Here is a 55,322-nt window from a genome sequence, read left to right on the forward strand (position 1 = left end):
TGATCATCGGCTCCGGCGGCTTTTCCGGTTTTTTCTTCGCATCGCCTTCCCGCGGGTCGATCGGGCGCTCGCGGGCACCGGACGGTGGCAGTACTGGCAGTTCAATGGCGATGGCCGCTGCAATGTCTTCAATACGGTTGGCACGAATGGCCAGGGTGCGCAGGCCATGCTGGCGGCACACACGCATCAATCCAGGCAGGTCAACCGCACCCTGGCCGGCTGGCAGTTTGTCCAGGGCCAGCACCAGTGGGGCGTTGTTGAAGAAATTCGGCGCCAGGGCGACCTTGGCGGCGAGCTGGCGGTCCAGGGCGTCAAGGTCATTACGGGCCAGTTCCAGCACGGTAATGGCGAGCATGCTGCCTTTGAGCTGGAACACGGGATCTTGGTCTAGCGGGTCGGTTTGGCTCATGGTCGGCATTAAAGCGGCTTGTCACGAAAAGTGTCGAGACTTATAACGAGAACATCCGCAAGCCGCAAGCCGGGTCGAACCGTTGTAGAATGCGCGGCCCTTGTCTTTACCGGAATCTGTAATGGATCGCCCGCGTTTTCGAGCTGTATTTTTTCACCCGCGTTTTTGGCTGTTATGGCTGGGACTCGGTCTGCTGTGGCTGATCGTGCAGTTGCCGTATCGGGTTTTATTGGGGATTGGCCGCATCCTGGGTGCGGGGATGTACCGGGTAGCCGGTGAACGGCGGCGTATTGCCGCGCGAAACCTGGAGCTGTGTTTCCCGGAAAAGTCCGCCAAAGAGCGTAAACATTTGCTCAAGGAAAACTTTGCTTCCACCGGCATCGCCTTCTTCGAGATGGCCATGAGCTGGTGGTGGCCCAAGCCGCGCCTGGCGCGCCTGGCCCATGTCGAAGGCCTGGAACACCTCAAGCAGGCCCAGCTTGAAGGCAAGGGCGTTATTCTGATGGCCCTGCATTTCACTACCCTGGAAATCGGCGCCGCCTTGCTGGGGCAGAAGCACACCATTGATGGCATGTACCGCGAACACGGCAACCCGTTGTTCGACTTCGTCCAGCGCCGTGGCCGCGAGCGGCATAACCTCGATTCCCTGGCCGTGGAGCGTGAAGACGTGCGCGGCATGCTCAAGCTGCTGCGGGCCGGCCGAGCGATCTGGTATGCACCGGACCAGGACTATGGCGCGAAGCAAAGCATCTTTGTGCCGTTGTTCGGCGTTCAGGCGGCGACGGTCACTGCCACCAGCAAGTTCGCCCGTCTGGGCAAGGCCTTGGTGGTGCCCTTTACCCAGGAACGCCTGGCTGATGGCAGCGGTTACCGACTGGTGATCCATCCACCGTTGACCGACTTCCCTGGTGAAACCGACGAAATCGACTGCCTGCGCATCAATCAGTGGGTTGAAGCCTCCGTGCGCGAATGCCCCGAGCAATACCTGTGGACCCACCGCCGCTTCAAGAGCCGGCCACCGGGCGAACCGAAACTGTACGAAAAGCGCCGCCGTTGATTCGTAGCCTTTAAGCACCATGGAGTGATGCAATGCGTTCAGCGGAACCGGTCACAGGCTTGATTCTTTCCGGCGGCGGGGCGCGAGCGGCCTATCAAGTGGGGGTGCTGGCGGCGATTGCCGAACTGCTGCCGCCGGGTGCAGCCAATCCATTTCCGGTGATTGTTGGCACGTCGGCGGGGGCGATCAATGCGGTCAGTCTGGCCAGCGGTGCCATGGACTTCACCGCCGCTGTCGAGCGGTTGACCGCGTTCTGGCAGGGCTTTCGCAGCCATCTGGTACTGCGCAGCGACTGGCCTGGGGTGATCCGCCAGGCGAGCCGATTCGTCACGCACAGCCTGTTGGGCCTGGGCGCGCAGGTGCCGGTGGCGCTGCTCGACAGCTCCCCGCTGCGGGATCTGCTGCTCAACAAGCTGCAACTGGAAGGCATCGACCGCGCCATCCGTCACAAGCAGCTGCACGCTGTTGCGGTGACCGCCTTTGGTTACGAATCGGGGCAGGCCGTGACTTTCTATCAGAGCGGCGGCGCCATCGATGCCTGGCTGCGTCATCGACGCATCGGCCTGCCCACCCAATTGACCGTTGAACACCTGTTGGCCAGTTCGGCCATCCCGTTGCTGTTTGCGCCGGTCAAGCTCGATCAGGAATATTTCGGTGATGGCGCGGTGCGCCAGTCGGCGCCGATCAGCCCGGCGCTGCACCTGGGGGCGACTCGGGTGCTGGTCGTGGGCGTCAGCGGCAACCCGCGTAGCCCTGACCCGCAAAATCCCTTGCAGCGCAGTTACACCGGTCAGGAACCGACCCTGGCGCAGATCGGCGGGCACATGCTCAACAGCACGTTCATCGACAGCCTGGAAAGCGATATTGAATTACTGGAACGCTTGAACCATTTCAGCCATCTGCAACCCGCTGACAGCGCCATCCACGGTCTGTCGCCGGTGGAAGTGCTGGTGATCGCGCCGAGCCAGCCCATCGATGAAATCGCTGCCCGTCATCGCCAGGAATTGCCGGCAGCGTTGCGCCTGTTTTTGCGTGGACCGGGGGCAACCAAGACCAGCGGGGCGGGGGTGCTCAGTTACTTGCTGTTCGAGGCGGGGTATTGCAGCGAGTTGATTGAGTTGGGAAGGCGGGATGCGTTGGCCAAACGCGAGGAGTTGCAGCGGTTTCTGGGCCTGTCCTGACCTTCTGTAGGAGCGAGCAAGCTCGCTCCTACAGTGGGGTAAAGCGGGATTATGTTTAGAAGTGATACTTGACCAACAGACTCGCCGTGTCCTGATTGGTCTCGAACGCGCCTGAATCCTGGATTCCGTACTTGTTCTTCCAGTAGTCGTATTCAACACCGACATACAGCTGCTTTTCGCCCCAGCTCATCGCCTTGCCCAGGTCATATTTGATCTGCGGGTTGATGTGCAGGTTGGCGTGGTAAGTGCCGCGGGCGTTTTTGTCGTTGTCCACGACCCAGTCGATAAAGCCGTCGATCAGCACGTTGGAATTGCCCACCGGGATGGTGTAGGCCCATGCCGGGGTGATCTGCCAGATGCCGTCACCCGGGCGATTGCCTTCGGTCTGGCGCTGGTAGAAGTTCAACTGGAAGTAGTCGAAACCAGGGATCGCCAGGTCGAAACCTGGGCCCAACAAGTAGGACTCGTTGTCGCCTTCGCCGAACTCGTAAGTAAACGCCAACAGCACATCCTTGATCGGCCCGAATGACAGGTCGGTGTCGAAAATCTTGCCAAACGACAGGCGTGGGCTGAACTCGCCGTAGTAAGTGCTGGGGCCGACGTTGCCGTCTTCCTTGCCGTTATAAAAAATACGGTCGAGGAAGAAGAAGTTGTCGCCGTACTTCCAGGCATCGGCATGCTCGAAAGTGACGGTTTGCTGGATCTGCGGGTTAACGGTGAAGTTTTTGCCCCACAGATAGGTCAGGCTGTTGTTCTGCCACTGCAGCAGATCGCCAGCAAGTGCCTGGCCCCCGGCCAGCAGGGACCCTGCCAGCATCAGGCTATTGACGGTACGTTTCATTCGGTTGCTCCCGAGTTAAAGTTTTGTGTTTTTTTTCTAGGCAAAACGCTCTGGTTTGGCGTTTTTTTGGGTGCTGCAAAAATCGTCTGTTCGGTCAGCTTTAATGCTTTTAGCAAGAGCTGCGCCAAGGTGTTTAAAAAGCCAATAAAACCCCGTCGGCTGCGATAAACGCAGTCGAATTCAGAGGTTTTTTGCACGCTTTGGCTGCGGACATGGGGCCGGGATAAGTTGGCCTTGTAGTCAGCTTTTACATTTGCTGTTTTTTTTTGAGTTGACTTGAGCAGGCGCGGAGAATACTGGCTACCGTGCCTTGGCTCAAGTGCGCCGTTACAGAGCGCGTGGGGCGAGAATAGGGCACGGCGTGAGGCCGGCCCTGGGTGAATGGCGTGCATGGTCTTGCTCCCTGATCGTTCTTATTGTTGTTGTGACGCCGGGTGAGCTGTTTTCTAAATCAATGCTGGTGGACATGTTCAGAGGCCGCAGCCCGTTCGGCTCCGCCCAGGATGTTGAACAACAGGTTCAGCGACAACGCACTGATGGTGGCCATGGCGATGCCACTGTGGGTAATCGGGCTCATCCACAGCGGCAATTGCGCGAAGAACTCCGGACGCACCACCGGAATCAAGCCCATGCCGATGCTCACGGCTACCAGCAACTGGTTGCGACGGTCGGCGATGTCGGCTTCCTGGAGAATTTTGATCCCGGTGGCCGCCACCATGCCGAACATGGCGATGGATGCACCACCGAGTACGGCAGGTGGAATCGATGCCACCAGGTACGCCGCCTTTGGCAATAGACTGAGGACGATCAAAAAGCCCCCGGCGACGATCGTCACCGAACGGCAGCGCACACCGGTCATCTGCACCAGGCCGATGTTTTGCGCGAAAGAGGAGTGGGTAAAGGTGTTGAAGAACCCGGCAAAAAACGATGCGCCGGCATCACACAGCAGTCCGCGCCGCAGCATCTTTGGCGTGACTTCCTGGTCGGTGATCTTGCCCAGGGCGAGGAACATCCCGGTGGACTCAACGAAGATAATCACCACCACCAGGCACATTGACAGGATTGGCGCCAACTCGAATTTCGGCATGCCGAAATGCAGCGGCGTCACCACTTGCAGCCACGGCGCCTGGGCCATGCCGCTGAGGTCGACCATGCCAATCATCCCGCACAGCCCGTAACCCACGGCCATGCCGATCAGCACCGAGATATTGACCCAAAACCCGTGCATGAAACGGTTGATCAGCAGGATGGTGACCAGCACCAACGCGGCAATCGCCAGGTAAATCGGCGAGCCGAATTGCACCGCAGCAGCACCGCCACCGGCCCAGTTCACAGCGACCGGAAACAGGGATAAGCCGATGGCTGTGATGACTGTGCCCGTCACCAGAGGAGGGAAGAAACGCACCACCTTGGACATGAACGGCGCAATCACCATGCCGAAGAACCCGGCGGCGATCGTCGCGCCGAAGATCCCTTGCAGGCCGATGCCGGGCATGCCGGCCATGGCCACCATGCTGCCGACGGCGGCGAAACTGGCGCCCATCATCACGGGCATGCGGATGCCCACCGGGCCGATGCCGAACGACTGGACCATGGTGGCGATGCCTGCCACCAGCAGGTCGGCGTTGATCAGAAAAGCGATTTCTTCACGACTCAAGCCCGCGGCTTGTCCGATGATCAAGGGCACTGCCACCGCGCCGCCGTACATCAGAAGGACGTGTTGCAGGCCTACTAGGATCAGTTGCAACAGGGGTAGCCGCACCATGGCGGGTGCGGCAGGAATCTGCGGTTCGGCTAACTCGGACATGCAACACCTCGGATCTTTTTTATTTTTGTGTTGTTCGGTATTCAATTGCCATTGGAGCTGTTCGCGACCTCTGTAGGAGCGAGCTTGCTCGCGAAAAACTCAAGGGCACCGCGTTCATTCAGGATGGGCGCGTTATCGTTGACGATCTTCGCGAGCAAGCTCGCTTCTACAGTGGATGGTGCACATAGCTAGTTAGCGTGGGCTCCTTGATTGATCCAGGTGCCAATCAAATCCCGTTCCTGCTGGGTCATCTGGGTAATGTTGCCCAGCGGCATGATCTGGCTCGCCACCGCCTGTGCCTGAATCCGTGCCGCTTGTTGCTGGATCTGCTGCGGCGTATCAAACATCACCCCGCCTGGTGCAGCGCTGAACAGCGGGCTGGTGGGCTTGGCTGAATGGCACACGGCGCAACGTTCTTGAATCACGCTGTGCACCTTGCCGAAGTCCGTCGAAGCCTGGGCCGGTGCTGGATCAGCAGCGGGTGCAGGTGCTGCGGGTGCTGCGGGTTTGGCGCCGCCGCCCACTGCGGTTTCCGGCAATGGTTGGTATTGGATGGTGGTCGCAGCCTTGGCCACGTCCGGAGCAGTCGCCACCGGCTTGGGGCCGGTGACATAGGCCAGGCAAATCATCGCCAGGGCGCCGACCGGCAGGGTCCAGGCGTATTTCTGGCTGTTATGGCGGGTGTTGAAGTAGTGGCGCACCAATACCGCCGCCACCGCGATCCCGGCCAGGATCAGCCAGTTGTATTGGCTGCCATAGGTGCTCGGGAAGTGGTTGCTGATCATGATGAACAGCACCGGCAAGGTGAAGTAGTTGTTGTGCCGTGAACGCAGCAAACCCTTGGCCGGCAGCGACGGATCAGGGGTGCGGTTTTGCGCGATCGCCGCCACCAGCGCCCGTTGGGCCGGCATGATGATGCGGAACACGTTACCGACCATGATGGTGCCAATGATGGCGCCGACATGCAGGTACGCACCGCGACCGCTGAACACTTTGCTGAAGCCGTAGGCCGCGCCGATCAACAGCACGAACAGGATGAAACCGAGCAGGGCAGGGCGCTTGCCCAGGGCCGAGTCGCAAAGAAAGGAGTAGATGAACCAGCCCGCGAACAGTGAGCCAATGCCCAGCAATACGCCTTCGCTACCGCTGAGACTGCTGCCGGGGGCAAGCAGGTACAGCGTCGGGTTGAGGTAGAACACCACGCACAGCAAGGCTACGCCTGACATCCAGGTGAAGTAGGCCTCCCATTTGAACCAGTGCAGGTTGTCCGGCATGGTCGGCGGGGCCAGTTTGTATTTTTCCAGGTGATAGATGCCACCACCATGGATCGCCCACAAGTCGCCGGACAGGCCGTCCTTGGGGTTGACGCGGTTCAGGTTGTTTTCCAGCCAGACGAAGTAGAACGAAGCGCCGATCCAGGCGACGCCAGTGATCATGTGAACCCAGCGCACGCTAAGGTTCAGCCATTCCATCAAATGTGCTTCCACAGTCTTTACCTCTCGCTTGTCACCCTTGTTGTCAGGTGATCAGGCCTTCTCTTATTGGTGGGGGGCAAGGATCAACTGCTCATCCTCTTTGAAAAAATGCTCATCGCAGTTATTGCCTGTGCCACTGCGATCAACCACCAGGAAGTCATCCCGCTTTTCGATCGTCAGCACCGGGTGGTGCCAGACGCCGCGATGGTAATTAATGCCCTGCCTGCCGTTGGTGACGAAGGCGCGGACCAAGCCTGATACAGGTTCATCGCCAAGTGGCGCGACCACGATCAGAAAGGGATTGCCGAGCATCGGTATGAAAGCCTGGCTGCCCAGCGGATGTCGCTCCAGCATGCACACGGTCAGCGGCATGTCCTGCGCATCGGCGCGGAAGATGCTGATGATCGCCTTGTCCTCAGGCGTGGCCGTTTCTACGTCGGCCAGCCGGTGGAAACGCATGGTCGAACCGTTGTTGATCATGAAGTGATCGCTGCCGTCGGTTTCGATGACGTCTCCGAAAGGGGCGAAGGCTTCTTTGGTCAGGGGTTCGATCATCAGTGTGCGCATGTCTGTCTCTTAATCTGTTTGGTTGTTGATGGATCTTTGTAGGAGCAAGCTTGCTCGCGAAGGTCGTCAACGATAACGCGTGTATCCTGAATGAACGCGGTGTCCTTGAGTTTTTCGCGAGCAAGAACTAGGCGTCCCCCTCGCTCCTACAGACTCAGCATTACTTCGCGACCTTGCCAAGAATCCGCAAGCGGCTCACGCCACCATCCGGGAACACATTCAGACGAATGTGAGTGATTGGGCCCAGTGCCTTGATCTGCTCGGCGAAGCTGTGTTCGGCATGCATTTCCAGTTTCTGCGCCGGCAGCAGTTCGCGCCAGAACAGCGATTGGGTTTCGATCTGGCTGTCGGTGCCGCCCTTGACGAACGCGCCCTGGATCGAGCAAGTGTCCGGGTAGTTGCCTTTGAAGTGCAGGGTGTCGACGACGATTTTTTCGATCTCTCCCGGATGGCCCAACGCGACGATCACCCAGTCATTGCCAGGTGTGCGACGACGAGCGGTTTCCCAGCCGTCGCCCATGTTGATGCCACGGCCTGGGTTGAGGATGTTGCTCATGCGGCCGAAGTGTTCATCGGAGCATGCCAGGGCGCGACCGCCATTAAGTGCGGCAGCCAGGTCAACCTGTTCGTTGTCGCCCACAGCGGACCAGTCGCGAAACGGAATACCGTACACACGCAGACGTGCCACGCCGCCATCCGGGTAGATATTGAAGCGCAGGTGGCTGAACGCCTGGTCGTTGCTGATCTCGTGGAAGTGATGGCTGTTGCCCTGCAACTCAACAGCCGACAGCACTTCAACCCACTGGGTGTTTGCATCCGGCTCGCCGGAGGCCAGGAAGCACGCTTCCAGCGAGGCCGACGGCGGGTAGTTGCCGGTGAAGAATGAAGTGTCGATGTCCACACCTTTGATCGAACCCGGCACGCCCAGGCGGATCACCGCGCTGTCGTAGCCTTCGAAGCGCTTGCGGCGTGACTCCCAGCCGTCCATCCACTTGCCGTTGTCATCGAAAACGCCCTCCTTCCACACGGCCGGGGTCGGTTGGAACAGACGGTTGGCGTCAGCGAACCAGTCATCGGTCACCGAGATGATCTTGGTGCCCAAACGGGCGTCGGCCAGGTTGACGAACTTCTCGAAAGGTACGGCGTAAGATTTCATTCTTCTTGTCTGCCTTAAATTAAGTGGCTTGGGATGCTCGCCAGGCCCTGGGCGCTGATCGCTCGGGCCAGGTCTGCTAAAGGGTCAGTAATCGGAACAACGCGATCTTGTTGATCTCGGCCAGCGCGCACTTGAACTCGGTGTCTGTCGAGTTGTGGATGCGGGTTTCGAATGCCGCGAGGATCTGATGCCGGTTGCTGCCTTTTACCGCCATGATGAAGGGAAACTTGAACTTGGCCTTGTAGGCGTCGTTCAGCTCGGTGAAGCGAGAAAACTCGTTGCTCGAGCATTGGTGAATACCCGCGCCTGCCTGTTCTCCAGTGCTGGCCGCGGTAAGCTGGCCCTGGACGGCAGCTTTGCCGGCCAGGTCCGGGTGAGCGTTGATCAGGGCCAGTTGGCTTTCGTGATCAGCGCTCAACAGGATGTCGCTCATGCGCTGGTGCAGGGTTTCGATCTCATCGATCGATGCGTCCTGGCCCAGGTCGAAGACCTTTTCGGCCACCCATGGCGAATGTTCGTAGATGTCGGCGAAGGCGGCGACAAACTCATCGCGGCTCAGGGTCGAGGGTTTCAAGGTCTGGAAGGTGCTCATTTGGCCGCCCCCTGAAAAGGATGGGTTTGGTGCCAGTGGCGGGCAATGTCCACACGGCGGGTGAACCACACCTGCTCATGGCCTTTGGCGTATTCGATAAAACGCTTGAGGGCGGCCAGGCGTGCCGGGCGGCCGATCAGGCGGCAATGCAGGCCGATGGAGAGCATTTTTGGTGCTTCGCTACCTTCGGCGTACAGCACATCGAAGGCGTCCTTGAGGTATTCGAAAAAGTCATCGCCCTTGTTGAAACCCTGGACCTGGGTGAAGCGCATGTCATTGGTGTCCAGGGTGTAGGGGATCACCAGGTGCGGCTTGCCGGTCGGGTTGTTGGGTTCCCAGTAGGGCAGGTCGTCGTCATAGGTGTCGCAGTCGTAGAGGAAACCGCCTTCCTCCATCACTAGCCGCCGGGTGTTGGGGCCGGTGCGCCCGGTGTACCAGCCCAGTGGGCGCTCGCCGGTCAGTTCGGTGAGGATGCGGATAGCTTCGAGCATGTGCTCGCGCTCCTGGGCCTCGTCCATGTGCTGGTAGTCGATCCAGCGATAGCCGTGGCTGCAGATCTCGTGGCCTGCGGCGACCATGGCGCGGATCACATCCGGATGGCGTTGGGCGGCCATGGCCACGGCGAAGATGGTCAGCGGGATATCGAATTCTTTAAAGAGTTTGAGGATGCGCCACACGCCGGCCCGGCTGCCGTATTCGTAGAGCGACTCCATGCTCATGTTGCGCTCGCCTTGCAGCGGTTGCGCCGAGACCATTTCCGAGAGGAAAGCTTCCGACTCTTTGTCGCCATGCAAGATATTGCGCTCGCCGCCTTCTTCGTAGTTGAGTACGAACGACAGGGCGATACGGGCCTTGCCCGGCCAGTGAGGGTGAGGAGGGTTACTGCCGTAACCGATCAGGTCGCGTGGATAGTCAGCGCTCACTGCAGTCTTCCTTCTTGTTCGTGGTAGCAATGGTGTGGCGGCCGGGCAGCGAAAAGACTGAGTGGCGTCACAGCGATGAGTGATTGTATACAACTTATCGCCAACTTTGTAAGCCTGAATTTCTGCATTTTTTCCGAACGGCCTACCTTGCACGGTATTGCAATAAATCTGCCTGACTGGTCAGCTAAATCAAAATAAACACTCGTCCACTGTAGGAGCGAGCTTGCTCGCGAAAAGTCTGAGAGCGCCACGGTAAACCGAATGCGCTACGTCATCGTTGACGATTTTCGCGAGCAAGAACTAGGCGTCCCCCTCGCTCCTACAGAAACGATGTCCACATCATAAAATTGGTCTGTTGAATTTATTGTGTACAATTTTTTTAGAAAGTGTCTTAATTAGGCATCGCCGGCTTATTTCATGCCCTGAAAAGGTGCGGCTTTTTTCTCACCAACTTCGGAAGGCTCGCGACCCATGGGACGACTGACCACACATGTATTGGACGCCGCACATGGCTGCCCCGGCAGCGCCATCAAGGTTGAACTGTACCGCGTCGAAGGCACGCAACTGGAGTTGGTGGCCAGCACGCAGACCAACAACGACGGCCGTTGCGATGCACCGCTGCTGCAAGGTGACGACTACCGCAGTGGCATCTATCAGTTGCAGTTCAGCGCCGGTGATTACTACCGCGCCCGTGGTGTGCACTTACCTGAACCGGCCTTTCTTGACGTGGTGGTACTGCGTTTCGGTGTCAGCGCCGAACAGGACCATTACCACGTGCCCTTGCTGATTTCGCCTTACAGCTACTCGACCTATCGCGGTAGCTGAGTCGTCACCTCGCTTCATACCCCACGCTCTTCGTTGGTTTCGCCCGCTCACACTGCGGGCTTTTTTTTGGCTAGCGGCTCAATAATGAGGCCGCCCCTGCGCCACTGAATAACCCCGCGCTGATCCGGTTGAACCAGCTCTGGCCCTTGCCACTGCGCAAATACCGCGCCGCGCCATGGGCACCCAGGCCGTAGGCCAATTTGCACAGCAGATCCAGGACAGTCCAGGTGGCAATCATGATTAGCAACTGCGGTAGAAACGATTGCTGGCTACTGAGGAACTGCGGCAAAAAGGCGGCAAAAAACAAGATGTCCTTGGGGTTGCTCGCACCTAGCACAAAGGCTCGGCTGAACAGGGCGCGAAAGCGTGGAGTCGGCGCGGTTTCAGGCACTTCGGCGCCATGGGCCGGTTGGCGTGATTGCTGCCAGCTCTGCCAGGCGAGGTAGAACAGGTACAGCGCGCCGACAATTTTCAGGGCGCTGAACAGTTGCTCCGAGGCCAGCAACAAGGCGCCCAGGCCCAGGGCCGAAGCGCTCAGCAGGCAGATCGAGGCAAACACTCCGCCGAGAAACGCTGGGTACGAACGGCGCAGGCCGTAGTTCAAGCTGTTGCTGATCATCAACAACGACAGTGGGCCTGGGATTAGAATCACCACCAGCGCAGCGCCGCTGAACAGCAGCCAGGTTTCCAGACTCATTGCATTCCTCCATTCGTACAAAAGCCCCACCCGACGGGGTGAGGCGGGATCACGCGTGCAGGCCTACAGGAACGCAAATTTGGCGATGAAAATCGCGCAAAGAACCCACAGGCTGACGGAAATTTCCTTGTGTTTACCGGTACCGGCCTTAAGCACCACGTAGGTGATAAAGCCCAGGGCGATGCCGTCGGCAACGGAAAAGGTCAGGGGCATCATGATCGCCGTGACAATTGCCGGAATGCTGTCAGTAGCGTCGTCCCAGTTGATGTGAGCCATGCCGCTCATCATCAGCATCGCCACATAGATCAAGGCACCAGCGGTGGCGTAAGCGGGAATCATGCCAGCCAACGGAGCAAAAAACATCGCCGCGATAAACAGCACGCCCACGGTCACCGCCGTCAGCCCGGTGCGCCCACCGGCTGCCACGCCCGCCGCGCTTTCCACGTAGCTGGTCACCGGCGGTACGCCGACCATGGCGCCGAACACGCTGGAGGCACTGTCGGCTTTCAGGGCGCGTGATAGGTTTTCGATCTTGCCGTCCGCATTCACCAGGCCTGCCCGCTGTGCGACGCCCATCAGCGTACCGGCGGTGTCGAACATGTGTACAAACAGAAAGGCGAATACCACGCTGATCATGCTGACATTGAAGACACCCATCACATCCATCGCCATCCAGGTCGGCGCCAGGCTCGGTGGGGCGGCGACAATACCTTTATATTGCACCAGGTCCAGGCCCCAGCCGGCGAGCGTCACGGCGATGATGCTGATCAGGATCGCGCCGAACACACGGTGATAGCTGAGCACCGCGATCAACAGAAAGCAGATGGCCGCCAGCAGTGGGGCAGGTTCATGCAGGGAGCCAAGCTTGATCAGGGTGGCCGGGCTCTCGACGATGATGCCAGCGGTTTTCAGGCCGATGACGCCGAGAAACAGGCCCACCCCTGCGCCCATGGCGTGACGCAGGCTCACCGGGATGCTGTTGAGCAGCCATTCACGGATGCGCGACAGGGTCAGGATCATGAACAACACGCCGGAGATGAACACTGCTCCCAGCGCGGTTTCCCAGGTGTAGCCCATGGTGCCGACCACGGTGTAGGTGAAAAATGCATTCAGGCCCATGCCTGGCGCCAGGCCCACCGGCCAGTTGGCGTATAGGCCCATCAACAGGCAACCCAGGGCAGCGGCGATACAGGTGGCGACGAACGCCGCACCGTGATCGATGCCTGCGTCGGCCATAATGTTGGGGTTGACGAAAATGATGTAGGCCATGGTGATGAAGGTCGTGAGGCCGGCGATCAGCTCGGTCTTCACTGTGGTGCCATGCAAGCTGAGTTTGAACAGGCGTTCCAGCCAGCCGTGCTTCGTGGAAGAGAGGTGCGGCGAGGCGAGGTTCAGCGGGGCTTCGGATTTGCGGCTTTCCACAGCGAGTACTCCTCAAGAGTTTTATTGTTATTTCCAGCGCCGGACACATGAGTGGGCAGCGGCGCTTTGAGGTACGTCAGGCTTGCGGGTTTTGTTGACCATTAGGTCAGGAACTCGCACGAAGCGAATTATGCTTTTGTATACAAATAAAGCAAATAATGTTTTATATTTTTTGTGCGAAAGAGATGAAAGGCAATTCAGGATTGGCCGCCCAGCGCCTTGTTCACCGCCAACCAGCCATTCACCGCCGTCTCCCCGGCGTCGGCAAACGCCCGCTGCAACAGCTTCACCTGTTCGCGGCGCAAGGATTGTTCGAAACGCAATCCTTCCTCGGTCAATTCCAATAGGCGCTTACGCTTGTCGGTCTCGCAGGCGACGCTGTTCACCAGGTGCATTTCCTGCAATTGGCGTAGCGGTATGTTTAACGCTTGCTTGCTCACGCCGAGCAATTGCAGCAGTTCTTTCACGCTCAAGGCTGGGTAACGGGCGATAAAAAACACCACGCGCTGGTGCACGCGGCTCAAGCCCCGGCGTTCGAGCATTTCATCGGCCTTGGCGGTAAAGGCCTGGTAGCCGAAGAAAAATGCTTCCATGGCCGCTTGCTGGGTGGTCTGGTTTTTAAGGTCAAGCATATTGACGTATCTACCCGAGTCATCGTAATTTCGGTCAACCAGTTTGACGTATTTTTCCCTGGCTTTGCTACCGGTGACCTCTATGGCTTTCTCCGAACGTGTCTCGCGCCTTAAAAGTTCCTTGATCCGTGAAATCCTCGCGGCGGCCCAGCGGCCGGAGGTGATGTCCTTTGCTGGTGGCCTGCCGGCCGAAGCTATGCTGCCCAAGCTTGATTGGGAAGACATGCCGCTGAGTATCGGCCAGTACGGCATGAGTGAAGGCGAGCCGCAGTTGCGTGAACTGCTGGCTGCCGAGGCGCGGGCGTTGGGTGTGCAGTGCGAAGCCAGCCAGGTGTTGGTGGTCAGTGGCTCCCAGCAAACCCTGGACCTGGCGGCCAAGCTGTATATCGACCGAGGCACGAAAGTCCTCCTGGAAGGGCCGACCTACCTGGCGGCGTTGCAGATTTTCCAACTGTTCGGCGCCGATTGTCTGACGGTGCAGCTTGAGGCCGATGGCCCGGATCTGGCGGCCCTGCGCAACAGTCTTGAACTGCACCGCCCTGCATTCATCTACCTGATCCCGACCTTCCAGAATCCGTCGGCGGTGCGCTACAGCGAAGCCAAGCGCGACGCGGTGGCGGCGTTGCTCGATGAATTCGGCGTGACACTGATCGAAGACGAACCCTATCGTGAACTGACCTTCGACGGCGGCAGCGCCCGGCCGATTGTCAGCCGTTTGAAGAAAGCCAGTTGGGTCTACACTGGGACCGTGTCCAAGACCTTGCTGCCAGGTCTGCGCGTCGGTTACCTGATCGCCAGCCCCGACCTTTTCCCCCATCTGCTCAAGCTCAAGCAGTCGGCGGACCTGCACACCAATCGTGTCGGCCAATGGCAGGCGATGCAGTGGATTGGCACTGAAAAGTACCGGCAACATCTGGTTGAACTGCGCAGTTTCTATCGGGTTCGCCGCGACGCATTCCAGGTGGCGCTGGAGCGGCATTTCGCTGAATTGGCCGACTGGCAGGTGCCCCAAGGCGGATTATTCTTCTGGCTGACCTTGAAACAGCCGCTCGACACCCGCACTTTATTGGATCAAGCGCTCAATCAGGACGTCGCGTTCATGCCCGGTGAACCGTTCTTTTCAGAGCCGGACCAGCATCACGGTCATTTGCGGCTCAATTTCAGCCACATTGACCCGCAGCGCCTGGACGAAGGTCTCAAGCGTCTCGCTGCGGTGGTCCGCCAAGCACAGCTCGCGCAAGCGGCATAAGGGGAGCCCCATGTACAAGGTTTATGGCGATTACCGTTCGGGCAACTGCTACAAGGTCAAATTGATGCTCAACCTGCTGGGTATTCCGTACCAGTGGGTGGACGTGGATATCTTGAAAGGCGACACCCAGACCGCCGAGTTCCTGGCAAAGAACCCCAACGGCAAGATCCCGGTGCTGGAACTGGAAGACGGCACTTGCCTGTGGGAATCCAACGCGATCCTCAACTTCCTGGCCGACGGCAGCGAATTCCTGCCAACCGAACCGCGCTTGCGTACGCAAGTGCTGCAGTGGCAGTTTTTCGAGCAGTACAGTCATGAACCGTACATTGCAGTAGCGCGGTTTATCCAGTCTTACCTGGGGCTGCCGGAAGATCGCCTGGAGGAATACAAGACCACCCATAAAGGCGGCTACAAGGCCTTGAAGGTCATGGAAAGGCAGCTGCAAGCCACGCCGTACCTGGTGGGCGATCAGTATTCCATTGCCGATATTGCCCTGTATGCCTACACCCATGTCGCTCATGAAGGTGGTTTTGACTTGAGCCCTTATCCGAGCGTGCAGGCCTGGCTGAAACGAGTGGCCAGCCATCCGAAACATGTGGCGATGCTGGACTGATCGCGAGCCACTGTAGGAACAGCAGGGTTTCAGGCCGCCGTAAACCGCTTGTCCAGGTAATCGATGATCACCTTGGAGTCATACATCCAGGTGGTCTGGCCGTTCTCTTCAATGCGCAGGCACGGCACTTTGATCTTGCCACCCTGTTCCAGCAGCGTCTGGCGATCCTGTTCATTGTTCTTCGCGTCTTTCAATGCTACTGGCACGTTCAGGCGGTGCAAGGTACGGCGGGTCTTCACGCAGAACGGGCAGGCGTGGAACTGATACAGGGTCAGGGCCTTGGCCGACTGGTCGACCACCGCCTGGGCATTGGCCGGGCGCTGTTGTTTGCGCGGGCGGGTGATGAAGTCGACAAAGATGATGACTTGGCCGAGGCCTATTCGAAGCGCTTTGACTAACACGGTTAAAAACCTCTTGCCCATGAACGAAGGGGCGGCAGCTTACCTGATTTTCGATAGGCGAAAAAAAACCGGCGATGAATGCCGGTTTTCTTTTGTGCAGCCTGTTATTTGATCAGGCTGAGAAACTCGCTACGGGTCGCCGCGTTTTCGCGGAACTCACCCAGCATCACCGACGTGATCATCGACGAATTCTGTTTCTCCACACCGCGCATCATCATGCACATGTGCTTGGCCTCGATCACCACGGCCACACCCAGGGCACCGGTCACCTGCTGAACGGCATCGGCGATCTGGCGGCTGAGGTTTTCCTGGATCTGCAGGCGGCGGGCGTACATGTCGACGATACGCGCGACCTTCGACAGCCCCAGTACTTTGCCGCTGGGGATATAGGCGACGTGGGCCTTGCCGATGAACGGCAGCAAGTGGTGTTCGCACAACGAGTACAACTCGATGTCTTTGACCAGCACCATTTCACTGTTGTCGGAGCTGAACAAGGCACCGTTGGTGACTTCTTCCAGAGTCTGTTCATAACCGCGGCAAAGGTACTGCATCGCCTTGGCGGCACGTTTTGGCGTGTCGAGCAGGCCCTCGCGGGAGACGTCCTCGCCGAGTTGGCCGAGGATCGCGGTGTAATTCTGTTCCAGGGACATGAAACTACCTGTGGGATTTTCGCAAAGTGCAAGGGTACGGTGGCCGACACATCGCTGCAAGCCTGACGATGGTACTTGTTACTCGTCGCGCCCTTCCATCATCGTGCGCTTGAGCATCACATACACCGCGCCAGCACCGCCGTGGCGCGGCTGGCAGGAGGTAAAGCCGAGCACCTGGGAATGCTGGCGCAACCAGGTGTTGACGTGGCTCTTGATCATCGGGCGCTTCCCATCCAGGCGCACAGCCTTGCCGTGGGTGACGCGCACGCAGCGGATTTCGAATTTAGTGGCTTCGGCAAGGAAGGCCCAGAGGGTTTCACGCGCCTTTTCCACGGTCATGCCGTGCAGGTCGAGGCTACCCTCGAACGGAATCTGGCCAACCTTGAGCTTGCGCATCTGGCTTTCCTGGACGCCGTCGCGGACCCACATCAGCTCATCTTCGGGGCCGACGTCGATGACGAACTGATCAGACAGGCCGTCCACCGTGGTGGCGTCAGTACGCACCGTGGCCGCTTGGCGCAGCTTGGCGATCTGCGCACGGTCGGCCTTGGGTTTGCCGGTTTCAGCGCGCTCGTGCTTGATGGGCTTGATGCCTTGAGTCGCGCTTTTGAACAGGGAAAAATCGTCGTCTTGCATGTCAGCCTCCGCGAAGGGCGGGCAGTTTACCCAAATCGAGGCGCCAGAGGCGGGACAAAACGCTATCAGTGTTTTTTTTAGTCGTGTTTTTTCATCAAGTGCGAGGCGATGCTCAGCTCCAGCGGCTGACGCATGCGCCGCCGGCAACGGCGCCACAACCACACGCCAAACCACAGGATCAACAGGCCAATCACCAGCACTACGGCAGAACCGCCCGGGCTGGCATTCAGCTCGCCAAGAGCCGGTGAGTGTCCCAACAGACTTGCGGCCCCGGCCATCGCCAGCAACACGCCCAACATCGCCAAAAGCGCGGCAAAGCCAGCGCCCAGACGCAGACGCCAGTTGCTCGGGCCCTTGGGGCGCAAGCGACGAGCATCAAAACCATCGGATATCTTCATTCCGACCTTTCCTCAAGGGTATCGGCCCTTCGACCGGAAGATGGACAGGTTGTTCCGGGTACAGAGGCAATTGCAGAAAATGAGAGGTTTTTGCGGATGAGCGGGGCCGCAATGGCTGCACCGCTCATCGATAGGTCGATCAGATCAGATCTTTGGTCAAGGCGAGTGTGGCGAAGTTGTCGGCCATGATGGCCATCTCGGTTTGCTGCACATGCTCGGCGCTGAGGATGCCGCCCTTGTAAGGCAGGTCGCGGGTGGCGCAGGCATCTTCCACCAGGGTGCAGCGAAAGCCCAGGTTCTTCGCTGCGCGCACGGTGGTGCTGACACTGGAGTGGCTCATGAAGCCGCAGACGATCAGGTCCAGGGAGCCGAGGTCCTGCAGGCGCTTTTCCAGGGCTGTGCCATGGAAGGCGCTGGGTAGCAGCTTGCCGATGATGGTTTCGTCACCTTCAGGCTCAAGCCCCGGGATGAATTCACCGCGTTCGCCCTGTGGGTCGAACAGACCGCCCACAGTGCCCAAGTGGCGCACATGGACAATCGGACGCCCGGCGTTGCGTGCCGCAGCCGTCAGTTGTTTGATGTTTTCGACAGCTGCCTCCATGCCCGACAGGGCAAGGGGGCCGCTCAAATATTCTTTCTGGGCATCGATGATCACAAGGGTCGCGTGGCTCAAGTTGGCCGGTGCGTAACCACGACCGCTGAGTTGAAACATCGTCTTTGGAACGGACATTCTGGGGCTCCTGTGAGTGGGGCTTTTGCGACATTGTCCTCTGGCTGAGCGCTTCTGTGAATCGCTACCATCGTAAGGTACGCCGCTGTTGGCCTACAGCCATGTCAAGAGGGGGCGTTGTGTAACAGAAAAAAGCACAAGCGGATGAAATCCGACGTGCGGTGAAGTTTTTTCGTACATCGTCCGTACAGCTTAAGACTGTTAGAATCGCCAGTCGTTTTTTCCAGGAGCCTGCCCCCGTGATCACTTCCCGCCTGCGCACTTTGCGCGACCACATCCGTTGGGCTGTCAGCCGTTTCCATGGGGAAGACCTGTTTTTTGGCCATGGCACCGACAATGCCTGGGACGAAGCCCGGCAACTGGTGCTCGGCGCCTTGCACCTGCCGTGGGAAATTGCCGACAGTTATCTGGACTGCAACCTGGAAGAGGATGAACTGGTCAATCTGCAGCGCTTGCTCAAGCGCCGGATTGAAGAGCGCATTCCTACCGCCTACCTGTTGGGCGAAGCCTGGTTTTGCAGCATGTCGTTTATCGTCGATGAGCGAGTGCTGATCCCGCGTTCGCCGATTGGCGAGCTGATCGAAAACCGCTTCGAACCTTGGTTCGCCGTACCGCCGGCGCGCATCCTCGACCTGTGCACCGGTTCTGGCTGCATCGGCATTGCCTGTGCCTACGAGTTCCAGGACGCCGAAGTGGTACTGGCGGACTTGTCGTTCGAAGCGCTGGAAGTGGCCAACCAGAACATCGAGCGTCATGGTGTCGATGAGCGGGTCTACACCGTTCAGGGCGACGGCTTCGACGGCCTGCCGGGCCAGCGTTTTGACCTGATCGTTTCCAACCCGCCGTATGTCGATGCCGAAGACTTCGCCGACATGCCCGACGAATACCAGCACGAACCCGAACTGGGCCTGGCCTGCGGTGAAGATGGCTTGAACCTGGTACGGCGCATGCTGGCCGAGGCGGCGGATCATTTGACCGAGAAAGGCTTGTTGATCGTCGAGGTGGGCAACAGCCAGGTTCATGTCGAGGCGCTATACCCCGAGGTAGATTTTGCCTGGCTGGACTTCAAGCGGGGCGGGCATGGGGTGTTTATGCTCACCGCCGAACAGTGCCGGCAGCATCAGGCGGTGTTTGCCTCAAGGGTTTAACCTTGCTCACTGTAGGAATCGGGACACAAAATGTGTGGCTTGCCTGCGATAGCGATGGGTCAGTCAATGTTGAGGCAGTATCTGGCAATTGAGTACATATCCGTTATTTTGGTCAGGGCGGCTTAGGGTTACGCCCTTACGGCGTGTCACTTTTGGAAAAGAGCCCCAAAAGTAACCAAAAGGGCTCTTGCCCCACCACTTGGTGCCTCGCTTAGGCTCGGCATGCCTTCACTCCGGCATTGCTCCGTGGGCCGCCGCGATGGGCCATCCTTGGCCCAGCGCGGCTAAACCGGCGTCCTGCCGGTTTACCCACGGATCAATGCCTGCGTTCAGCCATCGTGGTTAACGGGGCGCCTTAGATCAAGATCAAAAGCAAAAGCACGGCGGCCTGGTAGCCGACCTGAGTGGTGAAAAGCAAAGGCGGATCTACTGTAATTGGATGGACTCGCCCAAGCCGAGGCGTCAATGCGCCATGGCGTCATTGTTAACGACCATCGTCGGAACGCCGCCCGGAGCAAGCTCGCTCCTACAGGTGGGGGCTGTGTTCGCTTCAGATAGATCAACAGCAGATCAAGAGCTAGCGCCGATCCGCTTTTCTGTAGGAACTGGCTTGCCTGCGATGGACTGATAGGCACTGTGTTCATCCAGGAAGCCTGCGTTATCGTTAACGACCATCGCGAGCAAGCTTGCTCCTTCAGGTGGGGGCTGTGTTCGCTTCAGATAGATCAACAGCAGATCAAGAGCCAGCGTCAATCCGCTTTTCTGTAGGAGCGAGCTTGCTCGCGAAGAACCTGAGGGCGCCGCGTTTATCCAGGAAGCCCGCGTTATCGTTAACGACCATCGCGAGCAAGCTCGCTCCTACATTTTCACCACTCAGGTCGGCTACCAGGCCGCCGTGCTTTTGATCTTGATCTAAGGCGCCCCGTTAACCACGATGGCAATGCCGGAGTGAGGGCATGCCGAGCCACAGCGAGGCACCAAGTGGTGGGGCAAGAGCGCTTTGGTTACTTTCGTCTGGGCCGGCATTCCGGCTTTTCGAAAGTGACACGCCGTAAGGGCATAACCCCAAGCCGCCCTGACCAAAATAACGGATATGTACCCAGCCCAGCCTCTGCCCGCAGCCCCATATTCAACTCAATTTCTTCAGTGCGAATCAGTTGTCAGCGATGCGTCGCAATCCAGATCAACAACCCCGCCTGAAACACCGTAAACGCCACCAGGCAAGTAATGGTGAAGCGCAAACCGCTGTCTTCGCGCTTGAACTTGATGACCTTTTCCTCTTCCTTGCGCAGCCTCACTTCCTGCTCCGCCAGGTTCTGCTCGGCTTGCTGCAGCATCTGCGCCGCTTCGAGGATTTCCACGAACTGCAGCTTTTCGGTGTTCCAGCTGTCCAGCAGGTCGCTGACCTTGCCCGGTTGCACGTTGCCCTTCAAATGCTGGACATCGGCGTAGGCCACATCAAAGCCCTGGATGCGCAGGAAGTGATCACGCCGCAGGCGCGTGGCTTCGTTCAGCGCATCCTTGTTCGCCAGGTCGACACCGTCGACGCGATAGTGCGACCACTTCTTTTTTGCCCAGGCGACACCCTGTGCCACCAGGAAGCGACCGATGCCACGGTTGGCCGGTTCGATCTCCAGGCTGTTGCCTGGGCCGAAATGCACCCGCTGGGTGGCGTGTTCAACCCAGATATCCAGGTGATTCTGTTCGCGCCGCACTCGCTGCCCAGGCAGTTGGATGACCATGCGTAGCAGGCTCTGGTCCTTGTTATTGCGTTCGGCGTAGCCAAATTGAACAAAGCGCAACGGCCGCACGCCGGTGGCGCGATCAGTTGCCAAGGGCGCCAGGCGCAGCATTTTGAAGTGTTCGGCCTGAACCTGCGCCCACGGCAGCGCAGCCGCTGCGGCCGCTTCGGTTTCAGCGGGGGCGGCGGCGGGAGATTCCGGTATTGCGTCGGTGTTCGTCATTCGGTGCGATCCTGTCCAAGCCCCTGCGAGTCGACAGTCTTTTTGCTGTTGACCCTGTGCTTATCGGCCGCTTTATTCAGGACTGGAGGGCAAATGCTCGCTTAACTGGGGCGAAGTCCGTCGATAAAGCGAATCAGGCGGGTACCCAGTTCAGCGGCGAGAGGCAATTGCGGGTTGTTGTAGGAGGCCAATTGCTGCTTCACATCGTTGGGGACGATACGCATCACATGGTTCATGCCTTCGATCACGGTCAGCTCGGCATCCGGTTTGGAGGCCTTGAGTTTCTGCGCGTCAGCCACGCCCACTTGCAGGTCGTTGGTGCCCTGGATGATCAGGGCCGGCATCGTCAGCTTGGCAAACGCGGCCGAAGGATCGGCGCGGAACAGGCTGATCAGATAAGGCTGCACGCTGGGCCGGAAAATGCCCTCAAGTGGGCCGGGTACATCGGCGTCCACCTGACCGGACTTGAGGTGGTCGAGAATCTGGTTACTGCGCAGCAACAGGGCCGGGGGCAGATGGTCAGCCAGTTGCTGGCGGATCACCTGGTCCACCGGGCGGGCGCTGCCGGACAGGGAAATCACCCCGGCGGGATTGAGTTGCGGGGCGGCGAGGGCGGCCACCAATGCGCCTTCGCTGTGGCCCAGTACAATCAGCGGCCCCAGGCGCGGGTCGGTTTTCAGCAGTTTGCCCCAGGCGACGGCGTCGGCCACGTAGGCGTCCAGGGTCAGGTTGCGCTCATCGGGTGTTGCCGCGAGGCTGGCGGCCACACCGCGCTTGTCATAGCGCACGCTGGCGATGTTGTGTTTGGCCAGCACCCACGCCAGGCGTTTGAGGCTGTCGTTACGTGCGCCATCGGCGCTGTTGCCGTTGCGGTCGGTGGGTCCTGAGCCTGCAATGATCAGTACCACGGGCACCGGGCTGTCGGATTTGGGCAGCAACAGCGAGCCAAACAGCTCGCCGCTGCCGGTGTCCAGGCTGATGGGCCGTTGCAGCACGACAGGGGAGGCGGCGAAGCCAAGGCTGGAAAACAGGGTGAGGGTCAAGAGCAAGACTCGAAGCATCATCGCGCCATCATGAGGAAGGTGCCGGTTGGACCAACGTCTACCGGTAAGGTTTCGAGGATGAACTACTGAGAGAGCCTGCGTATACTGGCGCGCTTAGTTATCACGGTTGAGTTATTTCAGCTGATTTCACGGAGCGCCCTGCATGTCCGGCAATACCTACGGCAAGCTGTTCACTGTCACCACCGCTGGCGAAAGCCATGGCCCGGCGTTGGTCGCCATTGTCGACGGCTGCCCGCCGGGCCTTGAGCTGTCCCTGGAAGACCTGCAGCGCGATCTGGATCGCCGCAAGCCCGGCACCAGCCGCCACACCACCCAGCGCCAGGAGCCCGACGAAGTCGAAATCCTCTCCGGTGTGTTCGAGGGCCGCACCACCGGTTGTGCCATCGGCCTGTTGATCCGCAACACCGACCAGAAGTCCAAGGACTACTCGGCTATCAAGGACCTGTTCCGCCCGTCCCATGCCGACTACACCTACCATCACAAATACGGTGAGCGCGATTACCGTGGTGGCGGTCGCAGTTCGGCGCGGGAAACCGCCATGCGCGTCGCAGCCGGCGCCATTGCCAAGAAATACCTGGCCACCCAGGGCATCGTCATTCGCGGCTACATGAGCCAGCTCGGCCCGATCGAAATCCCGTTCAAGACCTGGGACAGCGTTGAAGAAAACGCCTTCTTCAGCCCCGACCCAGACAAAGTGCCGGAGCTGGAAGCCTACATGGACCAGTTGCGCCGGGATCAGGATTCCGTCGGCGCCAAGATCACCGTAGTCGCCGAAGGCGTGATGCCGGGCCTGGGCGAGCCAATCTTCGACCGCCTGGACGCCGAACTTGCCCATGCGCTGATGAGCATCAACGCGGTCAAGGGCGTGGAAATCGGCGCCGGTTTCGCCAGTGTTGCCCAGCGTGGCACCGAGCACCGCGACGAACTGACGCCTGAAGGGTTTGTCAGCAACAACGCTGGCGGTATTCTCGGCGGCATTTCCTCCGGCCAGCCCATCGTTGCGCACCTGGCACTCAAGCCAACGTCGAGCATCACCACGCCAGGGCGTTCCATTGATGTTCACGGCAACCCGGTGGACGTGATCACCAAGGGTCGCCATGACCCGTGTGTCGGCATCCGTGCCACGCCGATTGCCGAAGCAATGATGGCTATCGTGCTGATGGATCATCTGCTGCGCCATCGCGGGCAAAATGCCGATGTGCGTGTGAGCACCCCGGTGTTGGGTCAGTTGTGACGGTCTGACGGCCGTGGCAGCGCTTGCGTACTGGCGGCTCTCCAGCTTTTACCTGTTCTATTTCGCCCTGCTCGGATCGACAGCGCCATTCCTGGCACTGTATTTCGATCACCTCGGGTTTTCCAGCGCGCGCATCGGCGAGTTGGTAGCTATCCCCATGCTGATGCGCTGCGTGGCGCCCAATATCTGGGGCTGGCTGGGGGACTACACGGGCCGGCGCCTGGCCATCGTGCGGTTTGGCGCAGTCTGCACCCTGTTGAGCTTTTCGCTGATCTTCATCAGCAAGTCTTACGCCTGGCTGGCGCTGGTCATGGCCTTGCACGCTTTCTTCTGGCATGCGGTGCTGCCGCAGTTTGAAGTGATTACCCTGGCGCATTTGCAAGGCCAGACCTCGCGCTACAGCCAGATCCGCCTGTGGGGCTCCATCGGTTTTATCCTGGCCGTGGTGGCCCTGGGTCGCCTATTCGAGGCCTTGAGCCTGGACATTTACCCGGTGGCGATCGCGGTGATCATGGCGGGCATCATCGGTGCCAGCCTATGGGTGCCCAATGCCCAACCGTCGACCCAGGGCAATCGCCTGGCCGCCGATGGCTTCTTGCGCCAACTAAGCAGCCCCGGCGTAATGGCGTTTTATGCCTGCGTCGCGCTAATGCAAATGAGCCACGGCCCGTATTACACCTTCCTGACCCTGCACCTTGAACATCTTGGCTACAGCCGTGGCGTGATCGGCCTGCTCTGGGCCCTGGGGGTGGTGGCGGAAGTGTTGATGTTCATGGCCATGAGCCGGATTCTGACGCGCTTCTCGGTGCGCCGGGTGCTGATCGCCAGTTTTTTGCTGGCGGCGATGCGCTGGCTGTTGCTGGGTTCGTTTGCCGAGTTTTTCTGGGTGCTGCTGTTTGCCCAGGTCTTGCACGCCGCTACTTTCGGCAGTTTTCATGCTGCTGCCATTCAGTTCGTCCAGCGTAGCTTCGGCGCTCGCCAGCAAGGCCAGGGACAGGCGCTGTATGCCGCTCTTGCCGGCACCGGAGGCGCGGTGGGCGCCTTGTATTCGGGGTATAGCTGGAACCTGCTGGGGCCGACCCTGACTTTCAGTATTGCCAGCCTCGCGGCCCTCGCGGCCGCTGTGATCATGGCTGTTCGATTGCCAGAGGAGCAGTCATGAGCCGTGGTGATCAAGAAGCAGCCTTGCGCCTAATGATTTATACCGCCCGACCGGACCTTGAAATGCCGAACGGTGGTGCCGACCGAGGAACCCTTTCATGAGCAGTCTTTTCGTTTACCACATCAGTACCCCGGATACGCCGAACAAGGTGCTGACCCATTTCGACGATATCGCATCCACGCTGGCCGAGCAGGGCGTGGGTTTTGAGCGTTGGCAAGCCGCTACCAGGATCGAGGCGGGCGCCAGCGAGGTCGACGTGATTTCGGCGTACAAGGCACAGATCGACACGCTGATGACCAAGGGCGGCTACGCCTCGGTGGGTGTGCTCAGCGTCAACAGCGATGATCCGCAAAAAGCCGAAATTCGCGCGCGGTTCCTCGACGAACACCGCCATGGTGTCGACGAAGTCCGTCTTTTCGCTGCAGGCCGTGGGCTGTTCAGTTTGCACATTGGTGACTACGTCTATGCCGTGCTGTGTGAGAAAAACGACCTGATTTGTGTACCCGCCGGGACGGCTCGCTGGTTCGATATGGGCGAGGAACCGCGATTCGTGGCGATCCGCCTGTTCAGGGGCGCCGAAGGTGGGGGTGAGCACTTGACTGGCGACGATATCGCCAATGGTTTCCCGCGTCTGGACGATTGACGCTGCTGACCACTGCCTCACCGGCAACGGTTACGTTTCATCTGCGAAACATCTATTGCCAATAATGCGGTAAAAAAAAACGGGCCGTGATGCACGGCGGCATCACGACCCGATAAATGAAACGTGCGCTTATGCCGAGTGGTAGGTCGGCAGGGCAAAGCGATGCTGGCTTTGCAACATCGAAATCTGCGGCAGTTCGCTGGCTTGTTCGGCCAGGTCACGACGGATGGCGCTGATGACCCACGTCAGTTGATCGGCCGTGTGCAACTGCTGATAAGAAATCGAGCGCTTGATTTGCTTGCCTTCGCTGTTGCGCAGGGTCAGCAGGATGCCACCGTCAGGACGGGCCTGGGTGGTGACGTCGAAATTGGAGAACACAGAAGAAAACTTATCTTGGATCAGGCTCATGTCTATCAGCTCCGTTAGCTCATGATTGGCAAGCGTGGAGTGATAGGTGCAGTGATTGTGCCAGTATTCTGTTTTTATAAAAATCGTTATAAATCAACGTGTTGTAAATTTTCCCTATTTTTGGATTCGTGCAATCTGCATGAATGGCCATCGTGCATCCTGCATTTTGCTTTGTTCAGGCGGGAATTTTGCCGTTGCCGGACAAGGCAGGACATCCATACCGACCACTCAATGGCTGTATAAATTCCCTTTATCGTCTCCCGCTGATCCGGGATACAAAACTTTTCAAATCCTGCGTGTACAGCCAAAGAATGGTTGGCGTATTTTCCTGCAAGCCATTCATCGTTAGTCCTACAGGGGATGGATGGCCAAGGATCATACGAATAATAAGAAAAAGGACGTTCCCGCTTATGAGCCATCAGCAAAGTGACATGATTACCTGGGGCATGATGTTGCGTAAGGTGCCCACTATCGTCCGGGCCTTGCCAAGGCTGGTACGCGGCATCCGCGTCGCCAACATCACCGACCCCAACCAGCCTTGCGGGCTGGGCTTCACCTTCGAACAGGCCACCCTGCGCAACCCCAATGGCGCCGCGTTGCTGTATGGCGACCGGGTGCTCAGCTACACCGAGGCCAACCAGCAAGCCAACCGCATTGCCCATTATCTGCTGGAACAGGGCATCGGCAAGGGCGACGTGGTGGCGCTGTTTATCGAAAACCGTCCGGAACTGTTGTTGACCGTGCTGGCCGTGGCCAAGGTCGGCGGCATTTGCGCCATGCTCAACACCGCACAAACCCACGCGGTGCTGGTACACAGCCTGAACCTGGTCAAACCGGTGGCCATTGTCGTGGGGGCGGAACTGGTCGCGGCCTACACGGCCGTGCGCGATCAGGTGGCGATTGATCCGGCGCGAACCTGGTTTGTCGCCGAGCAGCTCCAGACCCCTGCGCCGGATGGCTACGTCGACTTGATGGCATCCAGCGCTGGAGCCTCGGTGGGCAATCCGGCCAGCAGCCAGCAGATCTACTTCAACGACCCTTGCTTCTACATCTACACCTCCGGCACCACGGGCCTGCCCAAGGCCGGCATCTTCAAGCATGGGCGCTGGATGAAATCCTCAGCCAGCTTCGGCACCATCGCCCTGGACATGGGGCCCGATGACGTCATGTATTGCACCTTGCCGCTGTATCACGCCACGGGCTTGTGCGTGTGCTGGGGCTCGGCGATAGCCGGGGCGTCGGGATTTGCCATCCGCCGCAAGTTCAGCGCCAGCCAGTTCTGGGACGATGTACGTAAATTCAACGCCACGACCCTGGGATATGTCGGTGAACTGTGCCGTTACCTGATCGACCAACCGCCCAGCGTGCACGACCGGGACAACCGCGTGGTGAAAATGATCGGCAACGGCCTGCGCCCTGGGGTCTGGGCACAATTCAAGGAGCGTTTCGGTGTCGATCACATCTGCGAACTGTATGCCGCCAGCGACGGCAATATCGGCTTCACCAATGTGTTGAATTTCGATAACACCATCGGTTTTTCCCTGATGCACTGGGCGCTCGTGGACTACGCCCATGACACCTGCGAGCCGATTCGCGGCAGCAACGGCTTCATGCGCGAAGTGCAGAAGGGCGGCCAGGGCCTGCTGCTGGCCAGGATCGACGACAAGGCACCCTTCGATGGCTACACCGACCCCGAGAAGAACCGCAAGGTGGTGCTCAGCGATGTGTTTGAAAAGGGCGATCGCTATTTCAACACCGGTGATCTGTTGCGCAGCATCGGTTTCGGCCATGCGCAATTTGTCGACCGCCTCGGGGACACCTACCGCTGGAAAGGCGAAAACGTCTCCACCACCGAAGTGGAAAATATCTTCATGCAACACCCGCAGATCGCCGAAGCGGTCGCTTATGGCGTCGAGATCCACAACACCAACGGCCGGGCCGGGATGGCGGCGATTACCCCGTCTGAATCCCTGGCGGCTCTGGATATGCGGGCGTTATTGCAGTTTGCCCATGGCCAACTGCCGTCCTATGCCGTGCCATTGTTCCTGCGGATCAAGGTGACAATGGAAACCACCGGTACCTTTAAATACCAGAAGGTGCGGCTCAAGGAAGAAGCGTTCGACCCGGCCAAGGTCGGTGACGATCCGCTGTACGCCTGGCTGCCGGGCTCCGATACCTATGTGCCCGTGACCGGCGACATGCTTGTGGATATCCAGGCAGGTAAGTTTCGCTATTGATTGTGCCTATGGCCGCGGTGAGGAAAAAAGGGGTGACAGGTTTGGCGGCGCTCGGGAAACTGAGCGCCTTACGAAATGCCGAACAAGGAGCCACAGATGACAGACCAAGCCAAACAAATGACCGAAGAAGAAGCTGCCGAGTTTGCCGAGCAGGTCTTCGACGTGGCGCGCAAGGGCGATGCAGCCTTGCTCGCGGCACTGCTGGCCAAGGGCTTGCCGGCCAATCTGCGTAACCACAATGGCGACACCTTGTTGATGCTGTCCGCCTACCACGGCCACGCCGATGCGGTGAAAGTGCTGCTGGAATTCAAGGCCGATCCGCAGATTGCCAACGACAAGAACCAGTTGCCGATTGCTGGTGCGGCGTTCAAGGGCAACCTGGACGTGGTCAAGGCGCTGATCGAAGGCGGTGCCCAGGTTGAAGGCGCATCCGTCGATGGTCGTACTGCGTTGATGATGGCAGCGATGTTCAATCGCACCGAGATGGTGGATTACTTGATCTCCAAGGGCGCCAACCCCAAGGCAACGGACGCCCAGGGCGTTACCGCGCTGGCTGCGGCCCAGACCATGGGCGCAGTGGATACGGCGGCGCAGTTGCAAAAACTGGTGTAGGCGCGGCGGGACGTAATGTCTTGCACGGTCAACATGTGGGTAGGTTGGGTTGGGTTGGGTACATATCCGTTATTTTGGTCAGGGCGGCTTAGGGTTACGCCCTTACGGCGTGTCACTTTTGGAAAAGAGCCCCAAAAGTAACCAAAAGGGCTCTTGCCCCACCACTTGGTGCCTCGCTTAGGCTCGGCATGCCTTCACTCCGGCATTGCTCCGTGGGCCGCCGCGATGGGCCATCCTTGGCCCAGCGCGGCTAAACCGGCGTCCTGCCGGTTTACCCACGGATCAATGCCTGCGTTCAGCCATCGTGGTTAACGGGGCGCCTTAGATCAAGATCAAAAGCACGGCGGCCTGGTAGCCGACCTGAGTGGTGGAAAGCAAGAGCGGATCGACTGCCACTGTAGGAGCGAGCTTGCTCGCGATGGTCGTTAACGATGACGCGGGCTTTCTGAGTGAGCGCGGTGCCTGTAAGTCCATTGCCGGCAAGCCCCTGCCATCGGCAACCTCAACAGATGTGTAGATACCGGCCAAAACTGGAATTGTTGCCCTCCATAGACCAGTGTTATCTTCGCGCCCTCAAAACCAGCCTCAGCCACAGGATTCGCCCCATGAAAACCGCACTCGTCGAACTCATCAACAAAATCAGCTCCGGCTGCATGAGCGAAACCGAGGTCGTAAAAGTGGCCGACGAAGCGGCCCAGGCGTTTGCTGATCCCGAGGCGTTTCTGGCGGCCAACCCGGACATCAACTACGACGACACTTTTCCGATTCCCTTGGGTGAATGGATTGTCGTCGGCAGCCTGCCGGACACCGTGCTTTTTCAGGCCGATACCTATCAGGACCTGTTCGCCCAGATCGTCGCCTCCTTCGGCCCCGGCGTGGCGTTCAACCTCAAACCCAAGCAGCTTGCTAAAACTGAGGCGCTCACCGCGCTGAACCGCATCCAGATCCAGATGAGCGCTCTGAACCCGGAAAACGGCGGCTATGTGCTGATGAATTTCAGCCAGTTGCTCGATGACGAGATTCAGATGGTGCTGGTCTATGGCAACGATGTGCCACGGGTGCTGGAATTGTGTGCCCAGGTTGGCATCAAGGGCGAGCCGTCCCTGGAAGCCCTGCGGGTTGCGGTCCACGTCTGAAATAATACGGAACCCTAGTCACGGCGAACTATCCTAAAGAGGCAAGCCCTCACTATAGGAGCGACACCATGGGTTCCACTTTTAATAGTCTGATCGGGTTGATCATCCTGGCGCTGGATATCTGGGCGATTATCAACGTGTTCAAAAGCGGCGCCGGTACCGGGGCAAAAGTGCTGTGGATCCTGTTGATCCTGCTGCTGCCAGTGTTGGGCTTGATCATCTGGGCGATTGCCGGGCCACGGGGCAATGTGCGGATCTGACTGATCACCCTGCTACGGGGAATATCTACACAAAATCACCGTAGCAGTTGTCGAGCCCCAGCGAGGCTACGTCAGCCACACCGCTGCCATCAGATCAGCCCCCAGCACCAGTCGCCCCCAACCAGTCTCGCTAAAGCTTGACCGTGAACGGAGTATCTACGGTCGCGTCATGGCAATGGCTTTGATACGGTTGAGTTGTTCAAATTAACCAACTGCCTTCCAGCTCCAGCAGTTTCAACTTGTTTTCAATCCCGCCACCGTACCCCACCAGCGTTCCATCACTGCCCACCACCCTGTGGCAGGGAATGATGATGGAAATCGGATTGGCGCCATTGGCAGTGCCTACGGCGCGAATGGCCTTGGGATTGTCCAGGTGCCGGGCCTGCTCGCCATAAGTCCAGGTACGCCCGTAAGGAATCAGCAACAGTGTTTGCCAGACCTGCTGCTGGAACGGCGTGCCCACTGGCGCCAGGGGTAGCTCAAAGACTTCCCTTTTTCGGGCGAAATACTCATCAAGCTGGCGGCACACCTCGTCCAGCTCATTCGTTGCCGGGGACCATTGCGCCTGGACATGCTCCTGGTGGATGTCCATGTACAACACGCGCAGCCCCTGTTCGTCCGCCGCCAAAAGCAGCGGGCCGAGAGGGCTTGGGTGGTAGCGATAAAACATGCGGGTCAATCCACAGAGGCAGGTCGGACTCAACGATAAAGCCTGAGCAGTTTTTTGTGTATCGAGATATTCGCTGTACAAAATTTTCACATTCTATCCAAGACAATTCGCCGGCTTTATTTCCTCTGCCAAGGCTCTAAGCTGGCATCTGCAACGGTGGGAAAGTAGAACGCGGTCAGTAATCAATGGCGTAGACGCTGTTGATCGGGCACCATTTGCCCCCCCGCGTCAGTGCTCAACCTCGATTGGTATGGGCGAGGGCTGTACGCCGCTGCATTATTTCGCAACTTAAACTTCCAATGGGTCCTGAAACGACATGGCAAACCCGGACGCCCTGAGTCAGCAGCGAGCTTCTAATCGCTTGCTGCAACCGACCGTCAAATCCCATCTGGCTTACACGCTGCTTTGCGCTCTGGTCATGATGGTGATGTTCTCCCTGCTGCGCCTGGCGCTGCTGGTGTACAACCGCGAGATGATCCTCGACACGCCAGCCTCGACCTTCCTCGAAGCATTCGCCAACGGCCTGCGCCTGGACCTGCGCCTGGTGGTATACCTGAGTATCCCGCTGATTCTGGCGCTGTTCAGTGTGCGGGCCATGGCCGCTCGCGGCTTCTTCCGGTTCTGGCTGACCGTCGCTTCCAGCATCGCCCTGTTCCTGGGCCTGATGGAGATGGACTTCTACCGCGAGTTTCACCAGCGCCTCAACGGCCTGGTGTTCCAGTACGTGAAAGAAGACCCGAAAACCGTGATGAGCATGCTCTGGTACGGTTTCCCGGTGGTGCGTTACCTGCTGGCCTTGGCCTTGGGTACGCTGATCCTGAACATCGCCTTCAAGGGCGCCGATCGCGCCACCCGGCCTCGTGGCCCGTTCAGCGGTGGCACGGTCGGCACCCGCCAAGTGGCACCGTGGTACACCCGCATTGGCGTGTTCGTGGTCTGCCTGCTGATTGCCGTGGTTGCCGCCCGTGGCACGCTGCGCCAGGGCCCGCCGCTACGTTGGGGGGATGTCTACACCACCGATTCGAACTTCGCCAACCAGTTGGGCCTCAACGGCACCTTGTCGCTGATTGCCGCGGCCAAGGCGCGATTCTCCGAGCATCGCACCAACGTTTGGAAGGCCACTCTGGAACAACCCCAGGCCACGCAGACTGTGCGGGACATGCTGGTGATGCCAGACGAGAAACTGGTAGACGCCGACACCGCCGCAGTGCGCCGTGACTTCACGCCACCGGCCGAGAAAACCCTGCCAATCAAGAACGTCGTCGTGATCCTGATGGAAAGCTTCGCCGGTCACTCGGTGGGCGCCCTCGGTCGTCCGGGCAATGTCACGCCGTACTTCGACAAGCTGTCCAAGGAAGGCCTGCTGTTCGACCGCTTCTTCTCCAACGGCACCCATACCCACCAGGGCATGTTCGCCACCATGGCCTGTTTCCCGAACCTGCCAGGCTTTGAATACCTGATGCAGACTCCGGAAGGCAGCCATAAGCTGTCCGGCCTGCCGCAATTGCTCAGCGTCCGCGATTTCGAAGACGTGTATGTCTACAACGGCGACTTCGCCTGGGACAACCAGTCGGGCTTCTTCAGCAACCAGGGCATGACCAACTTTATCGGCCGCAATGACTATGTCGATCCGGTATTTTCCGATCCGACCTGGGGCGTGTCTGACCAGGACATGTTCAACCGTGGCCTGGAAGAGTTGAAGGCCCGCGAAGGCGGCAAGCCGTTCTATGCGTTGCTGCAAACGCTGTCCAACCACACGCCGTACGCCTTGCCGACGCCATTGCCGGTCGACAAGGTCACCGACCGTGGCAGCCTCAACGACCATTTGACGGCCATGCGCTACTCCGACTGGGCCCTGGGCCAGTTCTTTGAAAAGGCCCGCAAGGAGCCGTACTTCAAGGAAACCTTGTTCGTCATCGTCGGCGACCATGGCTTCGGCAATGAGCAGCAGATCACCGAAATGGACTTGGGTCGCTTCAACGTGCCGATGCTGATGATCGCGCCGGGCATGCAGGAAAAGTTCGGCGAGCTTGACCACACCGTGGGTACGCAGATCGACATCGTGCCAACTATCATGGGCCGCCTGGGCGGTGAAACCCGTCACCAGTGCTGGGGCCGTGACTTGCTCAACTTGCCGGAAGGCGACAAGGGCTTTGGCGTGATCAAGCCTTCGGGCAGCGACCAGACCGTGGCCTTGCTCACCGCTGACCGCGTGCTGGTCCTGCCCAAGGAAATGCCGCCCAAACTGTGGCAGTACGAACTGGGCGCCAACCCCACCGGCAAAGTGATTCCTGAGTCGCCTGATGAGGCACAACTCAAGCAGAAACTTGAGGCGTTCCTGCAGACCGCTACCAAGAGTCTGCTGGATAACACGGCAGGTGTAGTAGACGGTATGCCGGACTAAACAACGGCGAATAAAAAAGGGGCCTTTTTCAAGGCCTCTTTTTTTACATTTTTTTCAGTGTGTAGCCGCTTTATATCTTGCCGAGCAACAACAGAATCAGCAGCACTACCAATACGGTGCCGAGAATACCCGACGGCCCATAACCCCAGTTGCGGGAGTGTGGAAACACTGGCAGACCGCCGACCAGCAGGAGGATCAGAATAATGATAAGAATGAGGCTCATATTTTGTTTTCCTTATTAGTCTTCTGAAAAGACCTGGTTGTTAAGTCATAGGCCCGACACTTTAATTCGGCCGCCTTAATAATTCCGACCGCTGCGCTCAGCAGAAAATTCCCTATTTTTTTAAAGCTTTTTGGTGCGTGGCTTATTTCTTTTAATGTTGTAGTGGTGGCGTTTGCCAAGTTTAAAAAGATTGAACTTTTATGATTTTCAGGCCTTCGACCCACCCCGCGGTTTGCCCGTGGCATTCAGCAGTCTGATGGTGCGTGGGTGCACTAAAGACCTTCGCTACACTGCGGCTCACTTCTTCTGTGAACCACAAGGCTACTTCCTATGCAAAATCGCATGATGATCACTGGCGCCGGGTCTGGCCTGGGACGCGAAATCGCGCTGCGTTGGGCCCGCGAGGGTTGGCAACTGGCCTTGTCGGATGTCAGCGAGCCGGGCCTGCAAGAAACCCTGAAGCAGGTACGTGAGGCCGGTGGTGATGGTTTTATCCAGCGCTGCGATGTGCGCGACTACAGCCAACTGACGGCTTTCGCACAGGCTTGTGAAGAGAAGCTGGGCGGCATCGATGTGATCGTCAACAACGCCGGTGTGGCCTCTGGCGGTTTCTTCAGCGAACTGTCCCTGGAAGACTGGGACTGGCAGATCGCAATCAACCTGATGGGCGTGGTCAAGGGCTGCAAGGCGTTCCTGCCGCTGCTGGAAAAGAGCAAGGGCCGCATCATCAACATCGCTTCCATGGCAGCGCTGATGCAAGGCCCAGCCATGAGCAACTACAACGTGGCCAAGGCTGGTGTGGTGGCGTTGTCGGAGAGCCTGCTGGTGGAACTCAAGCAACAGGAAGTTGGCGTACACGTGGTATGCCCGTCGTTCTTCCAGACCAACCTGCTGGACTCCTTCCGTGGGCCGACCCCGGCGATGAAAGCCCAGGTGGGCAAACTGCTGGAAAGCTCGCCTATCAGCGCCGCCGAGATTGCTGACTACATCTATCAGCGGGTGGCCGAGGGTGAATTCATGATCCTGCCTCATGAGCAGGGGCGGATGGCCTGGGCATTGAAGCAGAAGAACCCGCAGTTGCTCTATAACGAGATGACGGTGATGGCGGACAAGATGCGAGCGAAGGCCCAGTCGGCTAAGGGATGATAGTGCAGGTCAAGCCATTATCCTGTGGCGAGCGGGCTTGCCCGCTCGCCACAAAAGCTCGCTCGTGTGCGATGTCAAAAAAATCGTCATTTGTCTGTTACCGGAGTCCAATCCCTAGTCAAACAAATGCTTGGGCACATCGTACTTGAGCATCAACTGGCATTGCTCACTCTCGGGGTCGAAGATGATCAGTGCCTGGCCTTTGGTCAGCGCTTGGCGTACCCGCAATACACGGGTTTCCAGGGGCGTGTCATCGCCATTGTCGGTGCCGTCGCGGGTGACGAAGTCTTCGATGAGGCGTGTCAGGGTGTCGACTTCAAGTTGGTCGTAGGGGATCAGCATACAAGCCTCGGTTCAGGAATCCCGGCGATGCTACTGCGCCGGGATCATTGTTGCCAGTATCAGGACTTTTGACCGACCAAACTATCCACCGACGGCACTCGGGTGTCGCTCTCCATCTGTGTCTCGTGTTCCAGTTGATGGCTGAAGCGGTCCAGGGACCCTTGGGCCGGTTGCGCGTCGCTGGCAAATACCGGCGGGCTGAGGATGTAGGCGCCCAGCAGGCGACTCAACGCCGCCAGGCTGTCGATATGGGTGCGCTCATAACCATGAGTGGCGTCGCAGCCGAATGCCAACAGGGCGGTGCGGATATCGTGGCCGGCAGTCACCGCCGAATGGGCATCGCTGAAGTAGTAGCGGAACAGGTCGCGACGCACCGGCAGTTCGTTGTCCGACGCCAGGCGCAGCAAATGCCGGGACAGGTGATAGTCATACGGCCCGCCGGAATCCTGCATGGCCACGCTCACCGCATGTTCGCTGGAGTGTTGCCCTGGCGCGACCGGGGCGATGTCGATACCGACGAATTCGCTGACATCCCAAGGTAATGCCGCCGCCGCACCACTGCCGGTTTCCTCGGTGATGGTGAACAATGGATGGCAGTCGATCAGCAACGGTTCGCCGCTGTCGACAATGGCCTTGAGGGCGGCCAGCAGTGCTGCGACACCAGCCTTGTCGTCCAGGTGGCGGGCGCTGATGTGACCGCTCTCGGTAAATTCCGGCAATGGATCGAAGGCGACGAAATCGCCGATGCTGACCCCCAGCGAGTCGCAATCGGCCCGGGTGGCGCAGTAGGCGTCCAGGCGCAATTCGATGTGGTCCCAACTGATGGGCATTTCATCCACGGCGGTGTTGAACGCATGCCCGGAAGCCATTAGCGGCAACACGCTGCCGCGTATCACACCGTTGTCGGTAAACAGGCTGACGCGGCTGCCTTCGGCAAAGCGGCTGGACCAGCAGCCTACTGGTGCCAGCGTCAGGCGGCCATTGTCCTTGATCGCCCGCACGGCGGCGCCGATGGTGTCCAGGTGCGCGGACACGGCGCGGTCGGGGCTGTTTTTCTGGCCCTTGAGGGTGGCGCGAATGGTCCCGCGGCGGGTCATTTCAAAGGGAATGCCCAGCTCCTCAAGACGCTCGGCGACGTAGCGCACGATGGTGTCGGTAAACCCAGTAGGGCTGGGAATGGCGAGCATTTCCAACAGCACTTTTTGCAGGTAGTTGAGATCCGGTTCGGGGATGGTTCGGGTCATAAAGACTCCTTGGGTTCGGATCAGCTCAGCTTGAAGGCTGACTATGGGGGAACAACAAATCCACAAACTTCTCAGCCGTCGGCTGCGGCTCATGATTTGCCAGGCCCGCGCGTTCGTTAGCTTCGATAAATACGTATTCCGGCTGGTCAGCCGCCAGCACCATCAGATCGAGCCCGACCACGGGAATGTCCAGGGCTCGTGCAGCGCGCACGGCGGCATCCACCAGGGTGGGGTGCAAAATGGCGGTCACATCTTCCAGGCAACCGCCGGTGTGCAGGTTGGCGGTACGGCGCACCGCCAGGTGTTGGCCGGGCGGGAGGATGCTGCTGTAGTCGTAGCCTGCGGCTTGAAGGGTGCGTTGGGTTTCGTCATCCACCGGGATTTTGCTTTCGCCGTCGGTGGCGGCCTGGCGTCGCCGGCTCTGGGCTTCGATCAAGGCGCCGATGGTGTGTTGGCCGTCGCCGATCACTTCTGCCGGGCGGCGAATCGCGGCAGCCACCACGTCAAAACCGATCACTACAATGCGCAGGTCCAGGCCTTCGTGGAAGCTTTCCAGCAACACCCGACCATCGAACTGGCGCGCCGCTTCAATGGCTTTCTGCACCTCTTCGATAGTCTGCAAATCCACCGCCACGCCTTGGCCCTGTTCGCCATCCAGCGGCTTGACCACGATGCGCCGGTGTTCGTCGAGAAACTCCAGATTCTCGTCGACACTCCCCGCCAACTGTTGCGCCGGCAGGTTAAGCCCCGCGGCCTTGAGCACCTTATGGGCCAGGCTCTTGTCCTGGCACAGGGTCATGCTGACGGCGCTGGTCAGGTCGCTCAAAGACTCCCGGCAGCGCACCCGGCGCCCGCCATGGCTCAGGGTGAACAGGCCCGCATCGGCATCGTCTACTTGCACATCAATTCCGCGCCGATGGGCCTCCTCGACGATGATCCGCGCATAGGGATTGAACCCCGCTTGTGGCCCCGGCCCGAGGAACAGCGGCTGATTGATGCCGTTCTTGCGTTTGATGGCGAAGGTGGTCAGCACCCGAAAGCCGAGCTTGGCGTAGAGGCTTTTCGCTTGACGGTTATCGTGTAATACCGACAGGTCAAGGTAACTCAGCCCACGGCTCATAAAGTGTTCGATGAGATGGCGCACCAGCACTTCGCCGACCCCGGGCCGGGTACATTGCGGGTCCACCGCCAGGCACCAGAGGCTGCAGCCGTTTTCCGGATCGTGAAAGGCTTTCTGGTGATTGAGACCCATGACGCTGCCGATCACTGCGCCGCTGTCCTCATCCTCGGCCAGCCAGTACACCGGCCCGCCTTGATGGCGTGGGGTTAGCAACGCCGGGGCCACCGGCAACATGCCTCGGCCCTGGTACAGCTGATTGACCGCCTGCCAATCCGTCTCGCTCTGCACGCGGCGAATGCGAAAACCGCGAAATACCCTGGTCGCCGGGCGGTAGTCGCTAAACCAAAGGCGCAGGGTGTCGGAGGGATCAAGAAACAACTGCTGGGGATCAATCCCCAGAATTTGCTGGGGCGCCGCCACATACAGGGCGATATCCCGTTCCCCAGGCTGCTCGTTGAGCAACTCCAGGGCCAGGCTCGCCGGGTCGGGAAAGGTGTGGCCGATCAACAGCCGGCCCCAGCCGCAGTGCACGGCGACAGGCTCGGGGCCCAGTTCGCTGCCATCTTCGGCGAAGCGGGCTTGCAGGCGCTCATAAGAGGGCGCCTGGCCCCGCAGCAAGCGTTGGCTGTAAGCCGTGGCATGAGGTTTCATGAATCAGATTCCTTGTTCGCTGAGCCACAGGTTCAGTGCCGCCAGTTGCCACAGCTTGGAGCCGCGCAACGGGGTCAATTGGCCTTGGGGGTCGGTGAGCAAGCGGTCAAGCATTGCGGGGTTGAACAGGCCGCGATCCTGGCTCGGGTCCAGCAGCAGATCGCGCACCCAGTTCAAGGTATCGCCCTGCAAGTGCTTGAGGCCGGGCACCGGAAAGTAGCCTTTCTTGCGGTCGATGACTTCACTGGGAATCACCCGTCGCGCGGCTTCCTTGAGCACTTGCTTGCCGCCGTCCGGCAGTTTGAATTTACCCGGCACGCGGGCCGACAATTCCACCAGGCGATAGTCGAGAAACGGCGTGCGCGCCTCCAGACCCCAGGCCATGGTCATGTTGTCCACGCGCTTGACCGGGTCGTCCACCAGCATCACCGTGCTGTCCAGGCGTAGGGCTTTATCCACAGCCGCGTCGGCGCCGGGCTGGGCGAAATGTTCGCGCACGAAGTCGCCAGCGGCGTCATTGGCCGTCAGCCATTTCGGCGTGACGGTGGCAGCGTAGTCATCGTAGCTACGGTCGAAAAACGCATCGCGATAGGCGCCATACGGGTCGCTGGCGCCATCCACCTGCGGGTACCAGTGGTAACCGGCGAATAGTTCATCGGCGCCTTGGCCGCTCTGTACCACCTTGCAATGCTTGGCCACTTCTCGAGACAGGAGGTAGAAGGCGATGCAGTCATGGCTGACCATCGGCTCGCTCATGGCGCGGAAGGCTGCCGGCAATTGCTCGATGATCTCGCTTTCGGCGATGCGCAATTGGTGGTGACGGGTGCCGTAATGCTTGGCGATCAAGTCCGAATACTGGAACTCGTCGCCACGCTCGCCACCGGCGTCTTCGAAGCCGATGGAGAAGGTCGACAAGTCCTGCACACCGACTTCTCGCAACAGGCCTACCAGCATGCTGGAATCGACACCGCCCGAGAGCAGCACACCGACATCCACTGCCGCCCGTTGACGAATGGCCACGGCTTCGCGGGTGCTGTCGAGGACACGGTCTGTCCAGTCTTCCAGAGTGAGGTTGGCTTCGTCGGCGTGGGGGCCGTAGGGCAGGGTCCACCAGGTTTTCTGTTCGGTCTTGCCATCTGCGTCGATGCGCATCCAACTGGCCGGCGGCAACTTTTCAATGCCCGCCAACAGGGTGCGCGGTGCAGGCACCACTGCGTGGAAGTTCAGGTAGTGGTTGAGCGCAACCGGATCAAGGATCGGGTTGATATCGCCACCCTTGAGCAACGCGGGCAAGGCCGAGGCGAAACGCAGGCGCTGGCCGGTGCGCGACAGGTACAGCGGCTTCACCCCGAGGCGATCACGGGCGATGAACAGGCGCTGGGCATCACGTTCCCAGATGGCGAAGGCGAACATGCCATTGAGCTTGGGCAGCAGCGCTTCACCCCAGGCGTGATAGCCCTTGAGCAACACTTCCGTGTCGCCCGCGGAATAGAACGCATAGCCCAGTGCTTCGAGTTCGGCGCGCAGCTCCGGGAAGTTATAGATTGCACCGTTGAACGCCAGGGACAGGCCCAATTGGGCGTCGACCATCGGTTGGGCGGAGCCGTCCGACAGGTCCATGATTTTCAGGCGTCTATGGCCCAGGGCAATGGGCCCTTGGGCATGGAAGCCCCACGCGTCAGGTCCGCGAGGGGCCAAGTGATGGGTGATCCGTTCCACCGCTGCCAGGTCGGCAGGTCGGTGATCGAAACGTAATTCTCCAGCTAATCCGCACATTGTGCTAAAGCCCTTGTGATTACTGGGCCTTGGCGCTACTGCTGCAATTCCAGTACCTTTTTCGTACCATTTTGCAGCATATCCAGCTTCTCAAGCTCAGCCCAATCGCTTGGCGAACTGATCCACTTGGCATAGGTAGATAACAAGACTTGGACGCTATGCCCAAGCTGCGCAGCAATGAAAGCCGGGTTCATTCCTGACATCAGGCACATCGTTGCATAGGTGTACCGTGTGTCGTACATCCTGCGATGCCTCATTCCAAGCTTTCGCAGTGCTATCAACCAGTAGCGCTTCGGGCCTGTCTCGGAGCGGACGTACAGCTCTGACCTTTCGCCCGTTCCTTCCGGCGCGAAAACATAATCAGAGCGCGCCGCCGTAAGCAGTCTGGCTTTTTCGAGTGCCTGCAAGGCCCGTTCGTTCAATAAAACTTCGCGCGAGGTCTTGGTCCTTTCCTTTATCTCCCCGTACAGCCTGATACGGCAAACCCTTGCGCTTCGCTTGCGCGTGTCAACCGCGCTCCAGCGCAAGGCCAAGGACAGGCAGGAGCGACTACTCATCAAGGGCCTGGCAGAAAAACTGCCCACGAGCTCGGATACATTAGCGCAAACATACTTTACCGCTCATCGTTCCGTGGTTGCAGGAGGTGGGCTGACCATACATTGGCTAGGCGATATTGGTGCGTTGCTTAAGGTAGTCTACAAAGGAATTGATATCTGAGTTACAGAGCAAGTGCGCTACTGCTCGAACCTCTGATTCCGGCCAATCCCACCAGGCGGATTGTTCAAGGATCAGGCGAGTAGACTCATCAAAACGCCAGCGGATATGCTTAGCCGGATTGCCGCCAACGATGTCATAAGGCGCAACGTCTTTGGTAACCACTGAACCGGCGGCTATGACCGCACCATTTCCAATTGTGACGCCTGACAGAATTATCGAGTGAGAGCTTATCCAGCAATCATTGCCAATGCTCACATCACCTTTACTGCCACCAAAATCAGTAATGTGGGCGACATTCTCAATTTTGGCCGGGAACGGATAGCAACTGAGCCAATCTGTACGATGGTGTCCGCCCAAATATACTTCAACATTTCCAGCGATGGAGGTGTAAGCGCCTACGCGCAAGGTCGTACCCTCATGCCAGTCGTGAACCTTCAAGTCTCCGTAGGTGCCTATCCCAAAACTGTAATTAGGGTAGCGGTTCCGCAATTTTTGCGTAGCACGCTCAAGGGGAGATAGCGCACGTAATGCTTTGCGTTCTTGATGTTCGCGCCATTTACGCAATAGCTTCATGTATTGAGCCTTTTGCATACCTTGAAATTAGGGCGCCATCCTGAGGAGTGAAGGCATTCTGTGCAAGACTAAAATGCCATAAGCGATTTACTGGCAGCGGGGTGGGGCGGCCTGCCCGGACCGAATCCCGTTATCTGGAATTCGTGAGCGGTACGCGACAGATTACTTTTGCGCTTTTGCGACATTGCTGCGAATCAGCGCCCGTATGGCGAATCGATTCGGATGACAGGCCTCGGCCACGTTTCTGGGCAAGGGCAGCGGTTCATTGTCCAGCCACGCCGCCAGCAGTTCGCCGGACAACGGCGCGGTGATCAGGCCCCGTGAGCCATGGCCGCTGTTGACGTACAGGCCGTCCAGCCATGGGCAGGCAACGTCTGGTGTGTGGCGGGCATCCTTGCGCAGGGCGTCATAGGCTTGGGCAAACGCCGGCTGGTCGGCCAGTGGCCCGACGATGGGCAAATAGTCCGGGCTGGTGCAGCGAAAGGCGGCGCGCCCTTCGAGGGTTTCGGGGGCGAGGGTGTCGGCCTGCAGGCGCTGCGCCAGATCCGGGGAAATCTCCCGCAGCAGCGCCAGGTTGCCGGCGTGCTCGGCGGCGCTGGGCGTCAGGTCATCGCTCTTGAAGTCGAAACTGGCCCCCAGGGTGTGCTCACCCAGGCGCGGCGGTGCGACATAACCTTCGGCACACACCACGGTCGCCAGTTGTTGACTCGCTACCGTCTGTGGCAGCCGGGTGATTTGCCCGCGAATGCGCTTGAGGGGCAACTCGGCGCTGGCGGCAAAGCGCTTGACCTCGGCGGCACCCGCTAACACCACCACCGGCGCGCTGGCCAGTAACTGCTCACCGTCCCAGGCCTGCCACTGGCCGTCGACCTTGCGTAGCTCAAGCACCTCGTGATGGATCAGAACATCGATGCCCTGTTGCCCTGCCTGCCATTGGCAGAGCGCTGGAGGGTGAACCCAACCGCCTTCGGGGAAAAACATCCCACCGTGTTCCAGGGCAATACCGGCACGAGCCTGGGCCTGGTCTCTGTCCAGCAGATGCAGCAAGTCGGCCGTAAAGGCCTCGGCCAGTTGCGCCTGACGCTCGGCCTCCTTGGCATTGAAGGCCAGTTGCAGCACGCCACAGCCGTCCCAGTCCACGCCGCGTTGCAGGTGTTCCAGCAGGCGCCGGGTATGACCGAATCCACTGACAATCATTTGCGACAGCGCTGTGCCATGGGCGGACAGTTTGAGATAGAGCACCCCTTGCGGGTTGCCTGAGGCTTCCTGGGCCAGGCCGTCATGGCGCTCCAGCAGACTGACCTGCCAACCCCGTGCCGCGAGACTGGCAGCACTGGCGCAACCGGCCATGCCGCCGCCGATCACCAGGGCGCGTCGCTCGCCGTTGATCGCTGGCGGGCGGGCGAACCAGGGCTTGATCGCGGCAGGCGCAGGCGTCTCGACTGGCCAGCCGAGAAATTCACCCCGCAGGATTTCCCACTTATGGCCGATGCCCGGTGTGCGCTTCATCTTGAACCCGGCACCATTGAGCAGGCGCCGCACCCATCCGGTACTGGTGAAGGTGCTGATGGTCGAGCCCGGCGCCGCCAGCCGCGCCAGTTCGGCAAACAGCTCGGCGGTCCACATGTCCGGGTTTTTTGCCGGGGCAAAGCCGTCGAGAAACCAAGCGTCGATCTGTGCGTCCAGTTGCGGCAATTGCTCCAGGGCATCGCCGATCAGCAACGTCAGGGTCACGCGACCGTTATCCAGCACCAGGCGCTGGAAGCCTGGGTGAATGGCGATGTACTGCGCCAGCAACTGGTCGGCAAAAGGCTTGAGCTGCGGCCAAAGGGCCAGGGCACGCTGCAGGTCGGCGTGGCTGAGCGGGTACTTTTCCACGCTGACAAAATGCAGGCGGGCGCCTTGCACCGCGTGTTGTTCAAACAGCTGCCAGGCGCAGAGAAAGTTCAGCCCTGTGCCGAAACCGGTTTCGCCAATCACCAGCCTGCCGCTTACGGGCAAGGCGGCGAAGCGCTCTTGCAGGCGGTTCTGCTCGATGAATACATAGCGCGTTTCTTCCAGGCCCGATTGGTCGGAAAAGTACACATCATCGAAAACCCGCGAGCGCGGGCGTCCCTGGTCATCCCAGTCGAGCTGGGCATTGGGCAGTACTGGGTTCATGGGCAACTCGGCAAAGGCAAGGCGGCCATTCTAGCCGATCCCGCGCCAGGCAATTGATCCACGGCAAGTGCCATGGAATTGCCCACCCGCCGTGGTGCCCAATCCGCTAGTCTTGACCCATCTTGGAAGGGAGTCGCCCATGTTTGAATCTGCCGAAATTGGTCACGCCATCGACAAAGAGACTTACGACGCCGAAGTGCCGGCCCTGCGCGAAGCCTTGCTGGAAGCTCAGTACGAACTGCAACAGCAAGGTCGGTTCCCGGTGATCGTGCTGATCAACGGCATTGAAGGCGCTGGCAAGGGCGAAACGGTCAAGCTGCTCAATGAGTGGATGGACCCGCGACTGATTGAAGTGCGCACCTTCGACCAGCAGACCGACGAAGAGCTGGCCCGCCCACCGGCCTGGCGCTACTGGCGACAGTTGCCGGCCAAGGGGCGTATGGGGATTTTTTTCGGCAACTGGTACAGCCAGATGCTCCAGGGCCGGGTTCATGGGCAGATCAAGGACGCGCGGCTGGACCAGGCCATTGCCGGCGCCGAGCGCCTGGAGCAAATGCTCTGTGATGAAGGCGCACTGATCTTCAAGTTCTGGTTTCACCTGTCCAAGAAGCAAATGAAGGCCCGGCTCAAGGCCCTGCAGGATGACCCGTTGCACAGTTGGCGCATCAGCCCGCTGGACTGGCAGCAGTCCGAGACCTACGGCAAATTCGTGCATTTCGGTGAGCGGGTATTGCGTCGCACCAGCCGCGACTACGCACCTTGGCATGTGATCGAAGGTGTCGATGCGCATTATCGGGGGCTGACTGTCGGCAAGATTCTGCTGGAAGGTTTGCAAAACGCCCTGAAGGCACGCAAGACCAAGGCCAGCGGCATCCATCCTGCGCCGCTGCCGTCCTCTGTCGACCAGTTAAGCCTGGTGGGCAGCCTGGACATGACCCTGAGCCTGGAAAAGGACGACTACGAAGAGCAACTGATTACCGAGCAGGCGCGGCTTTCCGGATTGATGCGCGACAAACGCATGCGCAAGCACGCGTTGGTGACGGTATTCGAGGGTAACGATGCGGCGGGCAAGGGCGGGGCGATTCGTCGTGTCGCCGCCGCCCTTGATCCACGCCAGTACCACATCGTGCCGATTGCCGCGCCCACCGAGGACGAGCGCGCACAGCCTTACCTTTGGCGCTTCTGGCGGCAAATCCCGGCGCGGGGCATGTTCACCGTGTTCGACCGCTCCTGGTATGGCCGAGTGCTGGTGGAGCGGATCGAAGGGTTCTGCACACCGGCTGACTGGATGCGCGCTTATGCCGAGATCAACGACTTTGAAGAACAGTTGAGCGACGCGGGCGTCATCGTCGTCAAGTTCTGGCTGGCCATCGACAAACAGACCCAGCTGGAACGCTTTCAAGCTCGGGAAGAAATTCCCTTCAAACGCTTCAAAATTACTGAAGACGACTGGCGCAACCGCGACAAATGGGATGACTACCGGGCGGCAGTGGGCGATATGGTTGATCGCACCAGCACCGAGATTTCACCCTGGACGCTGGTGGAGGCCAATGACAAACGCTGGGCGCGGGTCAAGGTGCTGCGCACCATCAACCTGGCGCTGGAGGCGGCGTTCGAGCGGTCTGACAAGCACGACAAGAAGAAAGGCAAAAAGAAGTCGTCGGGCCGACGCTCGCCACAGGGTATGGGTTCACCATCAAAATAGTTGTCCGTACTCGTGACATACGCGGGGTGAATGATTGTCGCGGTTCGTGAGGGCTGGATCTATGCTCGGTCCATCTCTCAATAACCACAATAATGAGGTAGCCCATGCGTGAAGTAGTGATCGTCGACAGCGTGCGAACCGGCCTGGCCAAGTCCTTTCGCGGCAAGTTCAACCAGACTCGCCCCGATGACATGGCCGCCCATTGCGTCAATGCCCTGCTGACTCGCAACGGTATTGACCCGGCCAGCGTCGAGGATTGCATCGTCGGCGCCGGCTCCAACGAAGGTGCCCAGGGCTACAACATTGGCCGCAATGTGGCGGTGTTGTCTCGTCTGGGCACTGGCACCGCTGGCATGACCCTCAACCGTTTCTGTTCGTCGGGCTTGCAGGCCATTGCCATCGCCGCCAACCAGATTGCTTCTGGCTGCAGTGAGATCATCGTCGCCGGCGGTGTCGAGTCCATCAGCCTGACCATGAAAAGCGTGAACACCGACAACCTGATCAACCCGTTGCTCAAGGAACAGGTACCGGGCATCTACTTCCCCATGGGCCAGACCGCCGAGATCGTCGCCCGTCGCTATAACGTCAGCCGCGAAGAGCAGGACCTGTACGCCCTGCAAAGCCAGCAGCGTACGGCGCAGGCCCAGGCCGATGGTTTGTTCGACGATGAAATCGTGCCGATGACGGTCAAGTACAAGGTGGAAGAGAAGAATACCGGTGAGGTGCAAATCCTTGATGGCGTGGTGGACCGCGACGACTGTAATCGCCCGGATACCACCCTGGCCAGCCTGACCGGTTTGAAGCCAGTATTTGCCGAAGATGGATCGGTGACGGCGGGCAACTCGTCGCAGCTGTCTGACGGGGCCTCGATGACGTTGGTGATGAGCCTGGAAAAGGCACTGGAGCTGGGGCTTAAACCGAAGGCGTTTTTCCGTGGTTTTACCGTCGCCGGTTGCGAGCCGGATGAGATGGGCATTGGTCCGGTGTTCTCGGTGCCCAAGTTGCTCAAGGCGCGGGGCCTTTCGGTGGCAGATATCGACCTGTGGGAACTTAACGAGGCCTTTGCTTCGCAGTGCCTGTATGCGCGCAACCGGCTGGAGATTGATAACGCCAGGTACAACGTCAATGGCGGCTCGATTTCGATTGGTCACCCTTTTGGCATGACCGGGTCGCGGCAGATCGGGCACCTGGTGCGTGAGTTGCAACGGCGCAATCTTCGGTATGGGATCGTCACCATGTGCGTGGGCGGCGGGATGGGTGCGACGGGGTTGTTCGAAGCGGTGCGTTAATCGAACTTGAGGGCTGCGTAGCAGCGGTCGAGTAGAACGAGGCCGCGTTCGGCTGCGCAGCAGTCGTAAAAGCTGATGTCGCGGTGTGTCATAAATACCTAGCCCCGATCCGCACATCCCCTAGAATGCAGCCTTTATTTCTCTGGCATCCGGGGCACTTATGCACATCTCTTCCGGCCGCTGGGTCTACGGTTTATCCCTGGCCCTGTTGACCGCGCTGCTCTGGGGCATTCTGCCGATCAAGCTCAAACAAGTGTTGCAGGTGATGGACCCGATCACCGTGACCTGGTTTCGTCTGACGGTTTCCGGTGTTTGTCTGTTCGTTTATCTCGCCGCTGTCCGGCGTCTGCCCAGTTGGCGGTCCCTCGGCCCGCGCGGTGGCTGGCTGGTGGCAATGGCCGTGTGCGGGCTGGTCGGCAACTACGTGCTGTATCTGGTAGGGCTAAAAATGCTGAGCCCCGGCACCGCACAACTGGTGGTGCAGGTGGGGCCGATTTTTCTGATGATCGCCAGTGTCTTTATCTTCAAGGAGCGCTTTAGCCTGGGGCAGGGCATGGGCCTGCTGGTGCTGATCATCGGTTTTGCGTTGTTCTTCAATCAACGCCTGACGGAGCTGTTGACGTCCCTGGGAACCTACACCGCCGGGGTACTGACGATTCTCCTGGCAACCACGATCTGGACCTTCTATGCCTTGGGCCAGAAGCAATTGCTGACGGTATGGAATTCATTGCAGGTGATGATGGTGATCTACCTGTGTTGCGCCTTGCTAATCACACCGTGGGCGCAGCCCATGCAAGCGCTGCAACTGAGCCCGTTGCAAGGCTGGCTGCTGCTCGCGTGCTGTTTCAATACGCTGATTGCCTACGGTGCATTTGCCGAGGCCTTGGCCCATTGGGAAGCATCGCGGGTCAGCGCGACCCTGGCGATGACGCCTTTGGTGACCTTTGTCGCGGTGGCTTTGGCGGCGTGGTTATGGCCTGACTATGTGCATGCCGAGCAGATCAACGCCTTGGGTTATGGCGGAGCGTTGCTGGTGGTGCTGGGGTCGGCGACGGTAGCGTTGGCGCCTTCGTTGTTCGCCGGGCTCAAGGCCCGGCGAGCACGCTTGATGTAGGAGCGAGCTTGCTCGCGATGGTCGTTAACGATTACGCGGGAAACCTGACACCCAACAGCGCTCTCAGGCTTTCGCGAGCAAGAACTAGGTGTCCCCCTCTCTACAACATGTTTTCCGGGCGTACCCACCGATCAAACTCTTCATCGGTGAGATACCCCAGCGCCAGCGCCGCTTCGCGCAGCGTCAAGCCTTCGGTATAGGCCTTCTTGGCAATCTGCGCTGATTTGTCGTAGCCGATATGTGGGTTCAGCGCGGTGACCAGCATCAAGCCCCGTTCCAGGTGTTCGGCCATTTGCTCGGCATCGGGCTCAAGACCGGCGATGCAATGCTCCTGGAAGTTGCTGCAACCGTCGGCCAGCAAGCGGATCGACTCCAGCAGGTTGTGGATGATCACCGGTTTGTACACGTTCAACTGCAAATGACCTTGGCTTGCGGCAAAACCGATGGTCACGTCATTGCCCATCACCTGGCAGGCCAGCATCGACAAGGCTTCACACTGAGTCGGGTTGACCTTGCCGGGCATGATCGAACTGCCCGGCTCATTGGCCGGTAACTTGACTTCCGCCAACCCCGCACGTGGGCCGGAACCCAACAGGCGCAGGTCGTTGGCGATTTTCATCAGCGCCACCGCCAGGGTTTTCAGGGCGCCGGACAAGGTGGTCAGCGGCTCATGACCTGCCAGCGCGGCGAACTTGTTCGGCGCAGTGACAAACGGCAGGCCCGACAGCGCCGCCAACTCAGAGGCAATCGCTTCACCAAAACCGTGGGGCGAATTGAGCCCGGTGCCGACGGCCGTACCGCCCTGGGCCAGTTCGCAGACAGCAGGCAGGGCGCTGCGAATGGCCCGTTCGGCGTAATCGAGTTGCGCGACGAAGGCCGAGACTTCCTGGCCAAAAGTAATCGGTGTTGCGTCCATCATGTGGGTGCGACCGGTCTTCACCAGCTTCATATGGCGCTCCGACAATTCGGCCAACCCGCCGGACAACTCGCGGATCGCCGGCAACAGCCGCTGATGCACCGCCTGCACCGTGGCAATGCTCATGGCGGTGGGGAAGCAGTCGTTGGAACTCTGGGAACGGTTGACGTGATCGTTGGGGTGCACCGGGCTCTTGCCGCCACGGGGCTTGCCCGACAGCTCGTTGGCGCGGCCGGCGATCACCTCGTTGGCGTTCATGTTGCTCTGGGTGCCGCTGCCGGTCTGCCAGACCACTAGGGGGAACTGGTCGTCATGCTGGCCGTCGAGCACTTCGTCGGCGGCTTGTTCGATCAGCCGGGCGATGTTGGCGGGCAGGTCGCCATTGCGGTCGTTGACCCGTGCCGCGGCTTTCTTGATCAGGGCCAGGGCGTGCAATACGGCCAGTGGCATGCGCTGCTCACCAATGGCGAAATTGACCAGCGAGCGTTGGGTCTGCGCGCCCCAGTAAGCGTCATCCGGGACTTGCACTTCTCCCAGGCTGTCGGTTTCGATACGGCTCATCGGGCACACTCCTTCGGGTCGGTTTGCGCAGTTTAGGCCGTGATGGGGCTGAGGGGTTCCCTAAAAGACTTTTCATCGGATTCAAACCCGCAAAACCAGGCCCTGTAAGGCGTGGGGTTGAGCCGCGGCGTTTTTTAGGTGCAGAATGGTCGCCCCTGGGGTCTTACCTCGCCTGCTAGAAAAGGAAACTCGATGACTCGTCTTCGTGCCATCTGTACCGCGGTTGCCCTGGTATGTGCCAGCGGCCAGGTTTTTGCCGATACCGCCAGCCACAACGCCAGTGCCGAAGCTTTCCTTACTCTGGCCCATGCCGACAAGCTGGGTACCCCGGTGTACATGCAAGTGCAGCAAATGTTCGCCCAGCGTTTCGAACAGACCAAGGCTCCGGCCGCCAAGCAAACCGTCCTGGACACCTACCAGGCCAAGGCCAACACCGCCCTGGACCAGGCCATCGGCTGGAACAAGCTCAAGCCGGACATGATCAAGCTCTACACCAGCAACTTCAGCGAATCCGAACTCAAGGACCTGGTTGCCTTCTACAAGTCGCCACTGGGCAAGAAAGTCCTGGAAAAAATGCCACAGCTGACCCAGCAATCGGCCCAGTTGACCCAGGCCAAACTGGAAAGCGCGGTACCGGTGGTGAACAAGTTGTTGGAAGACATGACCAACGAACTGACGCCAAAAGCAGCAGCACCAGCCAAGAAGAAGTAAGCGGAGCCAGGAATGACCATGCAACAGCGTATCGAATCGGCACTCGTCGCCCTGAGCCCGCAACACCTGAGCGTGCTGGATGAAAGCCACATGCACAGCCGTGGGTTGCAGACTCACTTCAAGGCTGTGCTGGTCAGCCAGCAGTTCGACGGGCTCAACCGCGTCAAGCGCCACCAGAAGGTCTACGCCACCCTGGGAGACCTGATGAGCGAGTTTCATGCGTTGGCGCTGCATACCTATACGCCTGAAGAATGGGCGAAAATCGACGTAGCCCCGGCCTCGCCGACCTGCGCCGGCGGGCACTAACCGATGAGCCGGTGTTTCTGACACCGGGCATTTGCTAGAATCCGCAACGCGCCGCTTAGACGGCGCGTTTTTTTTTGCATCCGGTTCACCCTTTACGAGGGTAGCCACCTGGAGAGAACACCCATGACTCACCCAATCGTCGTGGCGGCACTGTATAAGTTCGTCACCCTCGAAGATTATGTCGCCCTGCGCGAGCCGCTGTTGCAGGCGATGGTCGACAACGGCGTCAAAGGCACTTTGCTGATCGCCGAAGAAGGCATCAACGGCACTGTTTCCGGCAGCCGTGAAGGCATCGACGGGCTGATGGCCTGGCTCAAGAACGACCCGCGCATGGACGACATCGACCACAAAGAGTCGTACTGCGACGATCAGCCGTTCTACCGCACCAAGGTCAAGCTCAAGAAAGAGATCGTGACCCTGGGCGTCGAAGGCGTCGACCCCAACAAAAAAGTCGGCACCTACGTCAACCCGCAAGACTGGAATGCCTTGATCAGCGACCCAGAAGTGTTGCTGATCGACACCCGTAACGACTACGAAGTGTCCATCGGCACCTTTGAAGGTGCGATCGATCCGAAGACCACCAGCTTTCGCGAGTTTCCCGACTACATCAAAGCCAACTTCGACCCGGCCAAACACAAGAAAGTCGCCATGTTCTGCACCGGCGGCATTCGTTGTGAAAAAGCGTCGAGCTATATGCTCAGCGAGGGCTTTGACGAGGTCTATCATCTCAAGGGCGGCATCCTCAAATACCTCGAAGAGGTGCCTCAGGAAGAAACCAAATGGCAGGGTGACTGCTTTGTTTTCGATAATCGGGTGACCGTGCGCCATGATTTGAGCGAAGGTGATTACGATCAATGTCACGCCTGCCGCACACCGGTTAGTGTAGAGGATCGCCTATCCGAGCATTACGTGGCCGGCATCAGTTGCCCCCATTGCTGGGATAAGCTCTCCGAGAAGACCCGTCGCAGTGCTATCGACCGACAAAAGCAGATTGAACTGGCCAAGGCCCGCAATATGCCGCACCCGATTGGCTACAACTACAAGCAATCATCCACCGAGACTTAAGTCATGTCCACGCGCCTGCTCTATGTAATGGATCCGATGTGCTCCTGGTGCTGGGGCTTTGCCCCGGTGGCCAAGGCGCTGGTTGAGCAGGCCCACGCCGCCGGCGTGGAGTTGCACCTGGTGGTGGGCGGTTTGCGGACCGGCAGTGGCGCGTCGCTGGAGCCAACCACTCGGCGCTACATCCTGGAGCATTGGCAGGCAGTAGCTAAAGCCACCGGCCAGCCGTTCATGCTGGACGGCGCCTTGCCCGACGGTTTTGTCTACGATACCGAGCCGGCCTGTCGCGCCGTGGTCACGGCCCGCAGCCTGGCGCCGGATTGCGCCTGGACCTTGCTCGGGCTGATCCAGCAGGCATTTTATGTCGAAGGCCGTGACGTCACCCGCGCCAAGGTGCTGGTGGAGCTGGCCGAGACCGCTGGTGTGCCGCGTATCGAATTTGCCGAAGCCTTTGATCGTGCCGAACAGCATGCTGCCACGGCTGCCGATTTTACCTGGGTCCTGGACCTGGGCATCTCCGGTTTTCCCACCTTGCTGGCCGAACGAAACGGCCAGTTGGCCTTGCTCACCAATGGCTACCAGCCGCTGTCCGATCTGTCGCCATTGCTCGGTCGCTGGCTGGAGCGCGCCGCCTGTGCATGATCAGCCCGACGGCACTGAGCAATCCAAACGAGTGGATCGGCTGACCTGGGCGCAAGTCCGTCGCTTGGCCCTGCATCACAAGAAATCCTTGTGGACCGCCAACGGCGTTGCCGTCTTGGCAACCCTGTGCAGCGTGCCGATTCCCTTGTTGTTGCCGCTGTTGGTGGACGAAGTCTTGCTGGGCCATGGCGACGCAGCGTTGAAGGTGATGAACCACGCGCTGCCATCGGGCTGGCAGCAAGCCGCCGGTTATATCGGCCTGATGCTGCTGGTGACACTGTTGCTGCGCTGCGGCGCCCTGGTGTTCAACGTAGTGCAGGCGCGTTTGTTTGCGCGGTTGGCCAAGGACATCGTTTATCGAATTCGCGTACGGCTGATCGAACGGCTCAAGCGCATTTCCCTCAGCGAGTACGAAAGCCTGGGCAGCGGCACCGTCACTACCCACCTGGTCACCGACCTTGATACGCTGGACAAGTTTGTCGGCGAGACCCTGAGCCGGTTCCTGGTGGCCATGCTGACCCTGGTGGGCACTTCCGGGATACTGATGTGGATGCATTGGAAGCTGGCGTTGTTGATCCTGTTGTTCAACCCGTTGGTGATCTACGCCACGGTGCAGTTGGGCAAGCGAGTCAAGTACCTGAAAAAGCTGGAAAACGACAGCACCTCGCGGTTTACCCAGGCCCTTACCGAAACCCTCGATGCCATTCAGGAAGTGCGCGCCGGTAACCGCCAGGGGTTTTTCCTCGGGCGCCTGGGCCAGCGTGCCCAGGAAGTGCGGGATTTTGCGGTCAACTCCCAGTGGAAAAGCGATGCGTCCAGCCGCGCCAGTGGGTTGCTGTTTCAGTTCGGCATCGACATCTTCCGTGCGGCAGCGATGCTCACCGTGCTGTTTTCCGACCTGTCCATCGGCCAGATGCTCGCGGTGTTCAGCTATCTGTGGTTCATGATTGGCCCGGTGGAACAACTGCTGAACCTGCAATACGCCTACTACGCGGCGGGCGGGGCACTGACGCGCATCAACGAACTGCTGGCCCGCGCCGACGAGCCGCAATATACCGGCGGCGATGACCCGTTTGTGGGGCGTGAAACCGTGGGCATCGAGGTGCGCGGCCTAAACTTCGGCTATGGCGAGGATTTGGTGCTGGATCAGCTGAATCTGGTGATCGCGCCGGGCGAGAAAGTGGCCATTGTCGGTGCCAGTGGCGGCGGTAAAAGTACCCTGGTGCAACTGTTACTGGGGCTCTATACGCCGCAGTCGGGCAGTATTCGTTTTGGTGGCTCGACCCAGCAGGAGATAGGCCTTGCGACCATTCGGGAGAATGTTGCCGTAGTGCTGCAGCACCCGGCGCTGTTTAATGACACCGTGCGTGCCAACCTGACCATGGGCCGTGAGCGCAGCGATCAAGCGTGCTGGCAGGCCCTTGAAATTGCCCAGTTGGATGCGACGGTCAAGGCATTGCCCCTGGGCCTGGACAGTGTGGTGGGGCGTTCCGGGGTGCGATTCTCTGGTGGCCAGCGTCAGCGGCTGGCCATTGCGCGGATGGTCCTGGCGGAACCGAAAGTGGTAATCCTTGACGAAGCCACGTCTGCCCTGGACGCGGCGACCGAGTACAACCTGCATCAGGCGCTGGCGCGGTTTCTCAGTGGCCGTACTACACTGATCATTGCTCACCGTTTGTCGGCGGTGAAACAGGCTGATAGGGTGCTGGTATTCGACGGCGGGCATATCGCCGAAGACGGCGACCACCAGCAACTGATTGCCGACGGTGGTCTTTACGCCAAACTTTATGGACACTTGCAGCAAGTGCGCTAACTAAATCGCTTCAGGGTATTCATTCGAATTCATCGAATTTAGCCTAGGCTGTGCTGTTAGGAGCGGTTTTCACTCGCCTGTGCTAGTGCAAGGGACCTCATGAAGCAAAAGCGGACTCTCGGAGCAACTCTCGGAACGCCACGGTTGCTGGGCATCGTCTGGCCCTTTATCGCGGTTGTGCTGTTCCAGGCATTGTTAGGTTGTGTCAGCCTCTACATGCTTTCGGCAGTGCGGGGCTATGTGGCTGGCGAAAGCCTGTGGTCCAAGGGCCAGAAAGACGCCATCTATTACTTGACCCTGTACGCCGACAACCGCGATCAAGCCACCTTCCTCAAATACCATAACGCCATTGCCGTGCCTCAGGGAGGCCATGAGCTGCGGGTCGCCCTTGACCACTCCAGCCCGGACCTGACCGGGGCGCGCCTGGGCATTCTCAAGGGTGGAAACCATCCCGACGACGTGTCGAGCCTGATTTGGCTGTACCTCAACTTCCGCCATTTCAGTTACCTGGAAAAAGCCATCGAACTGTGGACCATAGGCGATGGTTACCTGGTGCAACTGGATGACCTGGCGCAGGAGATGCACCAGGCAATCATTGCCAATCAGGCGAGCAGTGATGATGTCCGGGGCTGGAAAGAACGCATCATTGCCATCAACGAAGGGGTGACGCCGGCCGCCAAGGCTTTCAGCGATGCCTTGGGTGAAGGCTCGCGGGTAATTCTGCGCTTGCTGTTGATCACCAACCTGGCCACGACATTGGGGCTCATCGCCCTGGCGCTGTTGCGCACCCGTAAGCTGCTGGCCCAGCGCCATGCGTTTGCCGACGCTTTGGAGGTCGAGAAGGAGCGGGCCCAGATCACCCTTGAATCCATCGGTGACGCTGTTATCACCACCGATGTCGACGGTGCCATCGCCTACATGAACCCGGCAGCGGAGTCGCTGACGCACTGGAGGGCGGCCCAGGCTCAGGGTTTGCCCTTGGGGGCGTTGTTCAACCTGCTGGATGAAAATGCCCAGTCTGATGGTTTTACCCTGATCGAACACATTCTTGGTGGCCAACTCAGTGGCAGCAGCGAGCATTCAAAGCTGATCCAGCGCCTGGACGGCAGCACGGTTTCCGTGACCCTGGTGGGTGCGCCTATCCGCAGCGCCGGCAAGGTCAGCGGCGCGGTGCTGGTGCTGCACGACATGACTCAGGAGCGCCAATACATTGCCAATCTGTCCTGGCAGGCGACTCATGACGCCTTGACCGGGCTGGCCAACCGCCGTGAGTTTGAATACCGCCTGGAGCAGGTGCTGCACAGTGCGGGACGCCAGCAAACGGGGCGGCATGCCTTGATGTTTCTCGATCTGGATCAGTTCAAGCTGGTCAACGACACCTGTGGTCACGCCGCAGGGGATGAGTTGTTGCGGCATATCTGTGCGTTGTTGCAATCCGACCTGCGCGAGGGCGACACGCTGGCTCGCCTGGGTGGCGATGAGTTTGGCATTTTGCTGGAGAACTGCCCGGCAGCAGTGGCCGAGAAGATCGCCGAAAGCCTGCGCCATACCGTGCAAAACCTGCACTTTGTCTGGAAGGGGCGACCTTTTGTCACCACCGTCAGCATCGGCCTGGTGCACATCTCGCAAACCCCTACCACCCTTGAGACGTCACTGCGGGCTGCGGATATGGCCTGCTACATGGCCAAGGAGAAGGGCCGTAACCGGGTGCAGGTCTATCACGCCGATGACTCGGAGTTGTCCCTGCGTTTTGGCGAGATGGCGTGGGTGCAGCGCTTGCACATGGCGCTTGAGGAAGACCGTTTTTGCCTGTATGCCCAGGAGATCGCGCCGCTCGGTCGTACCGACCCTGGCGATGGCCATATTGAGATCCTGCTGCGCCTGCATGATGAGGCCGGTCGGATCATCTTGCCCGACAGCTTTATTCCTGCCGCCGAACGCTATGGCCTGATGACTTCGCTGGACCGTTGGGTGGTGGAGAATGTGTTCAGGGTCATTGCCAGGTGCATGATCGAGCGTCCAGGCCGGCCCATGGCAATGTGTGCGAT

54 protein-coding genes and 2 pseudogenes (2 of these 56 running past the window's edge) are annotated in these 55,322 nt (G+C 59.4%); 24 read left to right on the forward strand and 32 right to left on the reverse strand.

Annotated features, from left to right (window positions below):
* A protein-coding gene (gene minC / locus ACZRKZ_RS04165; RefSeq protein WP_463980776.1) for a septum site-determining protein MinC crosses the window boundary here: on the reverse strand, positions 1 to 409 show its 5' portion. The gene continues 329 nt to the left of window position 1, outside the view; 409 of the gene's 738 nt are visible here — the first part of the coding sequence; the start codon lies at positions 407 to 409; its stop codon lies beyond the left edge, outside the window.
* A 121-nt stretch (positions 410 to 530) separates the two neighbouring features.
* Between minC and ACZRKZ_RS04170 the strand changes: the two genes are divergently transcribed.
* Positions 531 to 1,466 carry a lipid A biosynthesis lauroyl acyltransferase gene (locus ACZRKZ_RS04170; RefSeq protein ID WP_463980777.1) on the forward strand — a complete coding sequence of 312 codons (936 nt, stop codon included), beginning with the start codon at positions 531 to 533 and terminating at the stop codon, positions 1,464 to 1,466.
* Positions 1,467 to 1,498: 32 nt separating this feature from the next.
* Positions 1,499 to 2,647, forward strand: a complete 1,149-nt coding sequence (locus ACZRKZ_RS04175) for a patatin-like phospholipase family protein (protein WP_463980778.1) — start codon at positions 1,499 to 1,501, stop codon at positions 2,645 to 2,647.
* 55 nt (positions 2,648 to 2,702) lie between these two features.
* On the opposite strand, the gene ACZRKZ_RS04180 is transcribed toward ACZRKZ_RS04175, so the two are convergent.
* From ACZRKZ_RS04180 to ACZRKZ_RS04220, 9 genes and pseudogenes are all read right to left on the reverse strand, one after another.
* Positions 2,703 to 3,488 carry an outer membrane protein OmpK gene (locus ACZRKZ_RS04180; RefSeq protein WP_149411525.1) on the reverse strand — a complete coding sequence of 262 codons (786 nt, stop codon included), beginning with the start codon at positions 3,486 to 3,488 and terminating at the stop codon, positions 2,703 to 2,705.
* Positions 3,485 to 3,880, reverse strand: a complete 396-nt coding sequence (locus ACZRKZ_RS04185) for a hypothetical protein (RefSeq protein WP_463969748.1) — start codon at positions 3,878 to 3,880, stop codon at positions 3,485 to 3,487. Before ACZRKZ_RS04185 ends, ACZRKZ_RS04180 begins: the two co-directional genes overlap by 4 nt.
* 59 nt (positions 3,881 to 3,939) lie before the next feature.
* On the reverse strand, positions 3,940 to 5,295 hold the full coding sequence (locus ACZRKZ_RS04190) for a nucleobase:cation symporter-2 family protein (RefSeq protein ID WP_463980779.1): 1,356 nt from the start codon (positions 5,293 to 5,295) through the stop codon (positions 3,940 to 3,942).
* 188 nt (positions 5,296 to 5,483) lie between these two features.
* Entirely contained in the window at positions 5,484 to 6,782 is a 1,299-nt protein-coding gene (locus tag ACZRKZ_RS04195; protein ID WP_463980780.1) for a urate hydroxylase PuuD, read from the reverse strand.
* 51 nt (positions 6,783 to 6,833) lie between these two features.
* A complete protein-coding gene (locus ACZRKZ_RS04200) occupies positions 6,834 to 7,337 on the reverse strand; it encodes an ureidoglycolate lyase (RefSeq protein WP_463980781.1) in 504 nt (167 codons plus the stop codon).
* Between the two features lie 160 nt (positions 7,338 to 7,497).
* A complete protein-coding gene (gene alc, locus ACZRKZ_RS04205; protein ID WP_463980782.1) occupies positions 7,498 to 8,493 on the reverse strand; it encodes an allantoicase in 996 nt (331 codons plus the stop codon).
* 76 nt (positions 8,494 to 8,569) lie between these two features.
* Positions 8,570 to 9,085, reverse strand: a complete 516-nt coding sequence (uraD, locus tag ACZRKZ_RS04210) for a 2-oxo-4-hydroxy-4-carboxy-5-ureidoimidazoline decarboxylase (RefSeq protein WP_463980783.1) — start codon at positions 9,083 to 9,085, stop codon at positions 8,570 to 8,572.
* Positions 9,082 to 10,008, reverse strand: coding sequence for an allantoinase PuuE (gene puuE / locus ACZRKZ_RS04215; RefSeq protein WP_133098973.1), 927 nt, complete (start codon positions 10,006 to 10,008; stop codon positions 9,082 to 9,084). Before puuE ends, uraD begins: the two co-directional genes overlap by 4 nt.
* Positions 10,009 to 10,215: 207 nt before the next feature.
* Positions 10,216 to 10,305: pseudogene (locus ACZRKZ_RS04220) on the reverse strand (outer membrane lipoprotein carrier protein LolA); the annotation flags it as partial.
* 174 nt (positions 10,306 to 10,479) lie between these two features.
* On the opposite strand from ACZRKZ_RS04220, the gene uraH reads away from it, so the two are divergent.
* Entirely contained in the window at positions 10,480 to 10,833 is a 354-nt protein-coding gene (gene uraH, locus ACZRKZ_RS04225; RefSeq protein WP_463980784.1) for a hydroxyisourate hydrolase, read from the forward strand.
* 70 nt (positions 10,834 to 10,903) lie between these two features.
* Here the strand turns inward: uraH and ACZRKZ_RS04230 are convergent, their stop codons facing one another.
* From ACZRKZ_RS04230 to ACZRKZ_RS04240, 3 genes are all read right to left on the reverse strand, one after another.
* Positions 10,904 to 11,530, reverse strand: coding sequence for a LysE family translocator (locus tag ACZRKZ_RS04230; protein WP_463980785.1), 627 nt, complete (start codon positions 11,528 to 11,530; stop codon positions 10,904 to 10,906).
* Positions 11,531 to 11,593: 63 nt separating this feature from the next.
* Positions 11,594 to 12,952: an NCS2 family permease gene (locus ACZRKZ_RS04235; protein WP_463980786.1), complete on the reverse strand. Its 1,359-nt coding sequence runs from the start codon at positions 12,950 to 12,952 to the stop codon at positions 11,594 to 11,596.
* Positions 12,953 to 13,149: 197 nt separating this feature from the next.
* Positions 13,150 to 13,584, reverse strand: a complete 435-nt coding sequence (locus ACZRKZ_RS04240; RefSeq protein ID WP_463969756.1) for a MarR family winged helix-turn-helix transcriptional regulator — start codon at positions 13,582 to 13,584, stop codon at positions 13,150 to 13,152.
* Between the two features lie 82 nt (positions 13,585 to 13,666).
* On the opposite strand from ACZRKZ_RS04240, the gene ACZRKZ_RS04245 reads away from it, so the two are divergent.
* Both ACZRKZ_RS04245 and ACZRKZ_RS04250 read left to right on the forward strand, forming a co-directional pair.
* On the forward strand, positions 13,667 to 14,833 hold the full coding sequence (locus tag ACZRKZ_RS04245; RefSeq protein ID WP_463980787.1) for an aminotransferase-like domain-containing protein: 1,167 nt from the start codon (positions 13,667 to 13,669) through the stop codon (positions 14,831 to 14,833).
* 10 nt (positions 14,834 to 14,843) lie between these two features.
* Positions 14,844 to 15,446: a glutathione S-transferase family protein gene (locus tag ACZRKZ_RS04250; protein WP_463969758.1), complete on the forward strand. Its 603-nt coding sequence runs from the start codon at positions 14,844 to 14,846 to the stop codon at positions 15,444 to 15,446.
* Positions 15,447 to 15,475: 29 nt separating this feature from the next.
* On the opposite strand, the gene ACZRKZ_RS04255 is transcribed toward ACZRKZ_RS04250, so the two are convergent.
* From ACZRKZ_RS04255 to ACZRKZ_RS04275, 5 genes are all read right to left on the reverse strand, one after another.
* Complete coding sequence (locus tag ACZRKZ_RS04255) at positions 15,476 to 15,847, reverse strand: glutathione S-transferase N-terminal domain-containing protein (RefSeq protein ID WP_463969759.1); 372 nt, start codon at positions 15,845 to 15,847, stop codon at positions 15,476 to 15,478.
* 104 nt (positions 15,848 to 15,951) lie between these two features.
* Entirely contained in the window at positions 15,952 to 16,497 is a 546-nt protein-coding gene (folE, locus tag ACZRKZ_RS04260; RefSeq protein ID WP_003204506.1) for a GTP cyclohydrolase I FolE, read from the reverse strand.
* A 78-nt stretch (positions 16,498 to 16,575) separates the two neighbouring features.
* Positions 16,576 to 17,133 carry a Smr/MutS family protein gene (locus ACZRKZ_RS04265; protein ID WP_463969760.1) on the reverse strand — a complete coding sequence of 186 codons (558 nt, stop codon included), beginning with the start codon at positions 17,131 to 17,133 and terminating at the stop codon, positions 16,576 to 16,578.
* 77 nt (positions 17,134 to 17,210) lie between these two features.
* Positions 17,211 to 17,531, reverse strand: coding sequence for a hypothetical protein (locus ACZRKZ_RS04270; protein ID WP_133098960.1), 321 nt, complete (start codon positions 17,529 to 17,531; stop codon positions 17,211 to 17,213).
* Between the two features lie 139 nt (positions 17,532 to 17,670).
* The gene (locus tag ACZRKZ_RS04275) at positions 17,671 to 18,261 is read right to left on the reverse strand and encodes a cysteine hydrolase family protein (RefSeq protein WP_463980788.1); all 591 of its coding nucleotides are present in this window, start codon (positions 18,259 to 18,261) and stop codon (positions 17,671 to 17,673) included.
* Between the two features lie 239 nt (positions 18,262 to 18,500).
* Between ACZRKZ_RS04275 and prmB the strand changes: the two genes are divergently transcribed.
* Positions 18,501 to 19,409 (forward strand): 50S ribosomal protein L3 N(5)-glutamine methyltransferase, encoded by a 909-nt coding sequence (prmB, locus tag ACZRKZ_RS04280; protein WP_463980789.1) that lies wholly within the window; start codon positions 18,501 to 18,503, stop codon positions 19,407 to 19,409.
* A gap of 763 nt (positions 19,410 to 20,172) precedes the next feature.
* On the opposite strand, the pseudogene ACZRKZ_RS04285 reads toward prmB, so the two are convergent.
* The 3 genes and pseudogenes from ACZRKZ_RS04285 to ACZRKZ_RS04295 form a co-directional block, all read right to left on the reverse strand.
* Positions 20,173 to 20,250 (reverse strand): annotated as a pseudogene (locus ACZRKZ_RS04285) (outer membrane lipoprotein carrier protein LolA); the annotation flags it as partial.
* 319 nt (positions 20,251 to 20,569) lie between these two features.
* Positions 20,570 to 21,373 carry a hypothetical protein gene (locus ACZRKZ_RS04290; RefSeq protein WP_463980790.1) on the reverse strand — a complete coding sequence of 268 codons (804 nt, stop codon included), beginning with the start codon at positions 21,371 to 21,373 and terminating at the stop codon, positions 20,570 to 20,572.
* Positions 21,374 to 21,474: 101 nt separating this feature from the next.
* A complete protein-coding gene (locus ACZRKZ_RS04295) occupies positions 21,475 to 22,437 on the reverse strand; it encodes an alpha/beta hydrolase (RefSeq protein WP_463969764.1) in 963 nt (320 codons plus the stop codon).
* Between the two features lie 142 nt (positions 22,438 to 22,579).
* On the opposite strand from ACZRKZ_RS04295, the gene aroC reads away from it, so the two are divergent.
* The 3 genes from aroC (at position 22,580) to ACZRKZ_RS04310 (ending at position 25,476) form a co-directional block, all read left to right on the forward strand.
* Positions 22,580 to 23,671: a chorismate synthase gene (gene aroC / locus ACZRKZ_RS04300; RefSeq protein WP_149411547.1), complete on the forward strand. Its 1,092-nt coding sequence runs from the start codon at positions 22,580 to 22,582 to the stop codon at positions 23,669 to 23,671.
* A 13-nt stretch (positions 23,672 to 23,684) separates the two neighbouring features.
* Positions 23,685 to 24,833: an MFS transporter gene (locus tag ACZRKZ_RS04305; protein WP_463969765.1), complete on the forward strand. Its 1,149-nt coding sequence runs from the start codon at positions 23,685 to 23,687 to the stop codon at positions 24,831 to 24,833.
* Positions 24,834 to 24,930: 97 nt separating this feature from the next.
* Positions 24,931 to 25,476 (forward strand): 1,2-dihydroxy-3-keto-5-methylthiopentene dioxygenase, encoded by a 546-nt coding sequence (locus ACZRKZ_RS04310; protein ID WP_463980791.1) that lies wholly within the window; start codon positions 24,931 to 24,933, stop codon positions 25,474 to 25,476.
* A gap of 129 nt (positions 25,477 to 25,605) precedes the next feature.
* Here ACZRKZ_RS04310 and ACZRKZ_RS04315 read toward each other — a convergent pair whose 3' ends face one another.
* Entirely contained in the window at positions 25,606 to 25,884 is a 279-nt protein-coding gene (locus ACZRKZ_RS04315; protein WP_463969767.1) for a DUF3509 domain-containing protein, read from the reverse strand.
* A 410-nt stretch (positions 25,885 to 26,294) separates the two neighbouring features.
* Here ACZRKZ_RS04315 and ACZRKZ_RS04320 point away from each other — a divergent pair, with 410 nt between their 5' ends.
* The 4 genes from ACZRKZ_RS04320 to ACZRKZ_RS04335 all read left to right on the forward strand — a co-directional run bounded on the left by ACZRKZ_RS04320 (position 26,295) and on the right by ACZRKZ_RS04335 (position 30,129).
* Positions 26,295 to 28,121: a long-chain-acyl-CoA synthetase gene (locus ACZRKZ_RS04320; protein WP_463980792.1), complete on the forward strand. Its 1,827-nt coding sequence runs from the start codon at positions 26,295 to 26,297 to the stop codon at positions 28,119 to 28,121.
* Positions 28,122 to 28,217: 96 nt separating this feature from the next.
* Entirely contained in the window at positions 28,218 to 28,733 is a 516-nt protein-coding gene (locus tag ACZRKZ_RS04325; RefSeq protein WP_149411553.1) for an ankyrin repeat domain-containing protein, read from the forward strand.
* A gap of 605 nt (positions 28,734 to 29,338) precedes the next feature.
* A complete protein-coding gene (locus ACZRKZ_RS04330; RefSeq protein ID WP_463969770.1) occupies positions 29,339 to 29,869 on the forward strand; it encodes a hypothetical protein in 531 nt (176 codons plus the stop codon).
* A gap of 68 nt (positions 29,870 to 29,937) precedes the next feature.
* Positions 29,938 to 30,129, forward strand: a complete 192-nt coding sequence (locus tag ACZRKZ_RS04335) for a PLDc N-terminal domain-containing protein (RefSeq protein WP_463969771.1) — start codon at positions 29,938 to 29,940, stop codon at positions 30,127 to 30,129.
* 199 nt (positions 30,130 to 30,328) lie between these two features.
* On the opposite strand, the gene ACZRKZ_RS04340 is transcribed toward ACZRKZ_RS04335, so the two are convergent.
* Entirely contained in the window at positions 30,329 to 30,799 is a 471-nt protein-coding gene (locus tag ACZRKZ_RS04340) for a methylated-DNA--[protein]-cysteine S-methyltransferase (protein WP_149411555.1), read from the reverse strand.
* Between the two features lie 316 nt (positions 30,800 to 31,115).
* Between ACZRKZ_RS04340 and ACZRKZ_RS04345 the strand changes: the two genes are divergently transcribed.
* Positions 31,116 to 33,203, forward strand: a complete 2,088-nt coding sequence (locus tag ACZRKZ_RS04345) for an LTA synthase family protein (RefSeq protein ID WP_463980793.1) — start codon at positions 31,116 to 31,118, stop codon at positions 33,201 to 33,203.
* Positions 33,204 to 33,273: 70 nt separating this feature from the next.
* On the opposite strand, the gene ACZRKZ_RS04350 is transcribed toward ACZRKZ_RS04345, so the two are convergent.
* On the reverse strand, positions 33,274 to 33,426 hold the full coding sequence (locus ACZRKZ_RS04350) for a DUF3309 family protein (protein ID WP_003216767.1): 153 nt from the start codon (positions 33,424 to 33,426) through the stop codon (positions 33,274 to 33,276).
* Positions 33,427 to 33,756: 330 nt separating this feature from the next.
* On the opposite strand from ACZRKZ_RS04350, the gene ACZRKZ_RS04355 reads away from it, so the two are divergent.
* A complete protein-coding gene (locus ACZRKZ_RS04355; RefSeq protein ID WP_133098944.1) occupies positions 33,757 to 34,572 on the forward strand; it encodes an SDR family oxidoreductase in 816 nt (271 codons plus the stop codon).
* A gap of 114 nt (positions 34,573 to 34,686) precedes the next feature.
* Here the strand turns inward: ACZRKZ_RS04355 and ACZRKZ_RS04360 are convergent, their stop codons facing one another.
* From ACZRKZ_RS04360 to mnmC, 7 genes are all read right to left on the reverse strand, one after another.
* A complete protein-coding gene (locus tag ACZRKZ_RS04360) occupies positions 34,687 to 34,914 on the reverse strand; it encodes a YheU family protein (protein ID WP_463980794.1) in 228 nt (75 codons plus the stop codon).
* Between the two features lie 59 nt (positions 34,915 to 34,973).
* Positions 34,974 to 36,158 (reverse strand): osmoprotectant NAGGN system M42 family peptidase, encoded by a 1,185-nt coding sequence (locus tag ACZRKZ_RS04365; RefSeq protein WP_149411559.1) that lies wholly within the window; start codon positions 36,156 to 36,158, stop codon positions 34,974 to 34,976.
* 25 nt (positions 36,159 to 36,183) lie between these two features.
* Entirely contained in the window at positions 36,184 to 37,929 is a 1,746-nt protein-coding gene (ngg, locus tag ACZRKZ_RS04370; protein ID WP_463980795.1) for an N-acetylglutaminylglutamine synthetase, read from the reverse strand.
* A gap of 3 nt (positions 37,930 to 37,932) precedes the next feature.
* Positions 37,933 to 39,705 carry an N-acetylglutaminylglutamine amidotransferase gene (locus tag ACZRKZ_RS04375; RefSeq protein WP_463980796.1) on the reverse strand — a complete coding sequence of 591 codons (1,773 nt, stop codon included), beginning with the start codon at positions 39,703 to 39,705 and terminating at the stop codon, positions 37,933 to 37,935.
* A gap of 35 nt (positions 39,706 to 39,740) precedes the next feature.
* On the reverse strand, positions 39,741 to 40,262 hold the full coding sequence (locus ACZRKZ_RS04380) for a tyrosine-type recombinase/integrase (RefSeq protein WP_463980797.1): 522 nt from the start codon (positions 40,260 to 40,262) through the stop codon (positions 39,741 to 39,743).
* Positions 40,263 to 40,368: 106 nt separating this feature from the next.
* Positions 40,369 to 40,995, reverse strand: coding sequence for a CatB-related O-acetyltransferase (locus ACZRKZ_RS04385; protein WP_463980798.1), 627 nt, complete (start codon positions 40,993 to 40,995; stop codon positions 40,369 to 40,371).
* Positions 40,996 to 41,157: 162 nt separating this feature from the next.
* Positions 41,158 to 43,155, reverse strand: coding sequence for a bifunctional tRNA (5-methylaminomethyl-2-thiouridine)(34)-methyltransferase MnmC2/FAD-dependent 5-carboxymethylaminomethyl-2-thiouridine(34) oxidoreductase MnmC1 (gene mnmC, locus ACZRKZ_RS04390; RefSeq protein ID WP_463980799.1), 1,998 nt, complete (start codon positions 43,153 to 43,155; stop codon positions 41,158 to 41,160).
* Positions 43,156 to 43,294: 139 nt separating this feature from the next.
* On the opposite strand from mnmC, the gene pap reads away from it, so the two are divergent.
* The 3 genes from pap to ACZRKZ_RS04405 all read left to right on the forward strand — a co-directional run bounded on the left by pap (position 43,295) and on the right by ACZRKZ_RS04405 (position 47,263).
* The gene (gene pap, locus ACZRKZ_RS04395; protein ID WP_463980800.1) at positions 43,295 to 44,860 is read left to right on the forward strand and encodes a polyphosphate:AMP phosphotransferase; all 1,566 of its coding nucleotides are present in this window, start codon (positions 43,295 to 43,297) and stop codon (positions 44,858 to 44,860) included.
* 104 nt (positions 44,861 to 44,964) lie between these two features.
* Positions 44,965 to 46,149 carry a thiolase family protein gene (locus tag ACZRKZ_RS04400; protein ID WP_463980801.1) on the forward strand — a complete coding sequence of 395 codons (1,185 nt, stop codon included), beginning with the start codon at positions 44,965 to 44,967 and terminating at the stop codon, positions 46,147 to 46,149.
* 160 nt (positions 46,150 to 46,309) lie between these two features.
* Complete coding sequence (locus ACZRKZ_RS04405; RefSeq protein ID WP_350612982.1) at positions 46,310 to 47,263, forward strand: DMT family transporter; 954 nt, start codon at positions 46,310 to 46,312, stop codon at positions 47,261 to 47,263.
* A 100-nt stretch (positions 47,264 to 47,363) separates the two neighbouring features.
* Here ACZRKZ_RS04405 and ACZRKZ_RS04410 read toward each other — a convergent pair whose 3' ends face one another.
* Positions 47,364 to 48,740, reverse strand: a complete 1,377-nt coding sequence (locus ACZRKZ_RS04410; protein WP_463980802.1) for a class II fumarate hydratase — start codon at positions 48,738 to 48,740, stop codon at positions 47,364 to 47,366.
* Between the two features lie 192 nt (positions 48,741 to 48,932).
* Here ACZRKZ_RS04410 and ACZRKZ_RS04415 point away from each other — a divergent pair, with 192 nt between their 5' ends.
* The 6 genes from ACZRKZ_RS04415 to ACZRKZ_RS04440 form a co-directional block, all read left to right on the forward strand.
* On the forward strand, positions 48,933 to 49,451 hold the full coding sequence (locus ACZRKZ_RS04415; RefSeq protein WP_133098935.1) for a DUF2059 domain-containing protein: 519 nt from the start codon (positions 48,933 to 48,935) through the stop codon (positions 49,449 to 49,451).
* A 12-nt stretch (positions 49,452 to 49,463) separates the two neighbouring features.
* Positions 49,464 to 49,757 carry a BolA family protein gene (locus tag ACZRKZ_RS04420; protein ID WP_463969780.1) on the forward strand — a complete coding sequence of 98 codons (294 nt, stop codon included), beginning with the start codon at positions 49,464 to 49,466 and terminating at the stop codon, positions 49,755 to 49,757.
* Positions 49,758 to 49,880: 123 nt separating this feature from the next.
* Positions 49,881 to 50,822 carry an oxygen-dependent tRNA uridine(34) hydroxylase TrhO gene (trhO, locus tag ACZRKZ_RS04425; RefSeq protein WP_463980803.1) on the forward strand — a complete coding sequence of 314 codons (942 nt, stop codon included), beginning with the start codon at positions 49,881 to 49,883 and terminating at the stop codon, positions 50,820 to 50,822.
* A gap of 3 nt (positions 50,823 to 50,825) precedes the next feature.
* A complete protein-coding gene (locus ACZRKZ_RS04430) occupies positions 50,826 to 51,461 on the forward strand; it encodes a DsbA family protein (protein WP_463980804.1) in 636 nt (211 codons plus the stop codon).
* A complete protein-coding gene (locus ACZRKZ_RS04435; RefSeq protein ID WP_463969783.1) occupies positions 51,454 to 53,274 on the forward strand; it encodes an ABC transporter ATP-binding protein in 1,821 nt (606 codons plus the stop codon). Before ACZRKZ_RS04430 ends, ACZRKZ_RS04435 begins: the two co-directional genes overlap by 8 nt.
* Before the next feature lie 99 nt (positions 53,275 to 53,373).
* Positions 53,374 to 55,322 carry the 5' portion of an EAL domain-containing protein gene (locus ACZRKZ_RS04440; protein ID WP_463969784.1) on the forward strand. 526 nt of this gene lie beyond the right edge of the window, so the window shows 1,949 of its 2,475 coding nt (coding positions 1–1,949); its start codon is at positions 53,374 to 53,376; its stop codon lies off the right edge, out of view.

The sequence above is a fragment of the Pseudomonas sp. c313 genome, assembly GCF_055407145.1.

What these genes read in the sequence shown, in the direction of transcription:
- ACZRKZ_RS04170 (WP_463980777.1), top strand. Translation starts at nt 531, where the DNA reads ATGGATCGCCCGCGTTTTCGAGCTGTATTTTTTCACCCGCGTTTTTGG.
- ACZRKZ_RS04175 (WP_463980778.1), top strand. Translation starts at nt 1,499, where the DNA reads ATGCGTTCAGCGGAACCGGTCACAGGCTTGATTCTTTCCGGCGGCGGG.
- ACZRKZ_RS04180 (WP_149411525.1), bottom strand. Translation starts at nt 3,488, where the DNA reads ATGAAACGTACCGTCAATAGCCTGATGCTGGCAGGGTCCCTGCTGGCC.
- ACZRKZ_RS04185 (WP_463969748.1), bottom strand. Translation starts at nt 3,880, where the DNA reads ATGCACGCCATTCACCCAGGGCCGGCCTCACGCCGTGCCCTATTCTCG.
- ACZRKZ_RS04190 (WP_463980779.1), bottom strand. Translation starts at nt 5,295, where the DNA reads ATGTCCGAGTTAGCCGAACCGCAGATTCCTGCCGCACCCGCCATGGTG.
- ACZRKZ_RS04200 (WP_463980781.1), bottom strand. Translation starts at nt 7,337, where the DNA reads ATGCGCACACTGATGATCGAACCCCTGACCAAAGAAGCCTTCGCCCCT.
- alc (WP_463980782.1), bottom strand. Translation starts at nt 8,493, where the DNA reads ATGAAATCTTACGCCGTACCTTTCGAGAAGTTCGTCAACCTGGCCGAC.
- uraD (WP_463980783.1), bottom strand. Translation starts at nt 9,085, where the DNA reads ATGAGCACCTTCCAGACCTTGAAACCCTCGACCCTGAGCCGCGATGAG.
- uraH (WP_463980784.1), top strand. Translation starts at nt 10,480, where the DNA reads ATGGGACGACTGACCACACATGTATTGGACGCCGCACATGGCTGCCCC.
- ACZRKZ_RS04230 (WP_463980785.1), bottom strand. Translation starts at nt 11,530, where the DNA reads ATGAGTCTGGAAACCTGGCTGCTGTTCAGCGGCGCTGCGCTGGTGGTG.
- ACZRKZ_RS04240 (WP_463969756.1), bottom strand. Translation starts at nt 13,584, where the DNA reads ATGCTTGACCTTAAAAACCAGACCACCCAGCAAGCGGCCATGGAAGCA.
- ACZRKZ_RS04245 (WP_463980787.1), top strand. Translation starts at nt 13,667, where the DNA reads ATGGCTTTCTCCGAACGTGTCTCGCGCCTTAAAAGTTCCTTGATCCGT.
- ACZRKZ_RS04250 (WP_463969758.1), top strand. Translation starts at nt 14,844, where the DNA reads ATGTACAAGGTTTATGGCGATTACCGTTCGGGCAACTGCTACAAGGTC.
- folE (WP_003204506.1), bottom strand. Translation starts at nt 16,497, where the DNA reads ATGTCCCTGGAACAGAATTACACCGCGATCCTCGGCCAACTCGGCGAG.
- ACZRKZ_RS04265 (WP_463969760.1), bottom strand. Translation starts at nt 17,133, where the DNA reads ATGCAAGACGACGATTTTTCCCTGTTCAAAAGCGCGACTCAAGGCATC.
- ACZRKZ_RS04270 (WP_133098960.1), bottom strand. Translation starts at nt 17,531, where the DNA reads ATGAAGATATCCGATGGTTTTGATGCTCGTCGCTTGCGCCCCAAGGGC.
- ACZRKZ_RS04275 (WP_463980788.1), bottom strand. Translation starts at nt 18,261, where the DNA reads ATGTCCGTTCCAAAGACGATGTTTCAACTCAGCGGTCGTGGTTACGCA.
- ACZRKZ_RS04290 (WP_463980790.1), bottom strand. Translation starts at nt 21,373, where the DNA reads ATGACGAACACCGACGCAATACCGGAATCTCCCGCCGCCGCCCCCGCT.
- ACZRKZ_RS04295 (WP_463969764.1), bottom strand. Translation starts at nt 22,437, where the DNA reads ATGATGCTTCGAGTCTTGCTCTTGACCCTCACCCTGTTTTCCAGCCTT.
- aroC (WP_149411547.1), top strand. Translation starts at nt 22,580, where the DNA reads ATGTCCGGCAATACCTACGGCAAGCTGTTCACTGTCACCACCGCTGGC.
- ACZRKZ_RS04310 (WP_463980791.1), top strand. Translation starts at nt 24,931, where the DNA reads ATGAGCAGTCTTTTCGTTTACCACATCAGTACCCCGGATACGCCGAAC.
- ACZRKZ_RS04315 (WP_463969767.1), bottom strand. Translation starts at nt 25,884, where the DNA reads ATGAGCCTGATCCAAGATAAGTTTTCTTCTGTGTTCTCCAATTTCGAC.
- ACZRKZ_RS04320 (WP_463980792.1), top strand. Translation starts at nt 26,295, where the DNA reads ATGAGCCATCAGCAAAGTGACATGATTACCTGGGGCATGATGTTGCGT.
- ACZRKZ_RS04325 (WP_149411553.1), top strand. Translation starts at nt 28,218, where the DNA reads ATGACAGACCAAGCCAAACAAATGACCGAAGAAGAAGCTGCCGAGTTT.
- ACZRKZ_RS04330 (WP_463969770.1), top strand. Translation starts at nt 29,339, where the DNA reads ATGAAAACCGCACTCGTCGAACTCATCAACAAAATCAGCTCCGGCTGC.
- ACZRKZ_RS04335 (WP_463969771.1), top strand. Translation starts at nt 29,938, where the DNA reads ATGGGTTCCACTTTTAATAGTCTGATCGGGTTGATCATCCTGGCGCTG.
- ACZRKZ_RS04340 (WP_149411555.1), bottom strand. Translation starts at nt 30,799, where the DNA reads ATGTTTTATCGCTACCACCCAAGCCCTCTCGGCCCGCTGCTTTTGGCG.
- ACZRKZ_RS04345 (WP_463980793.1), top strand. Translation starts at nt 31,116, where the DNA reads ATGGCAAACCCGGACGCCCTGAGTCAGCAGCGAGCTTCTAATCGCTTG.
- ACZRKZ_RS04350 (WP_003216767.1), bottom strand. Translation starts at nt 33,426, where the DNA reads ATGAGCCTCATTCTTATCATTATTCTGATCCTCCTGCTGGTCGGCGGT.
- ACZRKZ_RS04355 (WP_133098944.1), top strand. Translation starts at nt 33,757, where the DNA reads ATGCAAAATCGCATGATGATCACTGGCGCCGGGTCTGGCCTGGGACGC.
- ACZRKZ_RS04360 (WP_463980794.1), bottom strand. Translation starts at nt 34,914, where the DNA reads ATGCTGATCCCCTACGACCAACTTGAAGTCGACACCCTGACACGCCTC.
- ACZRKZ_RS04365 (WP_149411559.1), bottom strand. Translation starts at nt 36,158, where the DNA reads ATGACCCGAACCATCCCCGAACCGGATCTCAACTACCTGCAAAAAGTG.
- ngg (WP_463980795.1), bottom strand. Translation starts at nt 37,929, where the DNA reads ATGAAACCTCATGCCACGGCTTACAGCCAACGCTTGCTGCGGGGCCAG.
- ACZRKZ_RS04375 (WP_463980796.1), bottom strand. Translation starts at nt 39,705, where the DNA reads ATGTGCGGATTAGCTGGAGAATTACGTTTCGATCACCGACCTGCCGAC.
- ACZRKZ_RS04380 (WP_463980797.1), bottom strand. Translation starts at nt 40,262, where the DNA reads ATGAGTAGTCGCTCCTGCCTGTCCTTGGCCTTGCGCTGGAGCGCGGTT.
- ACZRKZ_RS04385 (WP_463980798.1), bottom strand. Translation starts at nt 40,995, where the DNA reads ATGAAGCTATTGCGTAAATGGCGCGAACATCAAGAACGCAAAGCATTA.
- mnmC (WP_463980799.1), bottom strand. Translation starts at nt 43,155, where the DNA reads ATGAACCCAGTACTGCCCAATGCCCAGCTCGACTGGGATGACCAGGGA.
- pap (WP_463980800.1), top strand. Translation starts at nt 43,295, where the DNA reads ATGTTTGAATCTGCCGAAATTGGTCACGCCATCGACAAAGAGACTTAC.
- ACZRKZ_RS04400 (WP_463980801.1), top strand. Translation starts at nt 44,965, where the DNA reads ATGCGTGAAGTAGTGATCGTCGACAGCGTGCGAACCGGCCTGGCCAAG.
- ACZRKZ_RS04405 (WP_350612982.1), top strand. Translation starts at nt 46,310, where the DNA reads ATGCACATCTCTTCCGGCCGCTGGGTCTACGGTTTATCCCTGGCCCTG.
- ACZRKZ_RS04410 (WP_463980802.1), bottom strand. Translation starts at nt 48,740, where the DNA reads ATGAGCCGTATCGAAACCGACAGCCTGGGAGAAGTGCAAGTCCCGGAT.
- ACZRKZ_RS04415 (WP_133098935.1), top strand. Translation starts at nt 48,933, where the DNA reads ATGACTCGTCTTCGTGCCATCTGTACCGCGGTTGCCCTGGTATGTGCC.
- ACZRKZ_RS04420 (WP_463969780.1), top strand. Translation starts at nt 49,464, where the DNA reads ATGACCATGCAACAGCGTATCGAATCGGCACTCGTCGCCCTGAGCCCG.
- trhO (WP_463980803.1), top strand. Translation starts at nt 49,881, where the DNA reads ATGACTCACCCAATCGTCGTGGCGGCACTGTATAAGTTCGTCACCCTC.
- ACZRKZ_RS04430 (WP_463980804.1), top strand. Translation starts at nt 50,826, where the DNA reads ATGTCCACGCGCCTGCTCTATGTAATGGATCCGATGTGCTCCTGGTGC.